Here is a 57,671-nt window from a genome sequence, read left to right as displayed (position 1 = left end):
GGGCTGCTGGGCTTGAGTGCAATTAATCAGTGCTTCCTTAGTTGAGTAACTGCCTAATAGGCTCAATCAAATCACTGGCCAGCACACCACGCTGGCCAGCCTGGGCCGCCTGATCGCCGGCCAGGGCATGCACCAGCACCGCATAACGGCCGGCATCGCCAACATCCAGGCCCTGAGCCAACAGAGCTCCGGCCAATCCCGAAAGCACGTCCCCCATTCCAGCGACAGCCATGCCCGGGTTGCCGTCGGAGCATAGCGCCAATGGTCGCTCGCCACCCGGCGGCCCGGCTATCAGACTGCCTACCCCTTTTAGTACCACTGCGCTGGCGTAACGTTCAGCCAAACGCTGCACCGCCACCAGTCGGTCAGCCTGGACTGCAGCAGTGTCCAGCCCCAATAAGCGGGCGGCTTCTGCCGGATGCGGTGTCAGCAGGCAGGGGCCGATTAGCCCCGGAACCTCCGCCTCGGCCAACAGGTTCAAGGCATCGGCATCGAGCACTTTGGGCAGTTCACTGGCCAGTATCTGACGCCAGAGTGAGCGCGCCCAGTCACTGCGCCCTAACCCCGGGCCTATCACCAGGCAGCTAGCCTGCTCCAGCAGTGGAGCCATAGCCGCCGGATCATCCAGTCCATGCACCATCACCTCCGGGCAACGACTGAGCAGCGCCGCTACATGCTCGGGCCTGGTCACCACGCTGACCCGGCCCGCACCACTGCGCAATGCGGTCTGAGCAGCCAGAATAATGGCTCCGCCCATGCCCCGCTCACCGCCGACCAGCAACACATGACCAAACAGCCCTTTGTGCGCCGCCCGCGGCCGGGCTGGCAGACAATCCCTCCAGTCGCCAAGGCGCAGGCGCACGCCTAATGCCGGCGGTACGTCCTCAGGCAGCCGCGCCAACGTGGCAAATACCAGGCGCCCCACATGGTCTGGCCCCTGGGCAGTCAGCAAACCAGGCTTGAGGGCAATAAAGGTAACCGTCAACTCGGCACGCACCGCCACACCCTGCGGCACCCCGGTATCAGCATCCAGCCCACTGGGAAGATCTACTGCTACGACAGGCAGCGCACTGCGGTTCAGCTGCTCGATCAGTTCAGCATACTGTGGCCTGACAGGCCCACTGAGCCCGGTACCAAGCAAGGCGTCGACCACAACGCCTGCCAGCTCGGCCTCAGCACACCAAGGCTTGATTACCAGCCCCTCATTCCGAGCCGCCTGCCAGGCCAGAGTAGCATCACCACGCAACTGCTCTGGTGCGCCCAACCAGTAAACAGTCACCTGCCAACCTGCCCGCTGCGCCAGCACACCAACCAGATAACCGTCACCCGCATTATTGCCTGTACCACACAGCACCGTCAGCCGAGCAGCCCCCGGCCAGCGCTGTAACACAGCCTCCCACACTGCTGTTGCAGCCCGCTGCATAAGCTCGAACCCGGGTATGCCGCCGGCAATCAGCCGGGCATCCAGTTCACGGGTTTGCGCCGCAGAATAAAAAACCGCAGGAAGACGAGAGGACATAGGCATGCCAATTTGTGAGATTCCTTCGTACAATTATATGAGTTCCTAGCGCATCAGCCCACCGAGCCAGCATGTCCGACATTCCCACTCCCGAGCAACTGGTCAGCCAGATTCGCAGCCTGGCCACAGAACTCGGCTTTCAGCAACTTGGCATCAGCCAGCCAGACATCGGCCAGCACGAACGCTGGCTGCAAGCCTGGCTGGCAGCCGGCTACCATGGTGATATGGAGTGGATGGCCAGCCACGGTAGCAAGCGTACCCGCCCGGCCGAGCTGGTGCCGGGCACCCAGCGGGTCATCTCGGTACGCATGGATTACCTGCCGGCCGAACCGGCCATGGCCAAACGCCTGGGCCAGCCCGAGCGTGCCTACATTTCCCGTTACGCCCTGGGTCGTGATTATCACAAGCTGATGCGCCGCCGGCTGCAACATCTGGCCGAACGCATCCAGGCCCTGGTCGGGCCGTTCGGCTATCGCGCCTTCGTCGACAGCGCGCCCGTCATGGAGCGGGCCCTGGCCACCCGCGCCGGGCTCGGCTGGATCGGCAAGAACACTATGCTGATCAATCGCCAGGCCGGCAGCTACTTCTTTCTGGGTGAACTCTATACCGATCTGCCGCTGCCGCTGGACTCCAGCTACGAACAGGAGCACTGTGGCCGCTGCCAGGCCTGCCTAGACAAGTGCCCGACCCAGGCCTTCGTCGGCCCCCATGTACTGGATGCGCGGCGCTGCATTTCCTACCTGACCATCGAACTCAAGGGCAGTATTCCACTGGAACTACGGCCGATGATGGGCAACCGGGTGTTCGGCTGCGATGATTGCCAACTGGTCTGCCCCTGGAACCGCTTCGCCAAACCCAGCGCTGAAGACGACTTCAAACCCCGCCACCAACTTGACCAGGCCGAGCTGGTCAGTCTGTTTCGTTGGGATGAAGAAACCTTTCTGCGCAACACCGAGGGCTCGCCAATTCGCCGGATCGGCCACGAACGCTGGCTACGCAACCTGGCGGTCGGTCTGGGCAATGCCACCAGCAGCATCCCGGTGATTGAAGCCCTCAAGAGCCGCGCCGACCACCCTTCGGAGTTGGTACGCGAGCATGTGCGCTGGGCCCTGGCGCGGCATGGGGAACTGCCCGCTTAGAGAACAAACCGAAAGCTCCGATCTTACGGCTGAACATTTCTTCAGACCTTGATGAAATGCTCGCGATAATGGCGCAGCTCGGCAATCGAGTCGCGGATATCGTCCAGCGCCAGGTGACTGCTCTGTTTCTTGAACCCGTCCTTGACCTCTGGAGCCCAGCGCGCGGCCAGCTCTTTTAGCGTTGAAACATCAAGATTGCGGTAATGGAAATATTTCTCCAGCGCTGGCATGCCACGATAGAGAAAGCGTCGGTCCTGACAGATGCTGTTGCCACACATCGGTGAACGACCCGCCGGCACCCACTGTTGGAGAAACACCAGAGTCTGCCGTTCGGCCTCGGCCGCATCAATGCGACTGTCCTTGACCCGCTGGGTCAGGCCGGACTGGCCGTGCTGGCGAGTATTCCACTCATCCATGCCGTCAAGCAGTGCATCCGGCTGATGCACAGCAAACACCGGCCCCTCGGCCAGCACATTAAGCTGAGGATCAGTCACCACGGTGGCAATTTCAATGATCACGTCCTTGTCCGGATCCAGGCCGGTCATTTCCAGGTCGATCCAGATCAGGTTGTCGGGGTTTTGCATAAGGACTCCAGGCAAGGTTTAGGCTACACTGCCGCCATCTTAACCGACCTGAACCCATGGCCAAACGAAACCTTACCCGACGCCAGAGCTGGCGCATCCAGAAAATCCAGGAAGAGCGGACTGAGCGAGCCCGCCGCCGTGCCGAGCGTGCGGAAGAAACCCTTATGGGCGGCGACCTGGGGCCAGAGCAGCAGGGCCGGGTCATTGCCCACTTTGGTGTACAGGTCGATGTGGAGGGCGACGACGGACTGATCCGCCGTTGCCACATGCGTGCCAACCTGCCGGCACTGGTGACCGGCGATCAGGTCATTTGGCGAGCAGACAACCAGCAGGGTGGCGTGATCGTCGCCCAGTTGCCACGCAGCTCCGAGCTGTGCCGTCCGGATCAGCGTGGCCAGTTGAAACCGGTCGCCGCCAATGTCGATCAACTGGTAATCGTCTTTGCCCCGCTGCCCACCCCTTACAGCAACCTGATCGACCGCTATCTGGTAGCAGCCGAACAGGCCGGTCTGACGCCGCTGCTGGTACTCAACAAGGCCGATTTGATGCAGCAAGGTGAGTACCCGGAGTTGCGCGACTGGCTGGCCGACTACGCCAAGCTCGGGTATCGGGTGATGCACCTGTCGGCCGGTTCCGGTGAAGGCCTGGAACAACTGCGCACCGCCCTGCAGGATCGCATCAGCGTATTTGTTGGTCAGTCGGGGGTAGGCAAGTCATCGCTGATCAACACCCTGCTGCCCGGTGTCGACCTGAGGGTTGGTGAGCTGTCCGAAGCGACCGGCAAAGGCACGCACACTACCACTACCGCCCGGCTATTTCACTTTCCGGCTGGCGGCGAACTGATCGACTCGCCCGGTATCCGTGAGTTCGGCCTGACCCATATCAGTCATGACGACCTGCTCGAAGGCTTTATCGAGTTTCGTCCTTTCCTTGGGCTGTGCCGTTTCCGTGACTGCCAGCACCTGCACGAGCCGGGCTGCGCCCTGCTGCAAGCGCTGGACGAAGGCAAGATATCGACCACCCGGATGGACAGCTATCGCCATATTCTGTCCAGCCTGAGCAGTTGATTACTGACCGCGCAACTGCTCCAGCGAGCCACCTTCCTCGAACAGATTGAGTGAGCGTCCACCAGGAATCCGCTCACCGCTGACCGGCACATCCAACGGCACCTGAGCGTCCTGTTCCTGATAAGCAGACTCGCTGACACCATCAAGCATCTGTTCTTCGGCCCGCTTGTTCAACACTACGATATCAATGCGCCGATTGACTGGATTGAGCGGATTGCTACGGTCAAACAGGGCCGAATCGGCAAACCCCACCACTCGGGCCAACTGCTGTTCAGGGTAGCCGGCAGCCAGCAGGGTTCGCCGCGCGGCATTAGCCCGATCCGCCGAGAGCTCCCAGTTTCCGTAATCGCGCCGGGCGACAAATGGCTGAGCATCGGTATGCCCGCTGATACTGATCTTCTTCGGCACCCGGGCTATGGTATCGCTCAGGGCAAGCAGGATTTCCTCGAAATAGGGTTGCAACCGGGCGCTGCCGCTGGCGAACATCGGCCGGTTCTCTGCGTCGACGATCTGGATACGCAAGCCGTCCTGAGTGATTTCCAGCAAAATCTGATCCTTGAACCGTTGTAGCACCGGATCGATATCAATCTGGTTTTGCAACTCCTGCAACAACAGATCAAGCTGTTGCTGTTCCAGCTCATCTGCCAGCTCCTGAATCGACTCGGGGTCCAGCGGCACTGGATCAGTGACTGCACTTTCCTGCAGTGTGCGCTGTGGTGCCAGCTCCGGCGCCCCCCCCAGATCAATAACGTAAGGGCTGCCACCCTCGGAAAAACCGATGGGGTCCTGGAAATACCCTGAAACCATTTTCAACTGTTCCGGGGTCGCTGTGGCCAGCAGCCACATGACCAGGAAGAATGCCATCATGGCGACGGCGAAATCGGCGAAGGCGATCTTCCAGGAACCGCCGTGATGCCCGTCCGCCTTGCGGCTGACACGCTTGACGATGATTGGCTGATTGTTATCCATCCGCTCAGCGGCCCTTCACCGACGACTCGAGTTCAGTAAAGCTGGGACGGTGTTCCGGCAGCAGCGCCTTGCGCCCAAACTCCACCGCCAGAGCCGGCGGCAAGCCCTGGGCACTGGCGACCAGACACATCTTGATCGCCTCGTAGACATTGGCCTCTTCATGGGCCTCATGCCCCATGGCAGCGGCAAACGGGCCAACAAAGCCATAGGCCGCCCAGATCCCCAGGAAGGTTCCCACCAGAGCGGTGGCCACCTTTTCACCGATCTGGGTGTTGTCTGCATCACCCAGAATACCCATGGTAATCACGATCCCCAGCACCGCGGCGACAATCCCGAACCCCGGCAGCGCGTCGGCCACGCGGGTCACTGCATGCGCGGGACCGTGCAACTCTTCGGTAAGGCTGGAAATTTCAACATCGAACAACGCCTCAAGTTCATGCGGCGCCATGTTGCCCGTTGACATGATCCGCAGGTAATCGCAGATGAAGGCCGTCATGTGTTTGTCTTTGAGAATCGCCGGGTACTTGCTGAAAATCGGGCTCTGCTCCGGTTCTTCGATATCCGCCTCGATTGACATCATGCCCTCGCGCCGGCTCTTGTTGAGCACCTCGTAGAGCACGCCCAGCACATCAAGGTAAAACGGCTTACTGAACTTGTGGCCGAACAGGATGGCCGGTACCTTGCCAAACACCTTTTTCACCGTGGCAAAGTTGTTGGCCACCAGAAATGCCCCCAGCGCCGCCCCGCCGATAATAAGAATCTCGAAGGGATGCCAGAGCGCCGCCAGGTGGCCGCCCGACAGCATGAAGCCGCCGAGCACACAGATGAACACGACAATGAAACCGGCAATTTTCAGCATAAACCCGTCATTTCCTCATAATCCTTCAGGCCACCGACCTGCAATCCTCCGTGACGGAGGTAAAACTCCCGCGCTATAGTCTGCGACAAAACCTGGAGTGTAAAGTCGCCCTAGCCATGAGCCTAGACCAGCACGGCAAGATCGATCCACAAGACGCTATCGGCAGCCTGAGCGAAAGCCTGAGTGCAATAGTGTTACCCATTGAACGCCAGCAGCGCGATCTGCTGCTGCGGCATCTGAACAATGAATTGCTGAGTCTGAGCGATCTGAGCCAGGCGATTCTGCGCTCGCCAGTCGCAACTTTGCATGTCTGTCGCCAGGCCGGGCTGGCCGCGCGTCAGCGCGATATCGACATAATGACCCTGGAGCAGGCCTGCGGCCTGCTTGGCGTGGAACGCCTGCGCAGCCTGTTGCGTGAACTGCCGGTCATCGACCGTGAGCAAGCACCGCAACAATACCGGCAACTGCTTAGTCTTAGCGAGCATGCCCTGGCACAGGCCCAGGGACTGTTCGCCCAGCGCATGGCCAGACTCTGGCATGAGCTGTCACTGGCAAGCCTGCTGTTTTTGGCGCCCTTTTGGGTGATAGTTTACCAACGCCCCGAGTTGTTCGACGGCTGGGACCGACGCCATCTCGGGCTGGCGGCAGCTCCCAATACAGCCCCTGTCCCTAGTAACGCCGAACTGCTGGAGCTGGCCATTCAATTGGCCCAACGCTGGTGGTTACCACCCTGGATCATTCAGGGCTACCGCGCCCTTAGCGGTCGCCGCACCATGGTCAAGGCTCTGCATATCGCCCGCAACAGTGAACATCCGCGCGCCCAGCAGGCGGCTCTGGACGATGACCGCCCGCTGCTGCGCTGGCTGACCCAGCCGGCCAATAGCCTGTTGATGGCCAACGGTCTGGCTCTGGGTGCACACCATGACTGGGATGCCCGTCACACCCGGCGCTGGCAGCAACTCACGGCACTCTACCTTGGCTGTGCTCTGGACGAGATGCAAAGCGCCAGCCACCGCAACGCGGTCAGTCACGCCCAGCACAACCCCGAACTACGCAGTACCGGACTGTGGCACCCCGCCGAGGCACTGCTCTGGCCCCAAGGCACCCGTCGCCAGCCCCGCACTGCACCTCCCAGAACCCTTGCCGCTCGCGGCAACCCCGAACTCTGGCGTCAACGCTGCCTGACCCTGCGCCAGCACCCCAGCCCGTTTGCCAACCTGCTGAGCGCCCTCGACTGCGCGCTGGATGCGCTGGAACAGGGACTGGATATCAGACGAAGCTGGATTGCCCTGTATAATGGCCGCAAAGATCAACTGATGATCAGTGCCAACCGCGGCTTTGACGCTGCCAGTTTGGCCGGCGCTACGCTGGGCTCTTGCCGCGAAGGCCTGTGGGGACGCTGGCTGAGCAGCAGTGACTGTCATGACCTGAGCCCGGAGCGCCTGCGTCAGCTCGCCCAGTTGATGCCAGCCAGTTGCAAAACGCTACTGGCTGAACATGGACACCTGTTGCCCCTGCTCCATCGAGAGCGGGTAATAGGCCTGATCCATGTTGCGCCAGCCAACGGCCAGCTCGACCAACGCCGCAGGGCCGCTCTGATCAAGACCGCGCAAAGTCTTTACCAGGCCCTGATAACCTTCAAGCAGCCGAACTGAACCGGCTCGCCTGACCCATACAACAGGAGCACAACCGATGAACGAGCTAGCACTATTGCTCGAGCCCACCGATTTGCCTGATATCGGTACCAACCCGGACCTGCGCCTGGTTGATTTGAGCAAGACCGAGCAATACCTGAGCGGCCATATCCCCGGCGCCGTGCACCTTGCCCCGAGCCGGATCGTGCATCCGGCGCCCACCCCTGGCTATCTGCCGGACCTGATCAGCCTGAGCGCACTGCTGGGCGAGCTGGGTCATCACGAGCGGCTGCACTACATTGTTTACGATGATGAGGGCGGCGGCTGGGCCGGGCGCTTTATCTGGCTGCTCGACTGCATCGGTCACACGCACTACAGCTATCTCAACGGCGGCCTCAAGGCCTGGCAGCTAGCTGGTCTGGCGCTGGAGCAGCACGCAAACCAAGCCCACCCGACACAGCCACAACTGCAGTTGAATGACGCCCCGACCATCCACTTGGAGCAACTGCTGGCCGACCTGGACAACCCGCAGCGGGTAATCTGGGATGCCCGCTCACCAGCAGAGTACCGTGGCGACAAGGTACTGGCGGCCAAGGGCGGACACATTCCCGGCGCGATCAATTTAGAGTGGACTGCTGGCATGGACCCAGAACGCGGCCTGCGCCTGCGTAGCGACCTGGCCGAGCAGTTGCAGGCCCTGGGCATCACTCCAGACAAGGAAATCGTCACCCACTGCCAGACCCATCACCGCTCCGGGTTTACCTATCTGGCCGCGAAAATTCTCGGTTACCCCCGGGTCAGAGCCTATGCCGGCTCCTGGTCCGAGTGGGGCAACCACCCCGACACCCCTGTTGAAACCTGAGGACCCCGCATGCGCGAGCGCCTGTTCATCATTTCCCAATACCTACTGCCCCAGCATCTGCTGTCACGCCTGGCCGGCGGCCTAGCCAACTGCACCTGGAGCTGGGTCAAGAACCCTTTCATCACCTGGTTTGTGAAGCGCTATCAGGTCGACATGAGCGAGGCGGCCGAAGAAAATCCGACCGCCTACGCCTGTTTCAATGACTTCTTTACCCGCGCACTTAAAGATGGCGTCAGGCCATTGGCCGACGGCGATGGAGTACTGTGCCCAGCCGATGGCGCCATCAGCCAATTGGGCCGTATTGAACACGGCCGCATCTTCCAGGCCAAAGGCCAGAGCTTCAGCGTGCTGGAACTGCTCGGCGGCAACCCGGAACACGCCGCACTGTTCCAGGGCGGCGAGTTTGCCACTGTATATCTGTCACCACGCGACTATCACCGGGTACACATGCCGCTGGGTGGCACCCTGACTGACATGATCTACGTGCCCGGCAAGCTGTTCTCGGTCAATCAGACCACGGCGGAAAACGTACCCGAGCTGTTTGCCCGCAACGAACGGGTAGTCTGTCTGTTCGATACCCCGGCCGGACCAATGGCCGTGGTGCTGGTCGGTGCCATGATCGTCGCCTCGGTGGAAACCGTCTGGGCCGGCCTGGTCGCTCCACCCAGTCGGCAACTGAACAGTCAGCGCTACGGCCAGGCAGCACCAGAGCTGGCACGCGGGGCGGAAATGGGCCGCTTCAAGCTGGGCTCGACTGCCATCGTCCTGTTCGGTCCGGACAAGGTAGAGTGGGTCAAAGAACTGGCCGCCGGCAGTGCTGTGCGTATGGGTCAGGCGATGGGCACCGTGCGCTAGGGAAACACTGATTAAATCTGTTTCGGTGCCGGCCCAGGGTCTGTTACCGCAAGCAGCTGTTTTTCCTGGGAGCCTGGAGCATCCGCTCCAGGCTGGAGCTGCGGTGAATTGACTAGAGAGCAGCTACCCCCCTGCCAGACGAGGGTCAAGCACGCTCCAGGGTAAAAGCCACCACCTGATCGATCCGGCTGGCGCCCAGTGCCAGCATCACCAGGCGGTCCACGCCCAAGGCCACACCGGCGCAGTCCGGCAGTCCCGAACGCAGCGCGTCGACCAGATGCAGGTCGATCGGCAGCACCGGCCGCCCAAGCGACTGGCGCTGCAACTGATCAGCCTCAAAACGCCGCAACTGCTCGTCGGCGTCACTGAGTTCATAATAACCGTTGGCCAACTCCATGCCGTCGATAAACAATTCGAAACGCGCGGCACTGGGCGCCTGATCATCACCATCGACCACCCGGGCCAGCGCCGCTTGGGACACCGGAAAGGCGTAGACCAGGGTCGGCTCGATCAGGGTCGGCTCAATGCAGTGGGAAAACAGTAAATTGAGCCAGCCATCGCGGTCCAGTTGCCCGTCGAAGCTACAGTGGGAGCGACCAAGCGCAGCCAGTTCCTCCTGTTGACAGGTATGGATATCGACGCCCAGTTGCTGGGCGAACAGCGCCGCATAGGTCACGCGCCGGGCCGGCGCCGAGCCGAGGATTTGCCTGACCAGTTCATCGACTTCATCCATCAGCTGGTGATGATCAAAGTCCGGTCGATACCATTCGAGCATGCTGAACTCGGGATTGTGCCGCCGGCCACTTTCGCCATTGCGAAAAACCTTGGCCAGCTGCCAGATCGGTCCACTTCCGGCAGCCAGCAGGCGCTTCATCGGATATTCCGGCGAGGTATGCAGGTACAGCGGCTGCGCCGACCCGCCGCCTTCGGGCACGTAGTCGCAGACAAATGGAAACAGGTGCGGATCACTGACTGCCGCTGCAGACAGGCTCGGTGTTTCCACCTCCAGCACCTCGCGCTGGCGAAAGAACGTACGAATCTGGTCAATGATCGCCGCGCGCCGGCGCAGTGCATCCAGCGTAGCGCTGGGCTGCCAGTTACTCATTGGGCACTCCACATTTGAGCCTTACAACGCAAAACCGGGGCCTTGGCCCCGGTTGATGACGAACGCCAATGACGCTAATCAGGCACGACCAACGTAATCGCTGGTGCGAGTGTCGACCTTGAGTACATCGCCAACGTTGATGAACAACGGCACCTTGACCACCGCGCCAGTCACCAGCTTGGCCGGCTTGTTGCCGCCGCCGGAGGTATCACCGCGCACGCCCGGGTCGGTCTCGACCACTTCCAGCTCGACAAAGTTCGGCGGAGTTACGGCAATCGGCGAACCATTGAACAGGGTCACAGTGTAGATCACCTGCTCCTTGATCCAGTTGATGCAATCGCCCACAGCTTTCTCGTCAGCACCTACTTGTTCGAAGGAACCGTCGGTGGCCATGAAGTGCCAGAACTCACCATCGGCGTAAAGGAACTCCATCTCGCGGTCCATTACGTCGGCGCCTTCCAGGCTGTCGCCGGACTTGAAGGTGCGCTCGTTGACCCGACCGGTCTTCAGGTTACGCACCTTGACCCGGTTGAAAGCCTGGCCCTTGCCCGGCTTGACGTACTCGTTCTCGAGGATCGAGCAGGGGTCACCGTCGAGCATCACTTTGAGACCCGGCTTGAATTCGTTGGTAGAATAACTGGCCATAACTTTCCCACTTCAGTTTGAACGGTAGATCCGGAATCGCGCCCGGATGCTCTGCCACCCTTGCGCGGAAAAACGCCAATGATACATGGAACTTCGGCGCCTGTTGAGTCTGTCGACTGGCAAACGCTGCTGGCCACCAGCATTACCGATGTACGGACTCTGCTGGAGAGGCTCGAACTCGATACCACTCTGCTCGAACCGGGGCTGGCGGCTTGCGCCGAATTTCCGTTGCGAGTGCCTGAACCCTACCTGGCAAGAATGCAACCCGGCGAGCTCAACGACCCGCTTTTGCGCCAGGTTTTACCAGTCGGAGAGGAACTGCAGGAGCAGCCCGGCTTTATCCTCGACCCACTGGGCGAGCAGCACAGCAATGCCCGTCCGGGGATCATTCACAAGTATCACGGCCGGCTGCTGCTGATTGTCAGTGGCGGCTGTGCGATCAACTGTCGTTACTGCTTCCGCCGGCATTTCCCCTATGCCGACAACAACCTGAGCAGCCAGGAATGGGAGCAGGCGCTGGACTACATCCGGGCCGACAGCTCCATCAGCGAAGTAATATATAGCGGTGGCGACCCCCTGGCGGCCAATGACAAACGCCTGCACTGGTTGACCCGGCGTATTGCCGAGATCCCGCATGTTCGCCGCCTGCGGGTCCATACCCGACTGCCGGTGGTCATTCCCCAACGGGTCACCGATAGCCTGCTCGAAGCACTGTGTGACACTCGACTGCCAGTAACCATGGTGCTGCACTGCAACCATGCCAATGAACTGGATCAGGCTCTGGCCGGCGCCGCATCCCAGCTGCGAGGCGCCGGCATGCTGCTGCTCAATCAGGCAGTGCTGCTCAAGGGTGTGAATGACCGACTGGAAGACCAGATCGCCCTCAGCGAACGCCTAGGCGATAATGGCATTTTGCCCTATTATCTCCATGTTCTGGATCATGTGCGTGGTGCCGGGCATTTCCACATCGATGACCAACAGGCCAAAGAGCTGGTAGGCCGGATGCTGACTCGCCTGCCGGGCTTTCTGGTGCCCAAGCTGGTACGTGAGGTGGCCGGCCGGGCAAGCAAGGTACCTCTGCCTATCGAACTGCTGGAAGACTGAGCCGGGACTCGAAAGCGTCACAGCCGTCCGCTGAACTCGACCGGCCAGCAGTTGGTTTAGCATCGCCAGGGCATAACTGCTACAGTGTGAGCAGTTTCTCCATTATACCCGGAGCTCGGTTTTGTAGTCCGTCAGGTTGGAGCCGGAACCTCCAGTACTGGATAATGACCACCATGGACAGCACACCACACAAACTGCTGCTGCGCATTCCCAAGCAGACCCGTGACAACCTGAGTTTCGCCGAGCCCAGTGAGAAAGGCATTGCCCGCTGGATCGCCAATCTGCCCAAGGCCAATATCGGTGAGACTGCCAGGCAGTTGTACCAAGGTTTGATCGAAATCAACCAGTACGATATGCCTGCCGAACTCAGGCTGGCGATACTCGAACGGATTCGCCCCGAGGTTAACTACGTCTGCACTTCCCTGTCCAAGTATTACCTGGGCCAGGCCATCGTTCTTGAAGAGCGGCCACGCAAGGTTGCCAACCTATCGCAATCACTGCAGAACCACCTAGCCAATGGCTACAAGATCGTGGTGGCCCAGGAACGCACTCTCAAAGCCCGGGAACATGGTGAGTTGTTTACCCTGGCGATCCAGCGCGCCATGCGTTCACTGTGCGGTCCATTGCTGCGGGCCTATCAGCTCTATTGCCCGGTCGCCGAAGGCATCTGGCTGGAGCTGCACCAGCTGTACCAACTTGCCCGCCATCGCAAGATCCATAACCTCCCGGTAGCAGACCCACTCAGCCGCAACCAGGCGCCGCTGAGTATTGAACATTGCTATCTGAGCGCCCTGCTGATGGGCGCAGCGCAGCCTAACCAGATGCGCCAAAGCGCCATGGCCCGCCTCTTCAGCACACTGGAAGCCTGGTGCCAGTTGGCGAGCCTGGTTCCGGCCAACGAGAGTTCCTCGCTGCTGATTGTAAATCCGACAGTAGACAGCGCTCCGCGCTATCGCTCACTACTGCAGAACGAAGACCTGAGCCGCAGTTTCGGACTCGACACTCACCGCCTAGTCGAAGGCATCAAGCGATATATGCTAAATGACGCCGAGGCAAGCCTGATTGTGCCCGAGTCACTAGGCGTGGAATTACTGCAGCACCTTAGTCAAAGCTGGGGCGATCTGGCCGAACGTACCTTCAACCGAGTACCTGGACGCGGCACGTTAAAGGTCAGTATCGGCATGAGTGCCACCCACTTCCGGATTGCCAAGCGCGCCTTTGCCAATTTCATCAATATCGACGAGCAACAACTCAACCCGTTTTCCGATATGGCGCAACGCGCCCGACATGGTGCTGGCTGGGGCTCGGCTTTCGATGGCGACCGGTCAGTGGAGTGGGTGAGCTCTGACTACCAGGCCATTGACTACACTCCAGGCGCCAGCGTACTCCAACGCGAGAACAGCGAAACCGAAGAGAACGAAGCAAGCTATCCGATCCACGAGCTGCCGATCGTCAATCACAGTCCGGGGGGATTTTGCCTGACCTGGCCCAAGGAAGTGCCAAAGCAACTACAGGCCGGTGAACTTCTGAGTGTCCAGGAAGCTCGCGAGCAGGACTGGAGCCTGGCGGTGGTTCGCTGGATTCGCCAGGTCCGCGGAGGCGGTACACAAATGGGCGTCGAACTGATCGCCCCCCATTGCACCCCGTGCGCGGTTAAGCTGGTACGCAAGACCGGTGAGCCAAGTCATTTTCTGCGCGCCCTGATGCTTCCGGCAGTCAGCGCCATCGACCGCCCGGCAACCTTGATCACCCCACGCCTGCCTTTCCAGGTCAACAGCAAGGTGATCATTCACCTGGGCAGTCACGAGCTACGTGGCCACCTGACCGACCGGATAGCCGCCACTGGCAGCTTCAACCAGTTTGAATACCGTATTCTTGAGCAGCCCGAGAGTGGAAAAGCCCATTCCGAGACTCACAGCACATCTTTGGGGACCGGCAACGAGGATGACTTTGACTCACTCTGGAAGTCCTTGTAAATTCAAAAGCCTATATGACCAAAAGAGCAGGTTCTGCCTGCTCCGACGCGGACGACCATGGGTACCGACACCAACGCCATCAGGCTACTGATTCTCGAAGACTCGCAAAACAACGCCGAGCATCTGGTAAGCATCCTGCGCAATGCCGGCCATGCCACCCGCGCCCACCGCATCAGTTCCCTGGAGGATTTGCAGGAGTCACTGCAACAAACCTGGGACCTTTGTCTGGCGATTCCCGAAACCAGCTTCATGAGCGCTACTCAGGCCTGTACCCTGATCGGCCAGGCTCGAGATCTGCCGTTTATTCTGCTACTGGAAGAGGAATCTACCGAAGCTCGCCGCGAAGCCTTGAACCAAGGCATGCAGGATGCCGTTCCGGTCAGTGCCGAGTCTCTGCTGACTCTGGTGGTAAAACGCGAACTGACCAATCTTACTGCCAGACGGCAACAGCGCATCGCAGAACAGGCCCTGCGTGAAGCCGAAAAACGCTGTCAGTTGCTGCTCGATAGTTCGGTCGATGCCATCGCCTATGTCCATGATGGCATGCACATCTATGCCAACCAGGCCTATCTTCAGCTGTTCGGCTACGATGACCCGGACGATCTCGCTGCCGAGCCTATGGTTGGCTTGATTGCCGCCAAGGATCAATCGGCTTTCAAGGACTTCCTGCGCCACTATATAGACCGAGGCGAGTGCAACGAGATGCGCTGCAGCGGAGTGGACATCGAAGGCCGCGAGCTGCCGCTGTTGCTGACCTTTTCTCCTGCGACCTACGACGGCGAACCCTGCACCCAGGTGGTGATCCGGGTTGAAACCGCCAGCGCCGAGTTTGAAGAGAAGCTCAAGGTCATGACCAGCCAGGATCTGGTCACCGGCTTATACAACCGCAACTACTTTCAGGAACAGCTGGAAAGCATCAGCGAGCACGCAGTACGCCTGGGCCGCCCGAGCACTCTGGCCTATCTGAGCATAGATGGCTTCAACAGCCTGCAAGCCGACATTGGTATTGGCGGAGCCGATCTGGTCCTGACCGATCTGGCCCAGATCCTCAAGGAAAGCTTCCCGGCCGAAACCCTGATGGCCCGCTTTGGCGACGACGCCTGCAGCATTCTTATTGAAGGCCAGGAGCCTGAAAGTCAGGCGGAACAGCTTGAACAACTGCGCCAACGGATAGAGTCCAATCTATTCGAGGCCAACGGTCGCACGGTCCAAATCACGGTCAGCGTGGGGGTAGCTGCCATCAGCGAAACCAGCCCCAAGCCAGCCGAAGCGATTGACCGTGCCCATCGCCTGGCCGACCAGCTCAGCCAGGCTGGCGGTAACGCCATCAAGTTGTTCAACCCGCTGGATGAACTGGCACACCAGGCCAACCGCGGAGATCTGATCGCCCTGATCCAGCACACCCTGGAAACCAACGCCTTCCGCCTGCTGTTTCAGCCCATAATTAGTCTGCGCGGGGATAATGCCGAGCAGTATGAAGTGTTCTTGCGCCTGCTCAACCGTGAGGGCGAAGAGGTTCCAGCCGGTGATTTCCTCCCTGCCGCCCAGGAAGCTGGGCTGGCCGGAACCATCGACCGCTGGATGATTGAACGCGCCATCAAGCTGCTGGCCAACCATCGTAACAAAGGCGCCGACACCCATCTGCTGCTCAATCTGACAGGTGCCAGCCTGCAGGATCCGGAATTGGTCCCATGGATCTCCGGACTGCTCAAGGCCGCCCGACTACCCGCTGATGCCATCGGCTTCCAATTCAATGACGCCGACGCCAACACCTATATGAAGCAGGCCAAGATCCTCACCGAGGCCATGGCCGCTCTGCACTGCAAGATCTCGCTCCGGCACTTCGGTTGTGCCCTGAACCCCTATGCAGCCTTGAAACACCTGCATGTGGATGCCGTCAAGATTGACGGCTCCTTCAGCCGCGACCTGTCCAGCCCCGAGGCGGTGGAAACCCTGAAAGACATGATCAGTGCGCTGCACAGTCAGGGAAAACTGACCATAGTGCCGTTCGTCGACAGCGCCGCCATGATTCCGACCCTCTGGCAGGCCGGTGCCAACTACATCCAGGGGCACTACCTGCAGGCCCCAAGCGACAGCATGAATTACGACTTCTCAGCCGAGTGAAACTGGGGGCTTTCAGCCCCCTTCGCGATCCCGAAACCCCAGCAAGTACAAAATGCCATCCAGCCCCAGGGTAGAGATAGCCTGCTTGGCTGATTGCTTGACCAGAGGCTTGGCCCGGAAAGCAACCCCCAGCCCGGCGATCGACAACATGGGCAGGTCATTGGCGCCATCACCCACCGCAATGGTCTGCTCCAGACTAATCCCTTCGCGCTGGGCCAGCTCCCGCAACAGATCAGCCTTGCGCTGGCCATCGACAATCGGCTCCAGCGCCTCACCCGTGACCTTGCCATCCTTGACCGGCAAGGCGTTGGCATAGACGTAATCTATTCCCAAGCGCTGCTGCAGGCGCTCAGCAAAATAATTGAAGCCACCCGACAGAATCGCGGTTTTATAGCCCAGCCGGCGCAATTGACTGATCAGCGTTTCCGCACCTTCAGTCAGACGCAAAGACTCTGCAATCCCCTCCAACACCGACTCTGGCAATCCCTTGAGCAGCGCCATGCGTTCACGGAAGCTGGCCTTGAAGTCCAGCTCGCCGCGCATCGCCCGCTCGGTGATTTCCGCCACCTGATCACCAACTCCGGCCGCTTTGGCCAGTTCATCGATCACTTCAGCATCGATCAGGGTCGAGTCCATGTCGAACACCACAAGACGCCGGTTGCGACGGAAAATACTGTCCTGCTGGAAGGCGATATCGACATTCAGTTCCTGGGCAATGGCTAGAAACTCGGCGCGCAGCGCCGCCGGGTCGGCAGGTTCGCCGCGTACGGAAAACTCGATACAGCCTTTACCCTGATCGGCTGGCAAACCTTCGGGAATGCGTCCGGAGAGTCGATCGATATGGTCGATGTTGAGCCCGTAACGAGCAGTGATTTCACTCACCCTCGCAATATGCTCAGCAGTCACCCGCCGCGCCAGCAACGTCACGATATGCCGAGGCTTGCCCTGCCCGGTAACCCAGCGCGCATATTCATCAGCACTGACCGGAGTGAAGCGCACCTGCTGATCCAGCTCGTAGCCGCGAAACAGGATATCCTTGAACACATCGGATTTGCCTTCCACACCGCTCATTTCGACCAGAATGCCGAAAGACAGCGTGTCATGGATAACGGCCTGACCGATATCGAGGATATTCACATCGGCGCGGGCCAGCACACCGGTAATGGCGGCGGTCAGCCCGGGACGATCAGGGCCGGTGATGTTGATCAGGACGATTTCCTTCAACGGGGTTTCTCCAGTCGCAGCGGCAAAGCCGTTATTCTACCTGCATTTGCCCTGCGTCTTACAGATGCGCCCTTTTGCCGTTGCAGTTGAATGGCTATACTCGAAACGCCTTTAACGCACGGATAATGAGCATCTTCCGGCCGTCCTGGGTCCGCCCTTAGCTATCGAATCGAGTTTCACTTTGAATCGTTCATCGTCTCCGACCGACAATCTGTTCCTGCGCTGGTATGCAGCGCTTCGCAACCAACGCCTGACTCTAGCGACCCGACTGCAGATTCTGGTGCTGCTGCCGTTGCTGTTAAGCTTGCTGGCCACCCTCTGGTTCGGCCAACTGCAGTGGCAACGCGATACTGCGCGTCAGGCCGATGCCGTAGGTAGCGAACTGGCCCGTCAGATCGCAGCCTCAGTAGCCGACCCACTGGCCGCCAACGATCAACTCAGCCTCAACATCCTCCTGGCTCAATGGAATCAGAACCCACTGATTGCCCATACCAGCCTGTACAGCGTGGACAATCGCATTATCGCCGAAGCCGGGCAACGACTGGGACGTGAGGCCCTGGCCCCGGGTCAGGGACGGTTCGTAGCTGCGGTACATTTCCAGGATATCCTGTCCGGCCAACTGCAACTGAGCCTGGCCCGTGAGCCATTCACCAGCGCTCACCAGGCTCTGGTCAAGCACCTGATCTGGACGTTGTTGGTCCTGATGCTGGGCTTCGCCCTGCTGACCTGGCGCCAGGTCGGCAGCATGCGACGCACATTATCTGAACTGGGTAACTGGTACGCCGAGAGCGGCCAACCGGCGCCTGGACAACAGCGCAGTGATGAAATTGGCGATCTGGCTCGCCGGCTGGCGGCACGCCGGATTACCGATCTGCCGCCTGAACCTGAGCCTGAACCCGAATCTGAACCTGAACTGGTTGACGACACCAAGCAGCAGCCGGTGTCGACGGACAACCCAACCGAGCTGCCAGAATCCGAACCGTCGCACAAGGTGATCGATCTGACTGCCGGAATCCCCGACGGTGACGATGAGCCAACTGAGCCGCAAGAATCCCCGCAAGCCGACGATATGGCTAGCGCTTCGATACCGCAGCAGGACTATAGCGAAACAATCGAAGCCAGCGACCCCATTGTAGCGGCACAACCCAGTACCGCCCTGGTTGCCATCCGCCTAGGCAACCAGGAGGCTCTGAGCAAGCTGCCCCGAGAGCGCCTGCTGGCTCTGCTCGAACGCTACCGCACCCACGTCCAGCAAGCCTGCCAACTGTACGCCGGGCGCCAGCACACTCTGCTCGACGGCACCTCACTGCTGCTGTTCCACGCGGCTGACTGCAACCAGGATGAACTGACCCATGCGCTATGCTGCGGCGAGTTGCTACGGATTCTTGGCCATGACCTGCAGATCGAAATTGCCGATACCGGCATCGCCCTGCAACTGCAGCTAGGCCTGAGCCACAGTCCCTGCCTGAAGGATTTCAGCCTCGAAGAGTTGGCCAGTAATGCGCATTGCCAACAGAGCCTGGAACAGGTTCAGTACAGCCGCAACCTGCTGCTGCTGGATGCCGAACTGGCCTCTGGCTCGCTGGTGCGCAGCCGTGCAGTAATCCGGCGCCTGGCCAGCCAGCAGGGGCTGTATTGTGTCGAGCGTCTGCAAGAGCCCTATCAGTCCCTGCTTGAGCAGCAACTGAACCAACTCTACAGCCAGCGGCACTGAGTTACCGGCTACGCGCCCCAAGTGCGCGTAGCCGCAAACCCGCCATCATAGCGCGGGCGTCTCCACCTGCATCAGATCGACTTTCTGGAATCCGCGTGGCAGCTTGTTGCCACGTCGGCCACGCTCACCCCGATAATGTTCCAGATCCGCTGGCTTGAGCGTCAGCGTGCGCTTGCCGGCAGTCAATATCAGACTGGCACCTTCCGGTACAACCGTCAGTGCCGAGACGAACTCTTCCCGCGCCTTGACCCGAGCCGACGGTACCGACAGGATCTTGTTGCCTTTGCCCTTGGCCAACTGCGGCAGATCTGCCACCGGGAACACCAGCAACCGCCCTTCGTTGGACAGCGCCGCCAGCAGTTCGCCCTTGGCATTGGTCACAGCCTGGGGTGGCATTACCCGGCTACCATCAGGTAGCGACAAAAGCGCCTTGCCGTTCTTGTTCTTGGCCAGCAGATCGCCGCCCTGGGCAATGAAGCCATAGCCAGCATCGGAAGCCAGCAGATAGAGTTTCGTCTCTTCGGGCATCAGTACATGCTCGAAGCTAGCCCCCGAAGGCGGACTCAAACGGCCGGTCAGCGGTTCGCCTTGCCCCCTGGCCGAAGGCAGGGTATGTGCCGCCAGCGAATAACTGCGCCCGGTCGAGTCCAGGAACACCGCCTGCTGGTTGGAGCGCCCGCTGGCCTGAGCCTGAAAGCGATCACCGGCCTTGTATGACAACCCCAGCCCATCGACGTCATTGCCCTTGGCACAACGCACCCAACCTTTTTCCGACAGCACCACGGTAACCGGCTCGGTTGGCACCAGATCGGTTTCCGACAGCGCTTTGGCTTCAGCCCGCTCGACCAACGGTGAACGACGCTCGTCACCGTAGGTTTCGGCGTCAGCCAGCAACTCGTCGCGCACCTTGCTGCGCAGCAAGCGCTCATCGCCCAGGATCCGTTGCAACTGGTCACGCTCTTCAGCCAGGGCATCCTGCTCACCACGAATCTTCATCTCTTCCAGACGCGCCAGTTGCCGCAGGCGGGTGTCGAGAATGTAGTCGGCCTGCACCTCGGTCAGCCCAAAGCGAGCCATCAACTCAGCCTTGGGATGCTCCTCGGTACGGATGATATGGATCACCTCGTCGAGGTTGAGGAAGGCGATCATCAAGCCTTCCAACAGGTGCAGGCGGGCCAGCACCTTGTCCAGCCGGAACTGCAGACGGCGGCGCACGGTGGCGATACGGAAGCCCAGCCACTCGCACAGCAGGCCGTAGAGGTCCTTGACCGCCGGTTTGCCGTCGGTGCCGATCACGTTCATGTTGACCCGGTAGCTGTTCTCCAGATCGGTGGTGGCAAACAGATGCTGCATCAGCTCATCCAGATCGACCCGATTGGAGCGCGGTACGATCACGATGCGGGTGGGGTTCTCATGATCGGACTCGTCACGCAGATCGGCCACCAGCGGCAGCTTTTTGGCCTGCATCTGAGCCGCGATCTGCTCCAGCACCTTGGCCCCGGAGACCTGATGCGGCAAGGCAGTAATGACGATTTCACCGTCCTCCTTGCTCCAGACCGCCCGGCAGCGAATCGAACCACGGCCGCTGGCATAGATCTTCAGCAATTCATGGCGCGGGGTGATGATCTCGGCTTCGGTGGGGAAATCCGGCCCCTGAACATGCTCGCACAACTCATCCAGCCCGGCACCTGGGTCATCCAGCAAGCGCACGCAGGCGGCTGCCACCTCCCGCAGGTTGTGCGGCGGAATATCGGTCGCCATACCCACGGCAATGCCCGTAGTACCATTGAGCAGCAGGTTCGGCAGGCGCGCCGGCATTACCTTTGGCTCGTCCATGGTGCCGTCAAAATTCGGCTGCCAGTCGACCGTTCCCTGCCCCAGCTCGCTGAGCAGCACTTCACTGTAACGAGCCAGTCGCGCTTCGGTGTAGCGCATGGCGGCAAAGGATTTCGGATCGTCCGGTGCCCCCCAGTTACCCTGCCCGTCAACCAACGGATAGCGATAGGAGAACGGCTGGGCCATCAGCACCATGGCCTCGTAACAGGCCGAGTCACCGTGCGGGTGATATTTACCCAGCACGTCACCAACGGTACGCGCCGATTTCTTGTGCTTGGAACTGGCGCTCAAGCCCAGCTCGCTCATGGCGTAAATGATGCGTCGCTGTACCGGCTTGAGGCCATCGCCGATGTGCGGCAAGGCCCGGTCCATGATCACGTACATCGAGTAATTGAGATAGGCCTCCTCGGTAAAGGAAGCCAGTGAACGGCGCTCGATGCCGTCCATACTCAAATCCAGGCTGTCACTCATGCGTGTCCTCTCGTTCAGCGCGGTTGGCGCAATATCAATTCTCGACCCTGCTGGGCAAACTCCAGCTGTTTCAGGGCACTCATCCCCAACAACACCTCATCGCCACCCATACCGGGCACGATCCCGGCACTAACATCCCGAAGCAGAATGTCGCCCAGGCGCAGGCTGTCGATGCGGGTACTGTAACTTTCTGTCATCCCGTTGGCGGTATTGACCATGAATGGCCGTCCGCGTTGTAACCCCAACTCCCCGGCAAGACCGGCGGGGACAGCAACAAAGGTCGCCCCGGTGTCGAGCAGGAAGGTTACGCGTTGTTCGTTAATCCGCCCCGAGGCCATGTAATGGCCCTGGGCGTTGCGCTCCAGGCGCACTTCAATATAGCCATCAACGGCCAGCGAGACGGGCTGGGTGTTGGGGTTGCGACGACGCTCCTCAACCCCGGAGAACCACTGCACCGCCAGGGCCATGCCGGCCAACCAGGCCAGTACCAGCATAACGGTGCCGATACGCCGGCTTGATGGCGGCTGACTCACCGGCCATACCCTTGCTGCCAGTCATCCGGCAAACTGAAATGGAACAGCCAGGGCCGGGTATCCCCATCAGCCCGCGCCAGCGCATTGTTGTCCAGACCGATCAGAATGCCCTGCTCGTCGACATGAATGGCTTCGGCCAGACCAAAGGATGCTTTCGGATACACATAAGGGACGCTCAGCAGGGTTGCGGCAAAGGACCAGCAACGCTCTCGTTGGCCAGATAGTGGGTGGCGTCGGCAGACCTGATGCTCATTGCGCTCCAGAGTCCACAAGCGCCCCTGCCAAAGACTCAACCCGGCAAAGTCCAATGCCATGACTTCGCGATTAAGTACACCTGGACCGAAAGGTTCCGGCGGCAGATAACGACGCTCGGCCAGTAGCACACAACCAGCCAGCGGGCATTGCCAGCGGCCATCCTGCAACTCCAGCCTGACCAGTCCACGCGACTGCCGCTCGGCTGCCAGCCACAGGGTCTTGCCATCTCCGGCCACCGCTATGCCTTCGGCCAGGGCATTGATTTGCTGCCATAGGCCACGACTTTCACCTTCGCTGTAGAGCTCTTCGGCCAGTTCCAGCCAGACCCCGGCAACCGGTCCGTCCTCGCCTGGTGGCGGCAGCTTGAGTATCCCCAACAGACTTTCGCTGAGCAGATAACGATTGCCTTCGGCATCGCAACTGATGCCCTCGAAATCCAGCGCCTGCCCGCGCAAACCACGCAGCCAGGCACCTGCCAACAACGGCACGGGCAACATCGAGGGGTTCTGCTCGGGCCGGGTAAAGTTCTCAGGCTCAGCCTGCCAAACCCGATCACCGGGCTCCAGTTGATACAACCGGCTGTCTTCACGATCCGATACTGCCAGCAACCGATCCCCGCAACGGGCCAGCCCGGACAGATTGCCCCGAGCCATGCCATCCACTGCCAGCGCGTGCTCCAGAGTCAGCTCAGGAGCACGCTCAAAGGCTCCAAGCCCACCGGTATAGAGAACTGCGGACGCCGCCAACAAAGCCAGCAAAGGCCTGCCGGTCACAGCAAGGCCTCGGCCAGGTTGCCCTTCTGCTCAAGCCAGATCTTACGGTCACCAGAGCGTTTCTTGGCCAGCAGCATGTCCATCAACGCCTCGGTTCCAGCCATATCCTCGACGGTCAGTTGCACCAGTCGCCGGGTATCCGGAGCCATGGTGGTTTCCCGCAGTTGCATGGGGTTCATCTCGCCCAGCCCCTTGAAACGGGTGACCTGGATCTTGCCACGCTTGCCTTCGGCTTCGATGCGATCAAGCACGCCCTGCTTTTCAGCATCGTCCAGGGCATAGTAAACATCCTTGCCGATGTCGATACGGTACAGCGGCGGCATGGCGACAAACACATGTCCGGCCTCGACCAATGCCTGGAAGTGACGCACAAACAGCGCACACAGCAAGGTGGCGATATGCAGGCCGTCAGAGTCGGCGTCAGCCAGAATACAAATCTTGCCGTAGCGCAGTTGCTCAAGATTGCTGGAGCCGGGGTCAACGCCAATCGCCACGGCAATGTCGTGTACTTCCTGGGAGCCCAGTACCTGCCCGGAATCCACTTCCCAGGTGTTGAGGATCTTGCCGCGCAGCGGCATCACCGCCTGGAATTCCTTATCGCGCGCCTGCTTGGCGCTGCCACCGGCCGAGTCGCCTTCAACCAGAAACAGTTCGGAGCGGCGGCTGTCCTGTCCCACGCAGTCGGCCAGTTTGCCCGGCAGGGCCGGGCCCTGGGTGATCCGTTTGCGCTCAATCTTCTTGCCGGCCTTGAGCCGGCGGCTGGCATGACTGATAGCCATTTCCGCCAGTTGCTGACCGATGTCGGCGTGCTGATTGAGCCACAGGCTGAAAGCGTCCTTGACCACCCCGGAGACGAACGCCGCCGACTCACGCGACGACAGCCGTTCCTTGGTCTGGCCGGAGAACTGGGCCTCGGCCATTTTCAGCGACAGCACATAGCTGACCCGCTCCCAGACATCCTCAGGAGCAAGCTTGACCCCACGTGGCAACAGATTGCGAAACTCGCAGAATTCACGGATGGCCTCCAGCAAGCCGGCCCGCAAGCCGTTGACATGGGTGCCACCCTGAGCTGTGGGGATCAGGTTGACGTAACTTTCCTGAATCAGCTCGCCGCCCTCGGGCAGCCAAAGCACCGCCCAGTCGACCGCCTCCTGACGGGCAGCAAAAACGCCGGTGAAAGGCTCTTCTGGCAGCTTAGGCCACTCACTGCAGGCATCCACCAGGTAGTCGCGCAGCCCATCCTCGTAATACCAACTGACCTGTTCGCCGTTCTGGCGATCATGGAAATCGACTTTCAGACCCGGACACAACACTGCCTTGGCCTTGAGCAGGTGCTTGAGCCGGCTGATGCTGAACTTGGCCGAATCGAAATATCGGGCATCTGGCCAGAATTTGACGGTGGTACCGGTATTGCGCTTACCGACACTGCCCACCACCTGCAACTCGCTGACCTTTTCGCCATGTTCGAAACTCATGGCGTATTCACTGCTATCACGCCGCACACGGACCTCGACCCGCAGCGACAGGGCGTTGACCACCGAAATCCCTACCCCGTGCAGACCACCGGAGAACTGGTAGTTCTTGTTCGAGAACTTGCCGCCGGCATGCAGTCGGGTCAGGATCAGCTCGACCCCGGAAACCCCTTCCTCGGGGTGGATATCAACTGGCATGCCGCGCCCGTCATCGCTTACTTCCAGGGCGTTGTCCTCATGCAGGACCACGCTGATGCTACGGGCATGCCCGGCCAGCGCTTCGTCGACACTGTTATCGATAACTTCCTGGGCCAAATGGTTGGGTCGGGTGGTGTCGGTATACATACCCGGGCGCCGACGCACCGGGTCCAGGCCGCTGAGCACTTCCAGGGCATCGGCATTGTAGGTCGATTGAGACATAACTTGTCTGGTTATCCTTGATTCTTACTGGCAAGCAGCGTGACTCTGACTGGCAAGCAGCTTACCGCTTGAAGAGCTCCGCTTGAAGCCTCAGAGGGTGTTTACAGGTGAGTAAGCGACGAGCACCCGTCGCCCCCCTGTTTTCAGCATTCCATCAATACCCGGTCGCACCCGGGTCAGGCAGGAAACGCCCTGGCGCGAGCCGCTCTACAGCGGTTTCGATTCGCCCATCGGGGTACAGGCGCAACCAGCGATAGCCAGGCGCCAGGGTATCGGTGGCAAAATCCTGGCTGGCGACGGCGAACTGCACGCAGGTCGAAGGCGTAGCCAACAACCGCACGGCTCCACGTTGCTGGTCAAAAGACTGGTGCACGTGCCCCCAAAGCACCGCTCGCACCTGCGCACAGGCATCCAGTCGCTGCCAAAAAGGCTCGGGATTGAGCAGGCCGATGGACTCCATCCATTCACACCCGATCGACACCGGGTGATGATGTAGACAGACCATGACATGGCGCTCACCAGCCTCGCTCAGGGCCTGCTCGAGCAGGGCAAGCTGGGTATCGGCCAGATGTCCCGGCACGGCGCCAGGAATACTCGAGTCCAGCATCACGATACGCCAATTGCCGAGATCCAGACAGGTCTGATTGAGCCCATGAGCCTGCCCCAGCTCCGCCATCAGTTCGGCGTCGTCGTGATTGCCAGCAATCCAACTGCACGGCACCGGCAGACGCCTGGATGCCTCGATGAAACGTTCGTATGCGCCCAGTGAACCATCCTGGGTAATATCCCCGGTCGCCAGTACATGATCGATTCTGGGTTGCTCGACCAATACCTGATCGATGACCGCCTGCAGGCTGGCGTAGGTATCCATGCCCAACAATGCCTGATCCGCTCCGGCATAGAGGTGGCTGTCCGTAAGCTGAACCAAGCAGATAGGGTCGGTATCGGTTACCGCAGTCGACATCGCAGGCCTGTTCCTTATCCTTGTGTAGCCATTATGATGGCAAGAGCCAGCGGACTAATCCAGCGATTGGTTCACAGGGAGCCGCTGAAAAACCACAGCTCAGTTTATCGGCTCAATTCCACTGGCACGGCACTTTGGCCATGACGCTGGCAATGCCCAAGCCACTCGCCCAGAAACAGATTGAGCTGATACTTTTCATCCGGCTGCAGCATTTGCTCGTTGGGATAGGGATAAACCCCGCGGAAACGCCGACGATTGTAGGCCGCAACCACTTCGGCCATACCAGCGTCGTGGTAAAGCCGTACTTCCATACTGGGTGGTACCAGCCACTCGTGCACCCGCTCGTGCAACAACTGCAGCGTCGAGGTGTAGCGGCAACGCTCCAGTACCCGCATAACCAGCGCCTGGGACTGACCATCGCCGGTATCCACCGCGATGCGACGCTCATCCTGATCTGCCATGGCAGGCATCAGCCGCAGCAAGCGCCAGTAGTTGGCCTCACACACGGCCTGCAGATCACTCAGATCGACCCGATATCGGGATTTGAAGAAGCTCATGGCTGCGCTCCCGCGCCAGCGCGCAGGCGCTCGCCATGCAGACCCAACCATTGCAGGGCGATGATGCTGGCAGCGTTGTCGATACGGCCCTGCTCAACCGCCAGTAGCGCCTGCTCCCGAGGCCAGACGCTGACACGAATATCCTCACCTTCGTGTTCCAGACCATGGAGGCCGCCAGCCCCCCGACTGTCGACCAGCGCGCAGTACAGGTGCACACGTTCATCACTGCCACCAGGCGAAGGGAAATAGCGGGTAATGGGAATCAGCTCAAGCAGAGTCAGCCCGGCTTCCTCATCAGCCTCGCGGTGAGCCACCTGCTCGGGTGACTCGCCCGGCTCGATCAGGCCGGCTACCACCTCGATCATCCAGGGGTTGTTGCTCTTGTCGACGGCTCCCACGCGCATCTGCTCCTGCAGTACTACCGTGTCCTGCCAGGGGTCATAGGGCAGAACACAGACTGCATCCGGCCGCACAAAGAGTTCGCGACGCAGCTCCGGCCCCCAGCCGCCGGCAAACAGCCGGTGGCGCAGGGTGAGGATATCCAGCCGGTAAAAGCCACTGAAACCGGGCTCACGGCGGATGATGTCTACGTCGGCACGCGTAAAGGACAAGTTGGTACCCCCAGGAATCAAGCAGAACGCTGCTACTCAAAACTCGCACACCCAGGGGGGCTACCGCAAGCCCTAGGAAAACACTGATTAAATTAGTCCAGTGCTGGCCCAATTGGCGCTGACCTGTTCTGGACACGCCGTGAACCCATCCCTGGGGGCTTGACGATGCCCGTCCAGGGCATCGACAGTCCAGAACAGGTCAGCGCCAACCGGGCTACTGGGCTTGCGTGCAATTAATCAGTGTTTCCCTCAGACCTTCTGATACAACTGCGAGCCGGTTTGACGGAACTCTTCAGACTTGGCCTTCATGCCCTCTTCCACCGCCAGATCGACCGCGTCAATGCGCTGTTCGGCGGCGTATTCACGAACTTCCTGGGTGATCTTCATCGAGCAGAACTTGGGCCCGCACATGGAGCAGAAGTGCGCGACCTTGGCCGACTCTTTGGGCAGGGTCTCGTCGTGGAAAGCGCGGGCGGTGTCCGGGTCCAGCCCCAGGTTGAACTGGTCTTCCCAGCGGAACTCGAAGCGTGCCTTGGATAGCGCATTGTCGCGGATCTGCGCACCCGGATGCCCCTTGGCCAGATCCGCCGCGTGGGCAGCGATCTTGTAGGTGATGATGCCGGTCTTCACATCATCACGATTCGGCAGGCCCAGGTGCTCCTTGGGCGTGACGTAGCAGAGCATAGCGCAACCAAACCAGCCGATCATCGCCGCGCCAATGCCGCTGGTGATGTGGTCATAGCCCGGCGCGATGTCGGTGGTCAGTGGGCCGAGGGTATAGAACGGCGCCTCGTCGCAGCATTCGAGCTGCTTATCCATATTTTCCTTGATCAACTGCATCGGCACATGGCCGGGGCCTTCGATCATCACCTGCACGTCGTGTTTCCAGGCGATCTTGGTCAGCTCGCCAAGGGTTTCCAGCTCACCGAACTGGGCCTCATCGTTGGCATCGGCAATCGAGCCGGGGCGCAGACCGTCGCCAAGGGAGAAGGACACGTCGTAGGCCTTCATGATTTCGCAGATTTCCTCGAAGTGGGTGTAGAGGAAATTCTCCTGATGATGCGCCAGACACCACTTGGCCATGATCGAGCCGCCGCGCGAAACGATGCCGGTCACTCGCTTGGCGGTCATCGGCACATAGCGCAGCAGCACGCCGGCGTGGATAGTGAAGTAGTCCACGCCCTGCTCGGCCTGCTCGATCAGGGTGTCGCGGAAGATCTCCCAGGTCAGGTTTTCGGCAATGCCGTCGACCTTTTCCAGCGCCTGATAGATAGGTACGGTGCCGATCGGCACCGGCGAGTTGCGGATGATCCACTCGCGGGTTTCATGGATGTTTTTGCCGGTGGACAGGTCCATGATGGTGTCAGAGCCCCAGCGGATGCCCCAGGTCATCTTCTCGACCTCTTCCTCGATACAGGAACCCAGCGCCGAGTTGCCGATATTGCCGTTGATCTTCACCAGGAAGTTACGGCCGATGATCATTGGTTCCAGCTCGGTGTGGTTGATGTTGGCCGGGATGATCGCGCGACCACGGGCGATTTCCTCACGGACGAACTCGGCGGTGATCTCTTTGGGGATGCTGGCTCCGAAGCTGTGACCGGCATGCTGCTCGGCCAGCAGACCGGCCTCGCGGGCCTCCTGCAGCTTCATGTTCTCGCGGATAGCGACGTATTCCATTTCCGGGGTGATGATGCCCTGGCGCGCATAGTGCATCTGGGTGACGTTGCGCCCGGCCTTGGCCCGACGCGGGGTGCGTACATGGGCAAAACGCAATGGATCCAATGATGGATCGGACAGACGAGCACTACCGAATTCCGAGGTCAAACCCGGCAGAATTTCGGTGTCGCCGCGCTCGTCGATCCAGGCACTGCGCACATCGGCCAGGCCCGCGCGCAGATCGATCTGCACAGTCGGGTCGGTGTAGGGGCCGGAGGTGTCATACACCAGTACCGGGGAATTCTTTTCGCCACCAAAGTCGGTCGGAGTATCGGCCAGACTGATTTCGCGCATCGGTACGCGAATGTCCGGGCGCGAACCTGTCACGTAGATCTTGCGCGAATTGGGAAAGGGTTGGGTCGCGGCGCTGTCGGCCCCCGAAGTGGCGATGGCGGTATCAGGCAACTTGCTGTTCATTATTGTGCTCCACTGCATGTATTGAACGCAGGGAACCGAAAAGGCGAGTGTCCTGCGCGCAACAGCCATGCAGTGGACACGCATCTCGATTCCTACGCCGGTACTAACCGGTTCAGGTTCAACGGGTGTGATCTCAGCCGGCTTTCACGGCACCCCGTCAAGATGAGTGCAAAGCCTAGCCTAATCCGGTGCAGCACGCCACCGCCGCCGGTCATTGAAGCTTATGAAGCTCAGGGGAAAACAGCTTTTGGGGCTTCTTGGCAACACTTTGTTCCCTGCCCGCCCCCTATGCTGCTTGACCGCCAAGTGCCAGCTCTTTAGCCTTGACGGATTATCCATCCATGCGAAGGAATTCTGCATGTTGCGACCGATCTCTCTGGCATTGATGCTTGCCGGCCTGTCCTCCGCTGCACTGGCCAACACCAACCTGCTGACCGTTTATCAGGAAGCACTGGAAAACAGTGCCGATCTGGCTGCCGCTCAGGCAGACGCCCTGGCCCGCCAGGAAGCCCTGCCCCAGGCACGCTCATTGCTATTGCCCAGCATTGGCCTGGGTGGTGGCGCCGCCCGTGAACGGGTTGATATCGATGGCATGGGAACCGACAGTTACTCCACTCATTACTATCAGGCCAGCCTGACCCAGCCGCTGTTCCGTGCTGACCGCTGGTTCGATTATCAGGCCGCCAAGTTCCTCAGCCAACAGGCCGAGGTCGAGTTTTCCGCAACGCAGCAGGCTCTGATTCTGGAAGTGGCGCAGGCCTACTTCAGCGTTCTGCAGGCCAGCGACAACCTGGCCACTGCCCGCGCCGAGGAACAGGCCTTCGAACGGCAAATGGAGCAGGCTCGCGAACGTTTTGAAGTCGGCCTCTCGGCCCGTACCGATGTACTTGAGGCCCAAGCTGGCTATGACAGCGCTCGCGCCGCCCGGCTGACCGCACAGACCAACCTGGATGTAAGTTATCAGGCACTGACCCGACTGACCAACCGGGACTATGAGAAACTGTATGGCATCAGCCACGACTTGCCGGTCCTGCCGCCAACGCCAGACAATCTGCAACAGTGGGTCGATACCGCCGCGCAACAGAACCTGGGGCTGCAGGCCGTGCGCCTGTCGGTCGATACGGCATCGGAATCACTGCGCAGCAGCAAGGCCGGTCACGCCCCATCCGTGGACGCCTTTGTACGCTACAACAACACCCATGGCGGCACCAATTTGGGCACCGGCAGCCGCGACACCGAACTGACTACCTTCGGCGTTGAGCTGACCCTGCCACTGTACACTGGCGGCGGCACCAGCTCCCGGGTACGCGAGTCGACCTACCGCCTGACCCAGGCCGAGCAGCTCAGCGAAGCCCAGCTGCGCCGCGTGGTGGAAAGTACCCGTAACCTGTACCGCACCGTTACCTCGAGCGTCGAGGAAGTCGATGCTCGGCGTCAGGCCATCATCTCCGCCCAAGCCGCCCTGGACGCAACCCAGACCGGTTACGAAGTCGGCACCCGCAACGTGGTTGATGTACTGGAAGCCCAACGCAACCTGTACCGCGCGGTCCGCGATTACAACACCGTGCGTTACGGCTACATCATCGACAACCTGAGCCTCAAGCAGGCGGCTGGCACTCTGAGCCCGCAGGATCTGCAGGATCTGTCGCAGTGGCTGAACCCGGATTACGACCCGGATCGCGACTTCATTCCTCCGTTCACCGAAGAGGAAGCCCAGCGCATGTCGATCGGCCGCCAGCCACCGGCCAGCGAAGAAGAACGGCGGATGCGTACTTCGTTCTGACTAGGGCCTGTTGCGCGGCCGCGGGCCGCGCAACAGGCTCAAGCGCCCTCAGTCCTTCGGCGCTCCGGCAACAAACCTCCCCACCCCTTCGAGCAAACGTTGCAGCGCCCCCTGATTGGCCTGCACCACAGCCTGACCGGCAGCACCCGCGTTGCGAGCCCGGTCCGGCTGCTCAAGCCACAGCACCACCTGTCCAGCCAGGGCATCGGCCCCATCGACCTCAACCAGCGCACCAGCACCTTCGAGCAACTCGCTGATTTCGGTGAAGTTGAATCGATGCGGCCCAGACAGAATTGGCAGCCCAAGAGCCGCCGGCTCCAGATAATTATGCCCGCCGGTAGCGACCAACGACCCACCTACAAAAGCGATATCGGCACAGCCGTAGAACATCATCAGCTCGCCCATACTGTCACCGAGAAACACCTGATCGGTGGCCGCAGGCACGCGTTGTTCACTGCGCCGTACCACACTGAAACCTGCGTCCTGAGCCAGTCTGGCGACATTGTCGAAGCGTTCGGGATGCCTGGGCACCAGCACCAGCAAGGCATCAGGCTGAGCCACCAGCACTTGACGATGAGCGACCAGCACCTGCTCGTCCTCCCCAGCATGGGTACTGGCGGCTATCCAGACCGGGCGCAAGCCCCATTGCCCCCGCAACTCGGCTGCCTGGGCCAGCGTTTCGGGTGTCGGCTCCAGGTCGAACTTGATACTGCCTGTCACCGTCATGGCAGCCTCCGGCACCCCCAGCTCACGAAAACGCGCTGCCTCGGCATGCGTTTGCACGGCAACCCAGTCCAACGCGGCGAACATCGGTCGTACCAAGGCTCTCACCCGGTTATAGCCATGGGCCGAGCGCTCGGACAAGCGCGCATTGGCCAGCACCACCGGCACCCTCGCACGCTTGCATTCGGCAACCAGATTGGGCCACAACTCGGTTTCCATGATGATCGCCACCTGCGGCTGCAGACGGCGGATCAGCCGGCGCTGCAGCCAAGGCAAATCGTAGGGCAGGTAGGTATGCCCTACCCGGCTACCGAACAGCTTGCGAATCTGCTCCGAGCCGGTCGGCGTCATGCAGGTCACGGTGACCGGTAACTGCGGATAGCGCTCCAGCAGTGCACGGACCATGGGCGCAGCGGCGATCGACTCACCCACCGAAACCGCATGCACCCAGATACCCCCCGAACGCACATCACCCCCTAGGGCAAAACGCTCTGACCAACGCCGGGCATAGGCCGGCGCCCGCCAGGCCCGGTACAACAGGCGCAACACAACCAGGGGCAGGCATAGAGTAAAAATCAGGCTATAGAGCAAACGCGGCATGGATGAACTCCTGAAAACTGCGGCATAGAGTAGCAGATGTGACCTCGGCAGCTGTCCCTGTCTATACTAGGCTCCCTCTTTTGCTGTTAAAGAACCTGGAGCCCATGAGCACCACGCTGGAAACCGACATCTGCATCCTCGGCGGTGGCATCGCCGGCCTCTGGCTGAACGCTCGCCTGCGCCAGCAGGGCTTTCAGACCCTGCTGATCGAACACGGCGCACTAGGTGGTGGCCAGAGCGTCAAGTCCCAAGGCATCATCCATGGCGGCACCAAATATGCCCTGCACGGTAGCCTGACCACCGCAGCCGAAGCCATTTCCGGCATGCCCGCTCGCTGGCGTGCCTGTCTGCAGGGGCAGGGCGAACTGGATCTGCGTGGTGCCCGTCTGCTGTCGCAACATCACTACCTGTGGTCACCGGGCAGCCTGATCAGCAATCTGGCCGGATTTTTCGCCAGCAAGGCCCTGCGTGGCCGGGTCGAAGCTGTCAAAGGTGAGCAGCTCCCTGCGGCATTCGCCAACCGGGCGTTCAAGGGCAAGGTCTACCGCCTGGATGAACTGGTGCTGGATGTGCCCAGCGTCCTCCAGCAACTGGCCGAACTGGGTGCCGGCAGCCTGATCGCCGACAGCCACGTGCAGATCGAGCGCGGCGCCAACGGCGAAATCAGTAGCGTGCAGGTGCAGGGTGGCAAAATCCGGGCCCAGCGTTATGTATTGACTGCCGGCGAGGGCAATGAGGCGCTGCTGAGCGACTGGGGTGTATCCGAACCACGCATGCAACGCCGCCCCCTTCAGATGGTACTGGTCAAGGGCCCGGCCCTGCCGGCGCTCTATGCCCACTGCCTGGGCAACAGCCCAAAACCACGCCTGACCATCACAACCCACCCCTGTAGCGACGGACAATGGTGCTGGTATCTGGGCGGTGAATTAGCCGAACAAGGGGTTGGTCAGAGTGCCGATAACCTGATCACCAAGGCCCGAAACGAGCTCACGGAGCTGCTTCCCTGGGTCGATCTCAGTGCCTGCCAATGGGCCACCCTGGAGGTCAATCGCGCCGAGCCCGCCCAGAGCGGCTTGGTGCGCCCTGACAGCGCCTACGTGCAAGCCATCGGCAACGCGCTGATCGGCTGGCCAACCAAGCTGGCTCTGGCGCCCAATCTCAGCGATCTGGTTATAGAACAGTTGGCGCGCCAGGCGATTACCCCGCAGGCCAGCGTCAGCCAACATGAATTGACTCCCCCCAGCGTCGCCGCACCTGCCTGGGAGAGTTGCTTTCGATGAACAGCCTGAGTGTATTCCACAGACCGTTGGGTAGCACCGGGCTGCAGGTCTCCCCGCTTGGGCTCGGCACCGTGAAGCTGGGCCGCAACCAGGGAGTCAAGTATCCCAACGGCTTTGAGCTGCCAGATGACCGGCAAGCCAGCGCCCTGCTGGATCTGGCTCGCGATCTGGGTATCAATCTGCTCGATACCGCCCCGGCCTACGGCATCAGCGAGCAGCGTCTGGGGCCTCTCTTGCGTGGCCAGCGCCAACACTGGGTGATCTGCACCAAGGTTGGCGAAGAGTTCGAGAACGGCCACTCGGCCTTCGACTTTTCCGCCCGGCACACCCGTTTCTCAGTCGAGCGCTCGCTGCAACGCCTTGAAACCGATTATCTGGACCTGGTACTGGTGCATTCCAACGGAGATGATCAGACTGTGCTGGATGATCAGGTCTATCCGACGTTGGCCCAGCTCAAGCGCGAGGGTTTGATCCGCGCCTATGGCTTCTCTGGAAAAACCGTTGAGGGTGGCATCCGCGCCTTGGAACAAGGCGACTGCGCCATGGTTACCTACAACCTCAACGAACAAGCCGAACGTCCGGTACTCGACTTCGCCCTGTCACACAACAAGGGCATCCTGATCAAAAAGGCTTTGGCCAGTGGTCATCTTTGCCTGCACGGTGAAGACCCGGTCGCCAAGGGCCTGGAACTGGTGTTCGCCCACCCGGCAGTCGGCAGTGCCATCATCGGCACCATCAATCCGCACCATCTAGAACAGAACGTGGCCACGGCTATTGAGGTGCTTGGGCGCTAAAACCGCAACAATACAAACAACAAAGGGGGATGCTGATGTCGCGCATCATTGCACGCAAGAATCCGGTGGTTTTCAAAACCCAGGCCATCCACGTCAAGGCCACACCCGAAGTGCTGTGCTATACCCCAGTCGGCAACCCCCTGAGCTTTTCCGAAATGCAGGCCTTGCGTCAGCCCATCCAGATTGATGATCCCGATAACTTTGAGCTGACCGTGGCTAACCTCGGCGTTTCGGTCGATCTGACTTTGCACTGGCAAGGCCGCAGCTTTCATGTACTGGTCCGTCAGGAGCGCCCGGATCATGGCGACAACGTACTCAAGCTGATTTCCGGGTACGTGCCGGCCCACGAGTTGCGCATCCCGATGCTCACGGTGATGACTGAGATCGCCGAGGAACTACTGCTGGAAACCGAGCGCGGATGGTTGCAGGGCTGCTATCAGGGCACCTGGTTACCCACCCCCTATGCCGAGACTCTGCCACTGTATGAAAAGCTCAACTTCGAACTGACTCCGCACAGTGGTGCAACCCGCCCGGTGCTGTGCCGCGAACTGCATCTGATCGAGCGTCCACGAGCCTATGTCCACCTGCCAACCAATTCACTGCAACTGGTCTATCAGATGCGTATCGATCTGCCCGATCGCTGCCGCAAACTGACGGCCCTGCATGCCGACGAGTACCTCGACAACCATGGCCAACTGATCGCCAGCATCGACTACCGACGCCCGGAACTGTTCCTGGTCGAAATCGAAAATGGCCGGCCAAATGGCCAGTTATTCAGCCTGGAGCAGGGTGAACTGGTCAACCGCCGCCCCAAGCACCTGTGGCTCAGCGAAGCACTGGCGCCGCAGCGGGGCTGGATCATCGACCAACCACGCAGCCCCTGGCCTGACGGCCTTGAACGCCTGTAATCACTTCCTGGCGGTATTACTGAGTGCTGTTCAGCCGAGGTTCAGGAAGAGTTCAGGCCCGGTTCAGCAAGACTTGGGCAAGATGTCTCCCGTAGCAAGCATATGACCCCAACGGAGAGGCAATCATGAAAACAACCCTGAAGACCCTTGCTGTAGGTACCACCCTGGCCTTCGCCAGCGTTGCCGCCCATGCCAATGACACCTTCGTCGGCCTGACCTGGGGCGAAACCAGCAACAACATCCAGCGTTCCGACAGTCTCAAGCAGAACCTGGGCAATACCAACCTGGACAAGGTTATCGATAACACCGGGACCTGGGGCCTGCGCGCCGGCCAGATCAATGAGCGCGGCCGTTTCTACGCCACCTACGAAAACCTGTCCGACAGCTACGCCAGCCAGTACAAGCTGCGTCAGCAGAACCTGCTCGGTAGCTACGACCTGTTCCTGCCGATTACCGACAGCACCCGTCTGTTCGGTGGCGCCACGCTGGGTGCGGTAAAACTCGAACAGGAGTCCAAAGGCTTCAAGCGTGATAGCGATATCGGCTATGCTGCAGGTCTGCAGGCCGGCATCCTCCAGCAGTTGACCCCTAACGTATCGCTGGAGGGCGGCTACCGCTACCTGCGCAGCAACGCCAGCACCGAACTGAGCTCCCGGACTGCAGGCAAACAGGGCTCGGCCAAGCTGCACAGCAGTGAACTGGCTTACCTGGGTGTGAACTACCAGTTCTAACCCCCCGGTACCCAAGCAAGTCAGCAGGCCTGCCCGATCCCACGGGCAGGCCTTGCCGTTTGAAACAAAGGCTGAAACGGGAGGCAACATGAAACTGCTGCTGGTGGAAGATGAAGCCCTGCTGCGCCACCACCTATCCACCCGTTTTACCGAAACCAGCCACGTCGTCGATGCCGTGGCCAATGCTGAAGAAGCTCTCTACCAGGCCAGTGAATTCAATCACGACCTGGCCATCGTCGACCTCGGCCTGCCGGGCATGAGCGGCCTGGACCTGATACGCCAACTGCGCAGCCTGGGCAAGACCCTGCCGATCCTGATTCTGACCGCTCGCGGCAACTGGCAAGACAAAGTCGAAGGGCTGTCCGCCGGCGCTGACGACTACGTGGTCAAACCTTTCCAGTTCGAAGAGCTGGAAGCCCGCTTGCACGCGCTGCTGCGCCGCTCGGCTGGCTTCGTCCAGGCCAGCATCCAGGCCGGCCCGCTAACCCTGGACCTGAACCGCAAACAGGCCAGCGTCGACCAGGAGCCACTGGCCCTGACCGCCTATGAGTACCGGATTCTTGAATACCTGATGCGTCATCATCAGCAGGTGGTGGCCAAGGAGCGGCTGATGGAGCAGCTCTACAGCGATGACGAGGAACGCGACCCCAATGTCATCGAAGTCCTGGTCGGACGCTTGCGTCGCAAGCTGGAAGCCGCCTGCTCGCTCAAACCTATTGAGACCATCCGCGGTCAGGGCTACCTGTTTACCGAGCGCTGCCGATGATTCGCTCCCTGCGCTCCCGGCTGATGGCGGGCGCCGCCCTGCTAGCTGTACTGTTCATGCTGACTCTGTTCCCGGTACTGCAAAGTGCCTTCAATCAGACTCTGGAGCAGGTCATAGTCCAGCGCCTGGCCGCCGACGCCAACAGCCTGATCAGTGCCGCCCAGCTTGAAGACGGGCAATTGCGTATGCCCGACAAGCTGCCTGATGAGGAATTCAACCTGCCCGAAGCCAAACTGCTCGGCTTCATTTTCGATATAGACGGCAACCTCATCTGGCAATCACGTTCGGCCACCGGTCAGCAGATCGACTACATCCCGCGTTACGATGGCGGGGTCACCGACTTTCTGCGCATCAGCAATCGAGATGGCCGGGAATATTACGTCTACGACGTCGAACTGCACCTCAACGACAACCATGAGTTGCCGTTCAGTTTCATCACCATGTTGCCAACCAGCGAGTTTCGCTCGCTGTTTCGCGATTTCCAGAAACAGCTCTACCGCTGGCTCAGCGCCAGCCTGCTGGTACTACTGCTGTTGTTATGGCTGGGTCTGACCTGGGCACTGCGCTCACTGAAGAACCTGCGCGCGGAGCTGGACCAGATCGAGAGCGGTGGCCGTGAGCGGCTCAGTGACAGACACCCACATGAAGTACTGCGCCTGACCCGTTCACTCAACCGCCTACTCGACAGCGAACGCCGTCAGCGTGAGCGCTATCGCGACACACTTGGTGACCTGGCCCACAGCCTAAAGACCCCTCTGGCAGTATTGCAGGGCGTTTCCGAAACCCTGAGCAACCAGCCGCAGCAGCGCGAACAGGCCAAGGTTCTGAACGGCCAGATTGAGCGTATGAGCCAACAGATCGGTTACCAACTACAACGCGCAAGCCTGCGCAAAAGCGGCCTGATACAACACCGGGTCATGCTCGCCCCCCTGCTTGAGCTACTGAGTGGAACCCTGAACAAGGTCTATCACGGCAAACGAGTTGTGCTGCATCAGCAATTCAGTGAACGCTTCTGGGTGCCGATGGAAAAAGGTGCCTTGATGGAGCTGCTGGGCAATCTGCTGGAAAACAGTTACCGACTCTGCCTGCATCAGATCCGGGTCAGCGCCCGCTATACCGACACCGCCTGCGAGCTGCGTATTGAAGATGATGGTCCGGGCGTACCCGAACATCAGCGTGAACGCATTCTGCGCCGGGGTGAGCGCCTGGACACCCAACATCCTGGCCAGGGGATAGGTCTGTCAGTGGTCAAGGACATCATTGAAAGCTATGACGGCGAACTGAGCCTGGGCGACTCCGAACTGGGTGGTGCCGCGTTCCTGATTCGGCTGCCGATCGAAGGTGCGCTGTTTGCCGAGTTCGGCGGCGCACCCTGGTACCAACTGGGGCGCCCCAGCCGACGCCAGACACGCCCCAGGTAGATCAGTAGAGATATGCTCAGCTTTTCTCGGTCTTGCGGATCTGCTCGACAATCGCCGTGGTGGAACAACTTTCGACGAAATTAAGCACCTTGACCTCGCCGCCGTAGGCTTTGACGATCGGCGCCCCCACAACCTGGTCGACGCTGTAATCACCGCCCTTGACCAGTACATCCGGGCGTACCTGCTCAAGCAACTGCTCGGGCGTGTCTTCGGCAAAGCTTACCACCCAGTCCACCGCCCCCAGACCGGCCAATACGGTCATGCGCCGATCCACACTATTGATCGGCCGCCCAGGCCCCTTGAGCCGGGTTACCGAAGCATCGTCATTGATCGCTACGACCAGCCGGTCACCCTGACTGCGGGCTTCCTCCAGATAACCGACATGGCCAGCGTGGATAATGTCGAAACAGCCGTTGGTGAAGACAATCCGCTCGCCATGGGCACGAGCGTCTTCAATCGCTACCAGCAGTTGCTCGACACTCAGCACACCGCGTTCGCTGCCCTGCTCACGCTGCACAGCGCGGCGCAGTTCCGGAGCACTGACGGTTGCCGTTCCCAACTTGCCAACCACAATACCCGCCGCAAGGTTGGCCAAAGCTACCGCTTGGGGATAATCCTCACCCGCCGCCAGCGCTGTTGCCAGGGTCGAGATCACGGTATCGCCGGCACCGGTAACGTCGAATACCTCGCGCGCCCGGGCAGGCAAATGCAGCGGCGCCTCGCCTTTGCGCAGCAAGGTCATGCCCTGCTCACTGCGAGTCACCAGCAAGGCCTCAAGCTGTAGCTCATCGATCAGCGCCAGTCCTTTCTCGACCAGTTGCTGCTCACTGTTGCAATGCCCAACCACCGCCTCGAACTCGGACAGGTTGGGCGTAATCAGACTGGCCCCGCGGTAGATGGAGAAATCCTGGCCCTTGGGGTCAGCCAGCACCGGAATACCGCGCTCACGAGCAACAGCAATCAACGCCTGATGATTGACCAGCGCCCCCTTGCCGTAGTCAGACAGGATCATCACCTTGACCCCGTCCAGCAGCCGACTCACTTCCGCCAGCAGCGCCGGAGCATCGGTATTGAAGCCTTCCTCAAAGTCCACCCGGATCAATTGCTGATGCCGGCTCATGACCCGCAATTTGGTGATGGTCGGCTGCTCAGGATGCTTCTGAAACGCGCAATAGACACCGGCAGCCTCCAAGCGCTGACTCAGTTTGGCAGCCGCCTCATCGTCCCCGGTCACGCCAACCAACCAGGCTGGCGCACCCAGGGCTGCAATATTCAGCGCCACGTTACCAGCGCCACCAGGGCGATCCTCGATCTGATCAACCTTGACCACCGGTACCGGAGCCTCCGGAGAAATCCGCCGAGTCGGCCCGTGCCAGTAACGGTCCAGCATGACATCCCCCACCACCAGAACCGGGGCCGAGTCAAAACGGGGCATGGATACTTTCATCGGCATTCTCTCTTGCTTGCTCTTGGTCTATCAAACATCGGACAGGCTCAGGCAGACGTAGTCTCATCCTGAAACTGCATACTGTGCAGGCGGGCATAGTAACCATTGCGCGCCAGCAGTTCAGCATGGCTACCCTGCTCAACAATCCGGCCCTGATCCATCACCATGATCACATCGGCCTTCTCAATGGTCGACAGCCTGTGTGCAATTACCAGCGTAGTGCGCCCCTGCATCACCCGATCCAGCGCTGCCTGAATATGCCGCTCAGACTCGGTATCCAGCGCCGAGGTTGCCTCATCCAGAATCAGAATAGGGGCATCTTTGAGCAGCGCCCTGGCAATTGCCAGGCGCTGACGCTGACCACCGGACAACAACACGCCATTTTCGCCTACCAGGGTATCCAGCCCCTTGGGCAGTTTGCCAATGAACTCACTGGCATAAGCGGCCTCGGCTGCAGCCTCAATGGCTTCACGCGGCGCATCGGCCAGATCACCGTAGGCAATATTTCGGGCAATGCTGTCATTGAACAGGGTCACATGCTGGGTTACCAGGGCAATATGTTTACGCAGGTTACGCAGCCGGTAATCCTCGACATCCACCCCATCGATCAGAATCTTCCCGGCGGCATGATGGTAAAAGCGCGGAATCAGACTGGCCAGAGTCGACTTGCCGCTGCCTGAGCGGCCCACCAGCGCAACCATCTGACCGGGCTCGACGGTGAAATTGATATCTTCCAGTACCTGCTTGTCGGTTCCCGGATAACTGAAGCTCAGGTTACGGACTTCGACCCGCCCTTCAACCCGCTCACGCTCCACCGTACCGTGATCGACTTCCGGCTCTTCATCAAGCTGCTCAAAAATGTTCTCCGCCGCAGCAATCCCCTTTTGGATATTGGCGCTGACCTCGGACAACTGACGAATCGGCTTGGGTAACAACCCCGCAGCAGTGATGTAGGACACCAGATCACCTGCGGTCGCATCCCCGCGCAGGAACAGCACCAGAAACATCACCACGGCCATGGCACTGTAGGTCACCAGTTGCAGACTCGGGGTAAATACCGCACCGGTACGGGTCATTTTCAGGCCACGGTCACGGTTCGCTTCGCTCGCGGTATTGAAACGCTCGCGCTCATACTCCTCACCACCAAAACTGCGCACCACCCGATACCCGGTGATGGTTTCCGAAGATACATGGGTGACATCGCCCATTGCTGTCTGGATCTTCTTACTCTGCTTGCGAAATTTCTTGCTAGCACTGGTCACCATCAGACCGATCACCGGCAGGATCGCCATCAGCACCAGTGTCAGCTTCCAGTTCATCCACAACAGATAACCGAACAGGAAAATAACCGTCATGCCTTCACGGAACACCACCTTGATCGCATCGGTAGCAGCGCCAGTGACCATGGTGGTGTTGAAGGTAATCCGCGAGACCAGATGACCGGAGTTGTGATTGTCCAGATAGCGGTTGGGCAGCGTCAGCAGGTTGTTGAACAGGTTAGTGCGCAGATCATGGACTACGCTCAGAGATACCTTGGCCAGGAAGTAATTACCCAGGTAGGAGCCAACACCCTGGTAGAACGCCACAGCGATAATGAACAGGGGGAAACCCCACAATAGCGGAATGCCGAAAAACAGCGCATCGCTACCTTCTGTCAGGCCATCGACAAAATACTTAAGCATCCAGGCCATGGCTGGCTGGCTCGAAGCGAAAATGGTAAAGCCCAGGATACTGATGGCGAACGCCACCCAATAGGTTTTCACATAACCCAGCAGGCGTAGATAAATGCGTGCACTGGAGCGGATAAAGCTTTCGGGCTGCTGTTCAGACATGAGCACATCACGTTACGAGAAGGTTTGAGAGTTTATCATAGGCCATGTAGATTCCATGCTTTTTACAGGAAACGGTCGGGATGTTCGAGCTTGAATCCATAGTGCGCATCGCCCAGGAAGCGGGCGAACAGATCATGCAGGTCTATCAACGCAGCTTCGATGTTGCTCACAAGGACGACAGCAGTCCGGTGACCGAGGCGGACCTGGCGGCGCACCAGCACATCCTTGCCTGCCTGAACCAACTAACCCCCGACACTCCGGTACTCTCAGAAGAATCGACAGCCGAGGAAATAGCTCAACGCCACAGCTGGCCGAAACTGTGGCTGGTCGACCCATTGGATGGCACCAAGGAATTCATCAAGCGTAACGGTGAGTTCACCGTCAACATCGCCCTGATTGAACACGGCATCCCGGTAGCTGGAGTGGTCCATGCGCCGGCGCTGGGGGTAACCTATGCCGGCCAATCAGGGGCCGGGGCTTATAAACTCCTGGCCGATGGCAACCAGGTAGCAATTCGGGTCGCCACGACACCAAGCGCCGGCGCCATGTGGCGAGTAGTAGGCAGCCGCTCACACGCGAGCGAAGCGGTTCACAAGTTTCTGCAAAGACTGCCAAATGCCGAATTGGTAAGCATGGGCAGCTCCCTGAAACTGTGCCTGATAGCCGAAGGCCAGGCCGATCTGTATCCGCGCCTGGGGCCAACCAGCGAATGGGATACCGCCGCCGCCCAGGCCGTGGTTGAAGCAGCCGGAGGTCAGGTACTGAGCTGGCCCGAACTGCAGCCGCTGCGCTACAACCAGCGCCATGACACGCTGCTCAATCCCTATTTCATCGTGTGCGCTGGATTGCATCCGGATTGGCTGAACGCGGACCAGACCCACGTTTTGCGTTAGACTAGGCCTTTTGCCAACGGCCACAATGATGAAACCGCTTAGCCGCGAACAGTACGAAACCTGGCTCAACACCGCAGAAGTCCTCGAACAAGACGGGCACGGAGTGAAAGTCCTGCGTTTGGCAGACGGCACCTTTTTGAAGCTGTTTCGGCGCAAAAGCTGGTTTTCTAAGACTGTACTTTTCCCGCCAGCCAAGCGCTTTGCTGCTAATGCTGTCAAACTGGAAAAACTGGGAATACCCTGCCCTAAGGTGATACAGCTTTACAAACTGAAAAAGCCCTACCGCTCAGTGGTGCACTATCTGCCATTGGAAGGTGAAACTCTCCGCAAAATGGCCGAGTCTAACCGGGGATCCTTAGCTACCAGCTTAATAAAAAGACTAGCCGACTTTATCCGGGAGCTACATGACCACGGCGTTTATTTTCGCTCGCTGCACCTAGGCAACATTGTACTGACACCTCAAGGCAGGCTAGGACTGATAGATATTTCCGACATGCAGTGCACTGGAAAGACCCTGTCTGCACGCTTACGACGCCGAAACATGGAGCACCTATTCAGATATACAAAAGAGTGGGACCAGCAAAGCAGGGAACAAATCGTAAGCTTACTTAAAGGCCAATCAGGAAAAAATAACTCAGCAGCCATTCAAGAACAAAAAAAACCGACAGCATGAAAGCACTGAAAAAACTCAAGGACTACTACTGGAAACGCTGGCTTCGTCACAGAGGAGTCAAGATTTCCAGAGGGATCAACTCAATTGCCCAAAAAGCCACCATCATATTGGAGCCTGAAGTATCCCTTGGCAACGTAGAACTCGATACAGCACTGCTGAAAATAGGCTACCGCACCTACATCAGAAGCGGCAGCCTGCTTCAGGAGGTCGAAAGCATTGGACGTTACTGCTCCATAGGTAACAATGCTCTCATCGGATTACAGCGAAATGCTCACCCACTTCATTGGGTAACAACCCACCCGTTCGCGTACACAGAAACCAACCTAAAATATCAGCCAACCCCGGAGCCTGCGACAATCGAGCACGATGTCTGGGTAGGCAGAAATGCCGTCATCATGTCCGGAGTCAAAATTTACACAGGCGCCATCATTGCCGCCAACTCAGTAGTGACCAAAGATGTTCCTCCATACACCATTGTCGGAGGCAATCCCGCCAGAGAGATAAAAAAACGATTTAGTCCCGAACTGATAGAGCGCTTACTTGCTTCCGAGTGGTGGAATATCGAACCGCTGTCATTAAGAGAGCTGCCAATGGATGACCCTACCGCATTCCTTAAAGCTCTAGAGACAAAGACACTCCCCAAGGCCCGATACCCACTTATACAGGTGAGACGAACTCACTGCCACGAGCTAAAGTAAAGGCCGATCCTCAATATTCACAATAAAAGCTAGCTACACATCAGGTCTGGCTGACCGCGGCTGGTACAGATGTACGCCCCAAACCCAACGCAATCCCCAAAGGTAGCCATGTCAGAAACCATTCAGGCCTGGGTGTTCCCCACAGGCTGGATGCGTCAAACAGACAGGCCACACTAGAAAATACTACAGAAGCACATAGCAAACTGCCCAAAGGTGTTTTACGGTGCCTCCACCCCTGCCAGGCGACCCCTGCCCAAATAGTCAACCACATCAGAACAGCCGGGATACCAGACATAATCGCCACATGAAGCAGCAAATTATGAGAGTGATCAAATACCTTTCCGCCCCCACCAACAATATGGTAATCAGCAGCAAAACCAACACCCCAAACAGGCGCAAGACTAATCATATCCAAGCTTTTAACCCAAATTTCTGGACGATAAGAAAACCCTCGAGCCAGAACAACATCAATAAAAACAAAAAATAATGGAGCACCAGCAAGCACTAACAGCACTAATGGCAGCCATCCTCGTCGGGAAGACTGCCAGAGTGGCATGAGAACGCAAACCGCCAGAAATGCAAGCCAAACACCTCTACTTTGGGTCAAAAGCATAAAGACCAGTAATACAACCAGTGCTAATAACCTAACCCAGAGATTGACCCGGCCACACGCTAGCCAGGCCGCAACCAACCCTATGACATAGCCGCCCAAAATTGGATGGGACAACTGGCCGATACCCTGTAGACGCAGCCGTAGCGGATATCCCTGCAAGACATAAAAGTCCACGGTAGATACAACTGCAGCCAAAGCTAATAGCAGTGCAGCAAAAATTAGAGTCTGATAAGCCAGCCGCTCATTATGACGAACAAATGCCGCCACACCCAGCAAGAAAAAACCCACATACAACTGTCGCTTCAACTCTTTTAAAAATAGCGACGGCTCAGCAATCAATAGACTGATAGAGGACCAGACGAAAAGACCAGCAAAAGTCAGCATTAAAAACTTGTTGGCGCGCACCAGCTCAATACAAAACGCAGGTCTTACAAAAACCGTAAGTAGCGCTGGCAACCACAAAAAAGCAACCAAGCCTTGCTGATATAGCTTATTGGTAGGCATCCAAGCTACAGCTACCAGAAACCAAGCTACACCTATCAGCAACCAAATGGCCAACCAGTGCGGAAGTTCCAGTTTACGTACTGATAAACCCATTACACTATTAGAACAGGCACTGTCATTCGACATGCAACAACGCTCTCCAGGCATTACAAAACTCGCGCCACGCGCCAGTCGGCATTAACTGAGCACGTTGCTCAGCAGCCAATTGATCGAACCCTTTTTCATGCAACAGTTTCTCGATACAAGCAGCCCATTCCTGTGGATCGCGCACCGCAAGATAAGGCCCGACTGGACCCAACTGTTCTCTGAAAACCGCAATATCACTGACCAACACCGGAACCCCTGCCATCACAGCTTCTTGTAACACCAGACCAAGCCCTTCCTTGTGAGAAGGGATAAGCATAATGTCAAAAGCACGATAGATATGCTCGGCTTCAGGTATATGTCCTGGCAAAAAAGCATCGTCAGCCAGCCCAAGCTTACTGATTAGCTCACTCAAGTAATCACGCCGCTCCCCATCACCGATGATCAGTAGTTTGAACCGTCCACCACGCTGTCTGATTAAACCCAGCGCATACAAAATCGTATCAAACCCCTTGCTCTCGACCAGCCGACCAACAGCTCCCAACACAGGTACATCCGTCGCCTCAACGCCAAGCCTACGGCGTGCTTCATCACGCCCAAGCATCTGTGCGTTGCTTTTGACCGGGTCAAATGCCGAAACAATCGTGGTGACAGGCACCCCCAGAGCAACTTCCAACTCCTCCGCCAGGTCATGTGACACTGCAACGACTTTGACCTGTTCAGCACACTGGCGAAATAAACGCCTGTCCCCCCCACGAATTCGAGTCTTACCATGGAATAGCACACGAGCCTGTAGCCCTGGCCTGGATAGTAATAGCGGCAGTATTAGTCTGGCTGTTCCTAGCCCGTCGACCAAAAGCAGTTGAGGCTTCGACTCGTTAAGGCGCTTTACCAGCTTTGCTCTGGTGGCAAAAAGCATCAGCAGTCCAACCCCTTTCGGCTTCAACCTCCATTTTGGCCAATTCCATTGATATGTAGGAATATTAGGTGACTCATCCGGCTCCCCCTGAAGCACCCAGTTTTCTATCAAAGAGCCAGGCGGTAACAATTCCAGAATTTGAGTATGCACTTTATGCACGGAGGCATAGGCAGAGCCAAACGACCACATGATATTGATCACACGCATATAAATAAGCTGGCCTCAGTACCCGCCCAGGAAACTCGGCAGATAGCTACGCCAGCCTCGCACTTGGGCTCTGGGAGTCAATGGTTTTTCCAAAAGCTCAAACAGCCTCTGGCCCATACGGTCATAAGCAAACGCCTCGCGTGCGTGGATTGCTCCTGCTTCAGCTATCTTTTCCAGCAAGCCAGGCTCATCGCGCAGCAACTGAAGGCGCTCATCAAACTCCTGTTGGTTCCTGAATAGCACTACATTCTTCATGTCTTCAAAACCGACAGCGCGATTTTCTACCTCTCCCTGGCTGTAGGTTAGCAACAGGCATCCTGCCGCCATGGCCTCGAAGTTTTTTGCCATGTATTCACCCAGACCAATGTCAGCAGAAACAAAAATCTGTATCCGGGACAACATTTGCGCATAAGCCTGGCCAGGCGCAGTTTGCAGAACCTGTAGACCATGCCGCTTAGCCTGTTCCTCAATAAAGTCTTTACGCGACTTGTACATATTGGCTTTTAAGCGACCAACAAATGCCAGCGGAATATCCCTGACTCCGCAACTATTTTGAATGACACGAGGATCATAGCCCTTGGGCATGAAGTGGGCTTCAAACCCTTCGCTCTTAAGCCGGTCTGCCACTTGCGCCCCAGAGACGATCAAACGGGGTCCACCCAGGCGACGGTAATGACGAGAAAACTTCCCTTCATACTTGCCGCCAGGCATGTAGTTCTGACAGGAATCGTATTCAAAGATGACAAGGTTGGGGATGGCCCGAAAAGCACGCCACTGACGCATTTCCTTTTTCGTCCGCAGAATAGTCATCACTCGATCATAAGCGGAAAAGTCAAAGCGCTTGAGCGTCACGCCAAGACGATCCTGGTCCTCAGCAGTCAAACGAACCAGCTCGACCTCTGCGTAATGCGCCAGCGCATCAGCCAGCACCTCGAACGCATGGACCTCATAACTCTGGATCAGCCATAGAATTTTCATTGGCAAGCTCCGCGTTGCGTGCAACGCATCTTAAACATCACGCGAGTGAAAGCCTTCGCTATCGACACTCCAACACTCATCACTAGCCAAACGAGTAATGTGCGCAGCGTCTCCAGTCTTGCCATGTTTCCAGAGACTCTTCCAGACAACAAAGTGGAAATAAGGAAATTCCCTTGTCTGACTCGTGTCATTGGTCAGATGCCCTGCACTCCAATACCACCTCTGCGGAAAATCATACCCGCCATCAATCCATGCCACTTTTGCGTATGGAGTACTGAACGCCTCACGAAACTCCGCAACTCGCCGCAGAGGGTTGAACAGACCAACAAATTTGAACAAAGGCTTAGGGAAGTTTTTGCGCCACAGGAACAGCCGGGTGAAACCACCTTCATCCAGAGCATGATGCTGATGATCCTCAATCCGCTTGCGGAAATCAGAAATGCGCCAGAACAAGGTTCTGAAATGCTCGTTATTGCGCATCACACACAAATGCCCTGAGACTCGCCGCTCATGGGTCGAAAAGAAGTCGTATCGCTTCAGTTTCTCCGCCGTGAAATAGGCTCTCAAATCGCCGTAAATCAGATCCAGATCCCCAAATCCCCAGAAATCATACCCTTGGGTATCGTCTTGATGGATAAAGCCATAGGCCGGCTTGAGATCACAAAGCTTATAGGGATTAGTCGGGTGGAAGTTCAGCCCAAGCCGTTCAGACACCAAATCACAATAATCGGCAAAGGACGAGTAGCGGTAGCGGACATTAGCCGGCAGCCCCTCAGGTTCGCCACAATCCCCTATCAACAACCAGTTGATATCCGGATTGTGCTCGCAGCTTTTCAGAAACAGCGGCATCCAGAACGGCCACTGACCAAAATAGGGAATCAGGAGCAGGATACTTGGTGCGGTAGCTTGCATAGCCCACTCTCCTGCAACAGATCAAAAAACAGCGGACGAACCGCGTCGTCGGTGTAGTGGGTATTGAGGCTTGTCAGCATCGCCTGGCGCTTGCTTTCCAGATCCTGGGGTGACAGACCTGCTACCGCTTGAAGACACCCTGCCAACGCCTGGACATCGCCCAGCGGGAACAGCGGCCCCAGGCCGGCAACAATTTCACGGGCACCGCCGCAGTCGCTACTGATCAACGGCACTCCAGCAGCCATGGCTTCCAGCAGTACCATACCGAATGGCTCGTGATCGGAGCTCAAGGCAAATACATCGAAAGCCTTGAAGTAGCGTCGGCCGTGCTTAACCTGACCGAGAAACAGCACCTTGTCCTCAAGCCCCAGCTCACTCACCAACGCCTTGAGCCGGCTTTCAAGCCGACCACTGCCCATGATCGCCAGCAGGCTATTGGCCGGCAGGGTCGGCAGGGCCGCGGCAAAACCGCGAATCAGGGTATCTTGATCCTTGTCTGGATGCAGGCGGCCAACATTGCCTACCACCCAGGCATCCTGCGGCAGCCCCAAGTGTTCCCGGGCCTGCTCCCGCTCGACCTGATCGCCTTGCACGGCAGCCAGATCGATGCGGTTATACAGGCGCTGCACCCGCTGCTCCGGCCAGTTACGCAGATCGGTGCGAACCTCGTCCCGAATCGCGTCGGACACTCCCAGCAACAGCAGGCGCTTGCGGAAACGGTTGACGACAAAGCGTCGGTTCCAGCGATTGTAAACGCCAAAGGAGTGATGGATGCCCACCACTGGTAAACGAGTAGCCAGCAAAGCGATGTAGATCGGCTTGAAGCGATGGGCAATGCAGAAGGCATATTCGCGCTGACGGGTCAGACGGCGCAGATCTCGCATCGCTCGCAGCTTCAGGCCCTTGATGTCCTTTGGCTCATAACCAAGGAAGATCACCTCGTCCGAGGCCGAGCCCTGCTCAACCTCGGCATTCGGCTGTCCAGACAGATACACGGTCGCGACCTTATATCCGCTGTTTTTGAACAGCACGGCATATTGGCGGGCGCAGTCGGTAAAAGGGCCGTAATAAGAGTGGCAGAACTGCAGTACCCACTGTTCCCGATTACTCAAGCGGATCTCCTCAGGCTACCTTGCAGACCAGGATGTCTTCCATGATCAGATACTGCAGATCCGAGCCGTAGAACATGTTCAACGCGTCAGTCGGCGAGCAGACCATCGGCTCGCCACGGCGGTTCAGCGAAGTATTGAGCACTACCCCGTTGCCGGTCAGGCGCTCCAGTTCCTTCATCAGATCGTAGTAACGCGGATTGTATTCACGCTTAAGCACCTGAGCACGGGCGGTGCCGTCCTCGTGCACTACTTCCGGCACACGGGTTTTCCACTCCTCGTTGACCTCGAAGGTAAAGGTCATGAACGGCGACGGATGATCAACGCTAAGCATCTGCGGCGCTACCGTGTCGATCATCGACGGGCAGAATGGGCGCCAGCGCTCGCGGAACTTGATCTGTTCATTAATGCGATCGGCCACACCCTTGAAACTCGGGCAACCGATGATCGAGCGACCACCCAGGGCGCGCGGACCAAACTCCATGCGACCCTGGAACCAGGCCACCGGATTACCCTCGGCCAGCACTTCGGCAATGTACTCAGGTACGTTGTCGAGCTTTTTCCATTCGGGCTTGTTCGGATGACGGGCGCAGGCGGCAATGACATCTTCATTGCTGTAACTGGGGCCGAGATAGACGTGCTCCATCTTCTCGGCCGGCACACCATTTTTGACCGAGACATAGGCTGCGGCGCCTACGGCAGTACCGGCATCCCCAGCCGCTGGCTGAACGAACAGCTCCTTGACCTCGGGGCGCGCGATGATGCGCTGGTTGAGCTTGACGTTCAGCGCACAGCCACCAGCAAAGGCAATACGACCGGTTTCACGCAGAATGTCGCCCAGATAGTACTCCATCATCTCCAGCGCCAGCTTCTCGAACAGGGCCTGCATGCTGGCGGCGTAATGGATGTAGGGATCGTCGGCGATGTCGCCTTCGCGCTTGGGCCCAAGCCATTCGATCAGCTTGGGCGAAAAGTAATAGCCCTTGCCCTTTTCCTTGTAACGGCGGAAGCCAATCACGTTGGCGTAATCGGTATTGATGATCAGCTCGCCATTCTCGAACTTGGCCAGCCGCGAGAAGTCGTATTTGGCGGCATCACCATAGGGCGCCATGCCCATGACCTTGAACTCGCCATCGAGCATCTCAAAGCCCAGGTACTCAGTCAGCGCGCCATACAGACCGCCCAGCGAATCCGGATCAAAGAACTCCTTGATCTTGTGGATCTTGCCGTTTTCGCCATAACCAAAGAACGTGGTGGCGTACTCACCCTTGCCGTCAATACCGAGAATTGCGGTCTTTTCCTGGAATCCCGAGCAGTGATAGGCACTGGAGGCATGCGCCAGGTGATGCTCAACCGGCTCGAGCTTGACCTTCTTCAGGTCAAAGCCCAGTTGCTGCAGACACCACTCGATGCGTTTCTTGTAACGCTTGAAGCGCCGATTGCCCATCAAGATGGCATCCAGCGCACGATCCGGGGCGTACCAGTATCGCTTGGCGTATTTCCAGCGAGCCGGGCCAAAAATACTGATCGGGGCAAAGGGAATGGTGACGATATCCACGTCTTCAGGCTTGATACCCGCCTGCTCCAGACAGAACTTCGCCGATTCGTAGGGCATGCGATTCTTCGCATGCTTGTCTCGTACGAAACGCTCTTCCTCCACTGCCGCGATCAGTTTACCGTCGATATACAGTGCGGCGGACGGGTCATGGCTCAAAGCGCCGGAAAGTCCGAGGATGGTCAGTGCCACAGGAGTCCCTCTTCAGTGCGAACTGTCAGTAAAAAGCGGATTTTACACGGATATGCCGAGGCGTGCCGCATTCAGCGCGGCAACTGTTCATCCAGCCAGAGCCCCAGCGGACTGCCCGCAGGCCAGTTGCGAATCAACCGGGCCCGATCCTCGGCCCAGGCCCGCCGCCAAGCGGCTTCGCTGGAGTGGGCCTGCATGGCATCCAGATCGATCAGCCAGACCCGGCCCTGGTGCCACAGCAGATTGGTGGCCTTGCAGTCGCCGTGACTGATACGCTGGCGGGCCAGTTCGGAAAAGACTTTGAGCAACGCCTGGCACTGCTCTGGTGCAGGCAATTCTTGCCCCGTTGGATCGAACAGGCTTAGCAAGTCCTGCCCGGGACAGAACTCAGTCACCAACCAGGCGCGCCGACGCAGTGGACCAAAGCGACTCTCACACATGGCAAGCGGCGCTGGCGTAGCGATGTCGAGAAATTGCAAGCGGTGGGCAGCCAACCAGGAATGCCAGGCCCGGCTCGGCCGCCAGAAGCGCCGCAACCAGTGCCCCAGGCTTTTGATGTTGTAGCGCTTGACCACCAGCGTCCGCTCGCCCCGCGTAAAACGTGTCACGGTACTGCTACCCCCATCCTTGAGCAGCGGCTCACTGTCAAACAAACTATCAGGCTCATTCATAACCGGCAGCAGCTCGGCACTTTCGCTACGCTTGATCGAGAGAAATCGCCACCAGTTGCGTCGGACGCTGAACAGGCTGCAATCACGCAAGGCCTTGCCGAGATAGTCTTGTAAACGCCATTGGCGCCCGCGCTCAAGCGCCTGAAGCACGCGCTGAGGATCTATCGCACGCGCGCTGTTCACCCCAAGATAGCCAACCAGCAGCAGTTCCAGTTGCTCTTCCCAGGCCACCGGCAGTTGGGCGAAAAAGGCCCCCAGGTTATCCGCCGCATCCCGGGCGTTCAGCGCCTCGCTGGAAGACTGTACGCTGACAGCATCGCCATCGATTACATACAACTGCCCCTGGTGCCAGAGAAAGTTGCCCATGTGCAGATCACTTTGGGTCAGTCCCTGCGCATGCATGCGCGCCAACATGGCTACCACCTCGGCAACCAGACCCTGTGCTTCGGCACTGGCTGGCTCGCTGGAACTCAGTGCCTCCCAGCGTTGTTGCTGGGTTTGAGCACCGGATAGAAAGCGGGTCAGCAAGTAATGACCGCCGCCCGGAATCCGCCCACTGGCAACCAGCCCCGGGGTTGGTATTGCCTTGAGCTGCAAGGCCTCAACGCCCTGTTTCTCGCGTGACCAGTGACGCTCAGCGCCATGGGCAATGAACAGTTTGGCAAGCACCAGCTCGCCGTCCAGCAGCGCTTGGCCTACCAGCCGCTTGCCGGGCAAAATCCGCAGCCACTGCAAAATCTGCAGTGAGCGCCCATCATCCAGGGTCAGGCTCAGAGGTTGCGGCGGACGACGCCCATAAGCTCTGAGCTGCCGGGTATCAATCACCGCCGCCGCTCCTTGCGCTGATGCTTGCGTGCGATGTCAGCGATCAACTGACGAACCTCGGCATCGACCCTGGTCTTGCCGGTATAGGCCAGCATGAAACGCAACCGTTGAGTCCGCGGCAGTGGCGCACTGCGCCGCAACAGGGTTTCCAGATCGGCAACGAAGTCTCGCTGACCACGCCAGGCCCGGCGGGTCTTTTCCAGATCAATCAACCGCGCACCAGCGCCATCGCCATCAACCTTCAGGAAAATATGCTTGAAATACAAGCAGTTGTGCACCATTCCGGCATTATGCAGCGCCCGCACCAAAGCACCGGTCGCCACCACCAGATCGTGCCTGGCCGCCCAGCCCAAGGTTGGCCAGCGCTGATACCAGTCGTCGGCATCCTGATAATCATCCAGCGCCCGGGTCAGCAGAATGGCCTGGCGATGTCCCGGCTCACGTCGCTCGGCATAAAACGCTGCTTCGAGCGCCGGCACACCATGCCGGGCGTAGGCCTGAATGTAACGAAACTCACGGGCGAAGGTAGGCTCACCCCATGGGGCCTGGAGGCTACGGGTCAGATGATTATCCTGACGCTTGAGATAAAAGCTCTGCAGCTGGCCATCAGCGCCCTCCAGCTCCAGACGGTAAACACTGCTCCAGCCACCGCGATTGACATTGGGCTCATCGATCGCATCCAGCTTCAGCTCCCACAGTGCCTGAAACGTATCCAGACCATGACGGGCCAAAATATCCCGGGCATTTACCGCAATAAAAGGCAAAGCGCTCATTCGCGTCCCTCAAAGAATTTCAGCACCCGACGAATAAAACGCTTGTCGGCGGCGTCCAGCCGTTGTTTGCCACTGTAATCACGATAAAAGCGCAAACGCTGGCTACGCGTGAAATGCAGCTTGCCCAGCTTGTCCAGGCAAGCCAGGTCCTTGATGATTCGGTAACGCAGCATCGGCCCCCACCAGAATGCACCGGCAGGACAATCGATCAGGTATACCCGCGCCTTGGGGTCAACCAGAATATTGCGCCACTTGAAGTCGTTATGCACAAAGCGCTGGTCATGCATCATCCGCGCAGCATGGGCAACCTGATGACAGACGCTACGCACCCATACCGGGTCCTTGAAACAGTCGGCCTGCTGTTCGGCCAGTCGGGCCAGGTCCGTGGTATTGTCCAGCGCCTCGGTGATCATGGCGCCACGCACGAACAGCCCCGCTCGCCGCTCCATGCCAAAGCCCACGACAGTCGCCGCCGGAATCCCCCAGGCCTTGAAGCTGAGCAGGTTCTCCCACTCGGCAACCACGCGTGGCCGGCCCAGGTAACGGCGCAGATGCTTGCCTGCGGCATGATAACGCTTGAGGTAGTAATGCCGATCTCCAATCCATACCCGGTGTACCGTGCTCAACGGGTCGCGGGTAATGAACTCGCCTTCCAGCGCAAACACGCTATCCAGATCGGCAAACGCCAGACCACTGTGCCCGGTTGCGTATTCCGGGTTGAGCGTCCACTTGATCATTGTCCGGCACCTGGAGCAAAACGTCGGTACCAGCGATCCAGCAGCTTGTCGGCACGCTTTTCCAGCCAGCGCAACAGCACAACCTCGGAGTCCAGAACCTCACGCAAGGGGCGTTGAAAGTACAAGCGCAGAAAGCGCAGCTTGTCGCGCGGGGTCAAACCAATTTGCAGAGCGGAGAAATACAGCGCTGCCAGATCCTTGTTGCGCCAGCGCTCGGGCACCCGATCGCGAATTTGCGCACGGTGCAGGTCGATCAGCGAAACCCGCAGGCAGTCCGGCGTCGGCGCCGGCTCGGTATGCAAAAGAAAATGCACCAGATAACAATCTCTATGGTTGATTCCGGCCCTGTGCATGCGCCCCACCATATCCGCCACCCGGGCGATCAGCGCGCGCTTGAGCGCTGGCGACGGCGGATTGGTCGGCCAGTCCCGACAGAAATCCTCCAGGCTGACGGTAGGGGCCAGGGCCTGAGTAATGATGAACGAGTGCTGGCGCGCCGGGTTGGCGCCGCGTTCGCCAAAGGCCACTGCGGTCATGGTGGCGACCCCGGCCCGGGTCAGCGCCTCAATCGCCCGCAATTCCTGGGCCGCACCTAGCACCGGTTTTTTCAGCAGCAACAGGTTTTTGGCGATTTCGGCCCAGCCAATGCCGCGATGAATCTTGACGAAATAGTCGTCACCTTCCACCCGGGTACACAAGGTACGCCGGCCTTCCAGGGCACGAAAAATCTCGCCATCCAGTGCTTCGACTTCAACAAAGGGGTCCTTGTCGGCCCAAAGCCGCGCGAACGGTTCGTGCAGAACCAGCGTGCCGGGCTTCAGCGGCCTGGGCATCAGACGGCAGCCCCAACGATAACGTCAGCCGCCTTCTGCGGCATGCTGTAAAGATCCTGTTCCCCGGCATAGCGCAGTGCATTGGCCTGCCAGCGGGCCCGGGCAGCATCATCGCCCAGCATCATCGCCAACTGGCGATTGAAGCCGGCCTGATCGAAGGGCTCAGGCGCCACCAGGCCACAGTCGGCATCCAGAACATGATGGGCATAGCCACAGACTTCGGTCACCAGCAGCGGTAATCCGGCAACCAGCGCTTCCAGCAGCACGGTACCGGTATTCTCATGACGAGCCGGATGCAGCAGCAGATCGGATGCCAGCAGAAAGTCCGGCACATCTTTACGACCACCGGGCATGAATACCTGTTTGCCAACGCCATGCTGGTCGGCCAGCGCCTGCATTTTGGCTGGATCATCGGCCCCCAGCGCCACCAGGCGAGTACGCACCCGCAGCGCTTCAGGCAAGGCCGCCAAGGCCTGGATACTGCGATCCAGACCCTTGCGATAAAAATCCGAACCGATTTGTACCAGCAACAGGCCATCGGCCGGTAGGTCGAACTCCTGCCCCAGGCGCTCACGCGCCAGTCGGCGCAAGTGTTCCGCATTGGCAGGCGCGCGGCGATCGGGCGAGATCCCCGGAGGCAGTAAATGAAAACGCTGAGCGGGGGTTGCATAGTAGTGCTTGAACAACTCCTGCTGAGTGGCCGATATCATCAAGAGCTCGGTCTTGCCCTGCGGATCGAATACCGCCCGTTCGTAGGCAGAGAAATGCCGGTAACGCGGACTGTAGCGATACATCGCTTTACGCAGATGGCGCGACTTGTCCTCATAGCAAGGGTCGGCCGCGTAATACACATCCAGTCCCGGCATCTTGTTGAAACCAACCACCCGATCTACCGGCCGTCGGCGCATATCCGCCTGGACCCAACGGGTAAACTTGGCATAACGGCGATGATTGAGCAGCGACCGGACCGGCACCTTGACCAGCTCAAAGCCTTCGGGCACCTCACCTTCCCAGCTCAGGGTATAGACACGAATACTGTGCCCACGCTGCTGGCATTCCTGGGCGATCCGGACAAAGTCACGCTGCAAACCGCCAAAGGGAAAGTACTTGTACAGCAGAAAAGCCAGTTGCATCAGAGAGATTCCTTGTTCGCCAACAGTTCGAGCAGACGGCGCATAACGGTTTCCGGCGCGAGCCGGGTAAAGCATAGCGGCTGTTCCCGCGTCAGGTCGAACCGGGTCTTGTCGTCGGTGGTTGGCTGGTAGCTGCAGGTTTTCTTCAAGCAGGGCGCACAGGCAAAGTCGCTGGCCAGGTGTTGCTGGCTGGCACCGTAAGCACCGGTAAAGCCCGGATTGGTCGGACCGAACAAGGACAGGGTCGGCACATCAAGCGCGGCGGCCAGGTGCCCCAGCCCGGTATCCACGGCTACACAGGCGCTGGCGCCAGCCAATACCCGGGCAACCCCCGCAAGGTTCAGCCGGGGCAGCACCAACACGCCTGGCAAACCAGCGGCGATGCGTTCGGCCCGAGCCTTTTCCTGGTCATTGCCCCAGGGCAGGCGTATCTGCCAGCCGGCCGCGACGGCCTGCTCGGCCAACTGCCGCCAATACAGCTCAGGCCAATGTTTGGTAACCCAGGTCGTGCCGTGCAGGAACAACAGATAAGGCTCACCCTGCGGCTCACCAGCCAATCGGGCCCGGTTCAGGCCGTAATCACCAACGCCGGCCGGCAACGGATAGCCCAGCGCCAGGGCAAACAGTTGGCGCACTCGCTCGACCGCATGCTGCCCCCAGGCTACTGATTTTTTGTCCTGATAAAACCGGCTGGCCCATGGTTCACGCGCCGAGTGGCGATCCAGCCCCACCACCGGGGCCTGGGCATAGCGTGTCAGCCAGGCGCTTTTCAGCAGGCCCTGGGCATCGATCACCAGATCATAGCGCTGGCCGGCCAGACGCTGTTTAAAGCGTGCCCACTCGCCGCTGCGCCAGGTTTTCAGCGGGCTCTTGCGCCAGCGGCGAATCGCGACCGGTATGACCTCGGCCACCGCCGGGTGCCAGGCGGGGATTTCGGCAAAGCCTTCCTCAACCACCCAGTCAAAGGCAATACCGGGAATCGCCCGCTGGGCGTCGGTCAGTGCCGGCAGAGTATGGATGACATCCCCCATGGAGGAGGTCTTAATCAGTAGCACACGCATCAATCAGGCATCCAGCGGATCGGCCAGCGGATCACCTACCAGACGATCCAGCGCGTCTATGACCTGTTGCGGCGGCAGTTCACGCAGACAGTTGTAATGACCGTAGCGGCAGGTCCGGTCAAAGCAGGGGCTGCATTCCAGCCCCAGGCGCACGATTTCCACTTGTTCAGCCAGCGGCGGGGTGAATTGTGGCGAAGTCGAGCCGTAAACCGACACCAATGGTCGGTCCAACGCGGCGGCAACATGCATCAGCCCGGAATCGTTACTGACCACAGCAGTCGCGCAGGACAGCAGATCAATAGCTTCGGCCAGGCTAGTTTCACCACAGAGGTTGACCGACTCCTCACGCAGCCCAGGAATCAGCCGGCTGCGAATATCCTCGGCCACAGCATGATCGTTCTTTGAACCGAATAGCCAAACCTGCCAGCCCATGCGGACCTTGGCGTCCGCGACCTCGGCATAGTGTTCGCTCGGCCAGCGTTTGGCCTCACCAAACTCGGCGCCTGGGCACAGCGCCAGCACCGGGCGATCCAGCTCCAGGCCGAACCGGGCCAATGCCGCCGCGCGACTGGCTGGCTCAATCCGCAGTTGCGGGCGTGGATAAGGTTTGG

At 59.2% G+C, this 57,671-nt stretch carries 50 protein-coding genes and 1 riboswitch (1 of these 51 cut by a window edge); of the genes, 19 read left to right on the top strand and 31 right to left on the bottom strand.

Going from position 1 to position 57,671, the window contains the following annotated elements; genetic code table 11:
* Positions 1–37: 37 nt before the first annotated feature.
* Positions 38–1,525, bottom strand: coding sequence for an NAD(P)H-hydrate dehydratase (locus C2846_RS01000; protein WP_080049708.1), 1,488 nt, complete (start codon positions 1,523–1,525; stop codon positions 38–40).
* A gap of 65 nt (positions 1,526–1,590) precedes the next feature.
* Here C2846_RS01000 and queG point away from each other — a divergent pair, with 65 nt between their 5' ends.
* Positions 1,591–2,658, top strand: a complete 1,068-nt coding sequence (gene queG, locus C2846_RS00995) for a tRNA epoxyqueuosine(34) reductase QueG (protein ID WP_080049707.1) — start codon at positions 1,591–1,593, stop codon at positions 2,656–2,658.
* Positions 2,659–2,699: 41 nt separating this feature from the next.
* Here the strand turns inward: queG and orn are convergent, their stop codons facing one another.
* Positions 2,700–3,242: an oligoribonuclease gene (orn, locus tag C2846_RS00990; RefSeq protein ID WP_080049706.1), complete on the bottom strand. Its 543-nt coding sequence runs from the start codon at positions 3,240–3,242 to the stop codon at positions 2,700–2,702.
* A gap of 56 nt (positions 3,243–3,298) precedes the next feature.
* Here orn and rsgA point away from each other — a divergent pair, with 56 nt between their 5' ends.
* Positions 3,299–4,309, top strand: coding sequence for a small ribosomal subunit biogenesis GTPase RsgA (rsgA, locus tag C2846_RS00985; protein ID WP_080049705.1), 1,011 nt, complete (start codon positions 3,299–3,301; stop codon positions 4,307–4,309).
* Here the strand turns inward: rsgA and motB are convergent, their stop codons facing one another.
* A complete protein-coding gene (gene motB / locus C2846_RS00980; RefSeq protein WP_080049704.1) occupies positions 4,310–5,278 on the bottom strand; it encodes a flagellar motor protein MotB in 969 nt (322 codons plus the stop codon).
* Between the two features lie 4 nt (positions 5,279–5,282).
* The gene (gene motA / locus C2846_RS00975) at positions 5,283–6,137 is read right to left on the bottom strand and encodes a flagellar motor stator protein MotA (RefSeq protein WP_080049703.1); all 855 of its coding nucleotides are present in this window, start codon (positions 6,135–6,137) and stop codon (positions 5,283–5,285) included.
* A gap of 116 nt (positions 6,138–6,253) precedes the next feature.
* On the opposite strand from motA, the gene C2846_RS00970 reads away from it, so the two are divergent.
* Genes C2846_RS00970 through asd form a run of 3 tightly spaced genes read left to right on the top strand, consistent with a single transcriptional unit; the run spans position 6,254 to position 9,488 of the window.
* Entirely contained in the window at positions 6,254–7,792 is a 1,539-nt protein-coding gene (locus C2846_RS00970; protein ID WP_119700482.1) for a histidine kinase, read from the top strand.
* A gap of 37 nt (positions 7,793–7,829) precedes the next feature.
* Positions 7,830–8,633 (top strand): rhodanese-like domain-containing protein, encoded by an 804-nt coding sequence (locus tag C2846_RS18715; RefSeq protein WP_205890062.1) that lies wholly within the window; start codon positions 7,830–7,832, stop codon positions 8,631–8,633.
* Between the two features lie 9 nt (positions 8,634–8,642).
* Positions 8,643–9,488 carry an archaetidylserine decarboxylase gene (asd, locus tag C2846_RS18710; protein WP_080049700.1) on the top strand — a complete coding sequence of 282 codons (846 nt, stop codon included), beginning with the start codon at positions 8,643–8,645 and terminating at the stop codon, positions 9,486–9,488.
* 145 nt (positions 9,489–9,633) lie between these two features.
* Here asd and epmA read toward each other — a convergent pair whose 3' ends face one another.
* Together epmA and efp are read right to left on the bottom strand one after the other, a co-directional pair.
* Entirely contained in the window at positions 9,634–10,593 is a 960-nt protein-coding gene (epmA, locus tag C2846_RS00960; RefSeq protein WP_080049699.1) for an EF-P lysine aminoacylase EpmA, read from the bottom strand.
* Positions 10,594–10,671: 78 nt separating this feature from the next.
* Positions 10,672–11,238, bottom strand: coding sequence for an elongation factor P (efp, locus tag C2846_RS00955; protein ID WP_080049698.1), 567 nt, complete (start codon positions 11,236–11,238; stop codon positions 10,672–10,674).
* 78 nt (positions 11,239–11,316) lie between these two features.
* Between efp and epmB the strand changes: the two genes are divergently transcribed.
* The 3 genes from epmB (at position 11,317) to C2846_RS00940 (ending at position 16,442) form a co-directional block, all read left to right on the top strand.
* Positions 11,317–12,342, top strand: a complete 1,026-nt coding sequence (epmB, locus tag C2846_RS00950) for an EF-P beta-lysylation protein EpmB (RefSeq protein ID WP_080049697.1) — start codon at positions 11,317–11,319, stop codon at positions 12,340–12,342.
* Between the two features lie 173 nt (positions 12,343–12,515).
* A complete protein-coding gene (locus C2846_RS00945) occupies positions 12,516–14,318 on the top strand; it encodes a hypothetical protein (RefSeq protein ID WP_080051678.1) in 1,803 nt (600 codons plus the stop codon).
* Positions 14,319–14,375: 57 nt separating this feature from the next.
* Positions 14,376–16,442 (top strand): EAL domain-containing response regulator, encoded by a 2,067-nt coding sequence (locus tag C2846_RS00940; protein ID WP_080049696.1) that lies wholly within the window; start codon positions 14,376–14,378, stop codon positions 16,440–16,442.
* 12 nt (positions 16,443–16,454) lie between these two features.
* Here C2846_RS00940 and serB read toward each other — a convergent pair whose 3' ends face one another.
* Positions 16,455–17,666, bottom strand: a complete 1,212-nt coding sequence (gene serB, locus C2846_RS00935; RefSeq protein WP_080049695.1) for a phosphoserine phosphatase SerB — start codon at positions 17,664–17,666, stop codon at positions 16,455–16,457.
* A 181-nt stretch (positions 17,667–17,847) separates the two neighbouring features.
* Between serB and C2846_RS00930 the strand changes: the two genes are divergently transcribed.
* Positions 17,848–19,380, top strand: a complete 1,533-nt coding sequence (locus C2846_RS00930) for a histidine kinase (protein ID WP_119700481.1) — start codon at positions 17,848–17,850, stop codon at positions 19,378–19,380.
* Between the two features lie 45 nt (positions 19,381–19,425).
* Here the strand turns inward: C2846_RS00930 and parC are convergent, their stop codons facing one another.
* From parC to thiC, 8 genes are all read right to left on the bottom strand, one after another.
* Positions 19,426–21,687 (bottom strand): DNA topoisomerase IV subunit A, encoded by a 2,262-nt coding sequence (gene parC / locus C2846_RS00925; protein ID WP_080049693.1) that lies wholly within the window; start codon positions 21,685–21,687, stop codon positions 19,426–19,428.
* A 14-nt stretch (positions 21,688–21,701) separates the two neighbouring features.
* Positions 21,702–22,220: a retropepsin-like aspartic protease family protein gene (locus C2846_RS00920; protein WP_080049692.1), complete on the bottom strand. Its 519-nt coding sequence runs from the start codon at positions 22,218–22,220 to the stop codon at positions 21,702–21,704.
* Positions 22,217–23,248, bottom strand: a complete 1,032-nt coding sequence (locus C2846_RS00915; protein ID WP_119700480.1) for an esterase-like activity of phytase family protein — start codon at positions 23,246–23,248, stop codon at positions 22,217–22,219. The genes C2846_RS00920 and C2846_RS00915 overlap by 4 nt, the downstream gene beginning before the upstream one ends.
* A complete protein-coding gene (gene parE / locus C2846_RS00910; protein ID WP_080049691.1) occupies positions 23,245–25,140 on the bottom strand; it encodes a DNA topoisomerase IV subunit B in 1,896 nt (631 codons plus the stop codon). The genes C2846_RS00915 and parE overlap by 4 nt, the downstream gene beginning before the upstream one ends.
* A gap of 154 nt (positions 25,141–25,294) precedes the next feature.
* Entirely contained in the window at positions 25,295–26,104 is an 810-nt protein-coding gene (cpdA, locus tag C2846_RS00905) for a 3',5'-cyclic-AMP phosphodiesterase (protein WP_119700479.1), read from the bottom strand.
* Between the two features lie 104 nt (positions 26,105–26,208).
* Positions 26,209–26,661: a DUF1249 domain-containing protein gene (locus C2846_RS00900; RefSeq protein ID WP_080049689.1), complete on the bottom strand. Its 453-nt coding sequence runs from the start codon at positions 26,659–26,661 to the stop codon at positions 26,209–26,211.
* Complete coding sequence (locus tag C2846_RS00895; protein WP_080049688.1) at positions 26,658–27,272, bottom strand: NUDIX domain-containing protein; 615 nt, start codon at positions 27,270–27,272, stop codon at positions 26,658–26,660. Before C2846_RS00895 ends, C2846_RS00900 begins: the two co-directional genes overlap by 4 nt.
* Positions 27,273–27,521: 249 nt before the next feature.
* Positions 27,522–29,405 carry a phosphomethylpyrimidine synthase ThiC gene (thiC, locus tag C2846_RS00890; RefSeq protein WP_119700478.1) on the bottom strand — a complete coding sequence of 628 codons (1,884 nt, stop codon included), beginning with the start codon at positions 29,403–29,405 and terminating at the stop codon, positions 27,522–27,524.
* A gap of 72 nt (positions 29,406–29,477) precedes the next feature.
* Positions 29,478–29,572, bottom strand: a riboswitch (TPP riboswitch).
* A 191-nt stretch (positions 29,573–29,763) separates the two neighbouring features.
* Between thiC and C2846_RS00885 the strand changes: the two genes are divergently transcribed.
* Positions 29,764–31,188: a TolC family outer membrane protein gene (locus tag C2846_RS00885; RefSeq protein WP_080049686.1), complete on the top strand. Its 1,425-nt coding sequence runs from the start codon at positions 29,764–29,766 to the stop codon at positions 31,186–31,188.
* A 48-nt stretch (positions 31,189–31,236) separates the two neighbouring features.
* Here the strand turns inward: C2846_RS00885 and waaA are convergent, their stop codons facing one another.
* A complete protein-coding gene (gene waaA / locus C2846_RS00880) occupies positions 31,237–32,511 on the bottom strand; it encodes a lipid IV(A) 3-deoxy-D-manno-octulosonic acid transferase (protein ID WP_119700477.1) in 1,275 nt (424 codons plus the stop codon).
* Positions 32,512–32,615: 104 nt separating this feature from the next.
* Here waaA and C2846_RS00875 point away from each other — a divergent pair, with 104 nt between their 5' ends.
* The 6 genes from C2846_RS00875 (at position 32,616) to C2846_RS00850 (ending at position 38,411) form a co-directional block, all read left to right on the top strand.
* Complete coding sequence (locus tag C2846_RS00875) at positions 32,616–33,791, top strand: FAD-dependent oxidoreductase (RefSeq protein WP_119700476.1); 1,176 nt, start codon at positions 32,616–32,618, stop codon at positions 33,789–33,791.
* Positions 33,788–34,585: an aldo/keto reductase gene (locus C2846_RS00870; RefSeq protein WP_119700475.1), complete on the top strand. Its 798-nt coding sequence runs from the start codon at positions 33,788–33,790 to the stop codon at positions 34,583–34,585. The genes C2846_RS00875 and C2846_RS00870 overlap by 4 nt, the downstream gene beginning before the upstream one ends.
* Before the next feature lie 35 nt (positions 34,586–34,620).
* Positions 34,621–35,493, top strand: coding sequence for a metal ABC transporter ATPase (locus C2846_RS00865; RefSeq protein ID WP_080049682.1), 873 nt, complete (start codon positions 34,621–34,623; stop codon positions 35,491–35,493).
* A 125-nt stretch (positions 35,494–35,618) separates the two neighbouring features.
* On the top strand, positions 35,619–36,224 hold the full coding sequence (locus tag C2846_RS00860) for an outer membrane beta-barrel protein (protein ID WP_080049681.1): 606 nt from the start codon (positions 35,619–35,621) through the stop codon (positions 36,222–36,224).
* Positions 36,225–36,312: 88 nt separating this feature from the next.
* Complete coding sequence (locus C2846_RS00855) at positions 36,313–36,990, top strand: response regulator (RefSeq protein WP_080049680.1); 678 nt, start codon at positions 36,313–36,315, stop codon at positions 36,988–36,990.
* On the top strand, positions 36,987–38,411 hold the full coding sequence (locus tag C2846_RS00850; protein ID WP_119700474.1) for an ATP-binding protein: 1,425 nt from the start codon (positions 36,987–36,989) through the stop codon (positions 38,409–38,411). The genes C2846_RS00855 and C2846_RS00850 overlap by 4 nt, the downstream gene beginning before the upstream one ends.
* A 16-nt stretch (positions 38,412–38,427) precedes the next feature.
* On the opposite strand, the gene hldE is transcribed toward C2846_RS00850, so the two are convergent.
* Positions 38,428–39,858, bottom strand: coding sequence for a bifunctional D-glycero-beta-D-manno-heptose-7-phosphate kinase/D-glycero-beta-D-manno-heptose 1-phosphate adenylyltransferase HldE (gene hldE / locus C2846_RS00845; RefSeq protein ID WP_095625101.1), 1,431 nt, complete (start codon positions 39,856–39,858; stop codon positions 38,428–38,430).
* Positions 39,859–39,905: 47 nt separating this feature from the next.
* Positions 39,906–41,690, bottom strand: coding sequence for a lipid A export permease/ATP-binding protein MsbA (msbA, locus tag C2846_RS00840; protein WP_119700473.1), 1,785 nt, complete (start codon positions 41,688–41,690; stop codon positions 39,906–39,908).
* A gap of 80 nt (positions 41,691–41,770) precedes the next feature.
* Here msbA and cysQ point away from each other — a divergent pair, with 80 nt between their 5' ends.
* From cysQ to C2846_RS00825, 3 genes are read left to right on the top strand one after another with little or no spacing between them, the layout of a single operon-like run.
* The gene (gene cysQ, locus C2846_RS00835; RefSeq protein WP_080049676.1) at positions 41,771–42,583 is read left to right on the top strand and encodes a 3'(2'),5'-bisphosphate nucleotidase CysQ; all 813 of its coding nucleotides are present in this window, start codon (positions 41,771–41,773) and stop codon (positions 42,581–42,583) included.
* Between the two features lie 25 nt (positions 42,584–42,608).
* Positions 42,609–43,256, top strand: a complete 648-nt coding sequence (locus C2846_RS00830; RefSeq protein WP_205890077.1) for a lipopolysaccharide kinase InaA family protein — start codon at positions 42,609–42,611, stop codon at positions 43,254–43,256.
* Entirely contained in the window at positions 43,253–43,954 is a 702-nt protein-coding gene (locus C2846_RS00825) for a CatB-related O-acetyltransferase (RefSeq protein ID WP_080049675.1), read from the top strand. The genes C2846_RS00830 and C2846_RS00825 overlap by 4 nt, the downstream gene beginning before the upstream one ends.
* Before the next feature lie 40 nt (positions 43,955–43,994).
* Here the strand turns inward: C2846_RS00825 and C2846_RS00820 are convergent, their stop codons facing one another.
* The 13 genes from C2846_RS00820 to waaF form a co-directional block, all read right to left on the bottom strand.
* Positions 43,995–45,197 (bottom strand): O-antigen ligase family protein, encoded by a 1,203-nt coding sequence (locus C2846_RS00820; protein ID WP_165443740.1) that lies wholly within the window; start codon positions 45,195–45,197, stop codon positions 43,995–43,997.
* The gene (locus C2846_RS00815; protein WP_119700471.1) at positions 45,187–46,281 is read right to left on the bottom strand and encodes a glycosyltransferase; all 1,095 of its coding nucleotides are present in this window, start codon (positions 46,279–46,281) and stop codon (positions 45,187–45,189) included. The genes C2846_RS00820 and C2846_RS00815 overlap by 11 nt, the downstream gene beginning before the upstream one ends.
* Before the next feature lie 15 nt (positions 46,282–46,296).
* Positions 46,297–47,259 (bottom strand): glycosyltransferase family protein, encoded by a 963-nt coding sequence (locus tag C2846_RS00810; RefSeq protein ID WP_119700470.1) that lies wholly within the window; start codon positions 47,257–47,259, stop codon positions 46,297–46,299.
* A gap of 30 nt (positions 47,260–47,289) precedes the next feature.
* Positions 47,290–48,171: a DUF6625 family protein gene (locus tag C2846_RS00805; RefSeq protein ID WP_080049671.1), complete on the bottom strand. Its 882-nt coding sequence runs from the start codon at positions 48,169–48,171 to the stop codon at positions 47,290–47,292.
* Positions 48,138–49,283: a glycosyltransferase gene (locus C2846_RS00800; RefSeq protein WP_080049670.1), complete on the bottom strand. Its 1,146-nt coding sequence runs from the start codon at positions 49,281–49,283 to the stop codon at positions 48,138–48,140. Before C2846_RS00800 ends, C2846_RS00805 begins: the two co-directional genes overlap by 34 nt.
* A 10-nt stretch (positions 49,284–49,293) precedes the next feature.
* Entirely contained in the window at positions 49,294–51,027 is a 1,734-nt protein-coding gene (locus C2846_RS00795; RefSeq protein WP_119700469.1) for a carbamoyltransferase family protein, read from the bottom strand.
* A 71-nt stretch (positions 51,028–51,098) separates the two neighbouring features.
* Positions 51,099–52,523, bottom strand: coding sequence for a lipopolysaccharide kinase InaA family protein (locus C2846_RS00790; protein WP_119700468.1), 1,425 nt, complete (start codon positions 52,521–52,523; stop codon positions 51,099–51,101).
* Entirely contained in the window at positions 52,520–53,296 is a 777-nt protein-coding gene (locus C2846_RS00785) for a lipopolysaccharide kinase InaA family protein (protein WP_080049667.1), read from the bottom strand. Before C2846_RS00785 ends, C2846_RS00790 begins: the two co-directional genes overlap by 4 nt.
* Positions 53,293–54,033, bottom strand: a complete 741-nt coding sequence (locus C2846_RS00780; protein ID WP_119700467.1) for a lipopolysaccharide kinase InaA family protein — start codon at positions 54,031–54,033, stop codon at positions 53,293–53,295. The genes C2846_RS00785 and C2846_RS00780 overlap by 4 nt, the downstream gene beginning before the upstream one ends.
* The gene (rfaP, locus tag C2846_RS00775; protein WP_119700466.1) at positions 54,030–54,866 is read right to left on the bottom strand and encodes a lipopolysaccharide core heptose(I) kinase RfaP; all 837 of its coding nucleotides are present in this window, start codon (positions 54,864–54,866) and stop codon (positions 54,030–54,032) included. The genes C2846_RS00780 and rfaP overlap by 4 nt, the downstream gene beginning before the upstream one ends.
* Positions 54,866–55,999: a glycosyltransferase family 4 protein gene (locus C2846_RS00770; protein ID WP_119700465.1), complete on the bottom strand. Its 1,134-nt coding sequence runs from the start codon at positions 55,997–55,999 to the stop codon at positions 54,866–54,868. The genes rfaP and C2846_RS00770 overlap by 1 nt, the downstream gene beginning before the upstream one ends.
* Positions 55,999–57,060, bottom strand: a complete 1,062-nt coding sequence (gene waaC / locus C2846_RS00765) for a lipopolysaccharide heptosyltransferase I (RefSeq protein ID WP_119700464.1) — start codon at positions 57,058–57,060, stop codon at positions 55,999–56,001. The genes C2846_RS00770 and waaC overlap by 1 nt, the downstream gene beginning before the upstream one ends.
* A gap of 3 nt (positions 57,061–57,063) precedes the next feature.
* Positions 57,064–57,671 carry the 3' portion of a lipopolysaccharide heptosyltransferase II gene (gene waaF / locus C2846_RS00760; protein ID WP_119700463.1) on the bottom strand. 439 nt of this gene lie beyond the right edge of the window, so only the last 608 of its 1,047 coding nucleotides appear in the window; its start codon lies beyond the right edge, outside the window; the stop codon is at positions 57,064–57,066.

Source organism: Pseudomonas jilinensis (genome assembly GCF_003586265.1).
Taxonomy (GTDB): Bacteria; Pseudomonadota; Gammaproteobacteria; order Pseudomonadales; family Pseudomonadaceae; genus Halopseudomonas; species Halopseudomonas phragmitis.
The sequence above is the reverse complement of the archived record's forward strand: the minus strand, read 5'-3'. Positions and strand labels throughout refer to the sequence as shown.

Bases quoted from the DNA above. Each gene is read 5' to 3' on its own strand.
- C2846_RS00830 (WP_205890077.1), top strand. From the start codon at position 42,609: ATGATGAAACCGCTTAGCCGCGAACAGTACGAAACCTGGCTCAACACC.
- waaC (WP_119700464.1), bottom strand. From the start codon at position 57,060: ATGCGTGTGCTACTGATTAAGACCTCCTCCATGGGGGATGTCATCCAT.
- parE (WP_080049691.1), bottom strand. From the start codon at position 25,140: ATGTCTCAATCGACCTACAATGCCGATGCCCTGGAAGTGCTCAGCGGC.
- C2846_RS00825 (WP_080049675.1), top strand. From the start codon at position 43,253: ATGAAAGCACTGAAAAAACTCAAGGACTACTACTGGAAACGCTGGCTT.
- C2846_RS00805 (WP_080049671.1), bottom strand. From the start codon at position 48,171: ATGCAAGCTACCGCACCAAGTATCCTGCTCCTGATTCCCTATTTTGGT.
- C2846_RS00770 (WP_119700465.1), bottom strand. From the start codon at position 55,999: ATGCAACTGGCTTTTCTGCTGTACAAGTACTTTCCCTTTGGCGGTTTG.
- rfaP (WP_119700466.1), bottom strand. From the start codon at position 54,866: ATGCCCAGGCCGCTGAAGCCCGGCACGCTGGTTCTGCACGAACCGTTC.
- queG (WP_080049707.1), top strand. From the start codon at position 1,591: ATGTCCGACATTCCCACTCCCGAGCAACTGGTCAGCCAGATTCGCAGC.
- parC (WP_080049693.1), bottom strand. From the start codon at position 21,687: ATGAGTGACAGCCTGGATTTGAGTATGGACGGCATCGAGCGCCGTTCA.
- C2846_RS00885 (WP_080049686.1), top strand. From the start codon at position 29,764: ATGTTGCGACCGATCTCTCTGGCATTGATGCTTGCCGGCCTGTCCTCC.
- hldE (WP_095625101.1), bottom strand. From the start codon at position 39,858: ATGAAAGTATCCATGCCCCGTTTTGACTCGGCCCCGGTTCTGGTGGTG.
- C2846_RS00860 (WP_080049681.1), top strand. From the start codon at position 35,619: ATGAAAACAACCCTGAAGACCCTTGCTGTAGGTACCACCCTGGCCTTC.
- C2846_RS00810 (WP_119700470.1), bottom strand. From the start codon at position 47,259: ATGAAAATTCTATGGCTGATCCAGAGTTATGAGGTCCATGCGTTCGAG.
- C2846_RS00855 (WP_080049680.1), top strand. From the start codon at position 36,313: ATGAAACTGCTGCTGGTGGAAGATGAAGCCCTGCTGCGCCACCACCTA.
- orn (WP_080049706.1), bottom strand. From the start codon at position 3,242: ATGCAAAACCCCGACAACCTGATCTGGATCGACCTGGAAATGACCGGC.
- epmB (WP_080049697.1), top strand. From the start codon at position 11,317: ATGATACATGGAACTTCGGCGCCTGTTGAGTCTGTCGACTGGCAAACG.
- asd (WP_080049700.1), top strand. From the start codon at position 8,643: ATGCGCGAGCGCCTGTTCATCATTTCCCAATACCTACTGCCCCAGCAT.
- C2846_RS00870 (WP_119700475.1), top strand. From the start codon at position 33,788: ATGAACAGCCTGAGTGTATTCCACAGACCGTTGGGTAGCACCGGGCTG.
- C2846_RS00815 (WP_119700471.1), bottom strand. From the start codon at position 46,281: ATGCGTGTGATCAATATCATGTGGTCGTTTGGCTCTGCCTATGCCTCC.
- motA (WP_080049703.1), bottom strand. From the start codon at position 6,137: ATGCTGAAAATTGCCGGTTTCATTGTCGTGTTCATCTGTGTGCTCGGC.
- waaA (WP_119700477.1), bottom strand. From the start codon at position 32,511: ATGCCGCGTTTGCTCTATAGCCTGATTTTTACTCTATGCCTGCCCCTG.
- C2846_RS00780 (WP_119700467.1), bottom strand. From the start codon at position 54,033: ATGATCAAGTGGACGCTCAACCCGGAATACGCAACCGGGCACAGTGGT.
- C2846_RS00940 (WP_080049696.1), top strand. From the start codon at position 14,376: ATGGGTACCGACACCAACGCCATCAGGCTACTGATTCTCGAAGACTCG.
- rsgA (WP_080049705.1), top strand. From the start codon at position 3,299: ATGGCCAAACGAAACCTTACCCGACGCCAGAGCTGGCGCATCCAGAAA.
- C2846_RS01000 (WP_080049708.1), bottom strand. From the start codon at position 1,525: ATGCCTATGTCCTCTCGTCTTCCTGCGGTTTTTTATTCTGCGGCGCAA.
- thiC (WP_119700478.1), bottom strand. From the start codon at position 29,405: ATGAACAGCAAGTTGCCTGATACCGCCATCGCCACTTCGGGGGCCGAC.
- motB (WP_080049704.1), bottom strand. From the start codon at position 5,278: ATGGATAACAATCAGCCAATCATCGTCAAGCGTGTCAGCCGCAAGGCG.
- C2846_RS00875 (WP_119700476.1), top strand. From the start codon at position 32,616: ATGAGCACCACGCTGGAAACCGACATCTGCATCCTCGGCGGTGGCATC.
- C2846_RS00945 (WP_080051678.1), top strand. From the start codon at position 12,516: ATGGACAGCACACCACACAAACTGCTGCTGCGCATTCCCAAGCAGACC.
- efp (WP_080049698.1), bottom strand. From the start codon at position 11,238: ATGGCCAGTTATTCTACCAACGAATTCAAGCCGGGTCTCAAAGTGATG.
- C2846_RS00970 (WP_119700482.1), top strand. From the start codon at position 6,254: ATGAGCCTAGACCAGCACGGCAAGATCGATCCACAAGACGCTATCGGC.
- cysQ (WP_080049676.1), top strand. From the start codon at position 41,771: ATGTTCGAGCTTGAATCCATAGTGCGCATCGCCCAGGAAGCGGGCGAA.
- C2846_RS00820 (WP_165443740.1), bottom strand. From the start codon at position 45,197: ATGTCGAATGACAGTGCCTGTTCTAATAGTGTAATGGGTTTATCAGTA.
- C2846_RS00900 (WP_080049689.1), bottom strand. From the start codon at position 26,661: ATGAGCTTCTTCAAATCCCGATATCGGGTCGATCTGAGTGATCTGCAG.
- C2846_RS00865 (WP_080049682.1), top strand. From the start codon at position 34,621: ATGTCGCGCATCATTGCACGCAAGAATCCGGTGGTTTTCAAAACCCAG.
- C2846_RS00785 (WP_080049667.1), bottom strand. From the start codon at position 53,296: ATGAGCGCTTTGCCTTTTATTGCGGTAAATGCCCGGGATATTTTGGCC.
- cpdA (WP_119700479.1), bottom strand. From the start codon at position 26,104: ATGTCGACTGCGGTAACCGATACCGACCCTATCTGCTTGGTTCAGCTT.
- C2846_RS00850 (WP_119700474.1), top strand. From the start codon at position 36,987: ATGATTCGCTCCCTGCGCTCCCGGCTGATGGCGGGCGCCGCCCTGCTA.
- C2846_RS18715 (WP_205890062.1), top strand. From the start codon at position 7,830: ATGAACGAGCTAGCACTATTGCTCGAGCCCACCGATTTGCCTGATATC.
- msbA (WP_119700473.1), bottom strand. From the start codon at position 41,690: ATGTCTGAACAGCAGCCCGAAAGCTTTATCCGCTCCAGTGCACGCATT.
- epmA (WP_080049699.1), bottom strand. From the start codon at position 10,593: ATGAGTAACTGGCAGCCCAGCGCTACGCTGGATGCACTGCGCCGGCGC.